Consider the following 54,300-nt stretch of genomic DNA (forward strand, 5'->3'; position numbering starts at 1 on the left):
CATCGAGCGCCTGGAGCGGCCCGAGATGTACGGCGTGAACCCGGAGGTGGGCCACGAGCAGATGGCGGGGCTCAACTTCTCGCACGGCATCGCCCAGGCACTGTGGGCGGGCAAGCTCTTCCACATCGACCTCAACGGCCAGACGGGCATCAAGTACGACCAGGACCTCCGCTTCGGCGCGGGCGACCTGCGCTCGGCGTTCTGGCTGGTCGACCTGCTGGAGACCGCCGGGTACGAGGGGCCGCGGCACTTCGACTTCAAGCCGCCGCGCACCGAGGACTACGACGGCGTGTGGGCGTCGGCCGAGGGCTGCATGCGCAACTACCTGATCCTGCGCGAGCGGGCGGCCGCGTTCCGGGCCGACCCGGAGGTTCAGGAGGCGCTGCGCGCCTCGCGGCTCGACGAGCTGGTGCAGCCCACCGCCGCCGACGGCCTGTCGGGGCTGCTCGCCGACGCGAGCGCCTTCGAGGGCTTCGACGTGGAGGCGGCCGCCGCCCGCGGCATGGCCTTCGAGCGCCTCGACCAGCTGGCCATGGACCACCTGCTGGCGGCCCGCGGCTGACCGTCACGCGCGCGTAGTGCCCGGTTCGGCCCCCGTCCGCTCCCGTGCGGGGGCCGAACCTCAGCTGTTGCCCCCGGGCGGCGCACCGGGACTCACGTGGCCTCTGTGATACTTCGGCGATGGACATACGCACGACGGAGTACGCGGAACCGCCTGGTCAGGAGGGTTCCGAGGCATGCCGGCCGCCCAGTGTCCGGTGGGAGCTGAGGGCTGCCGAGCCCGCCGACGTGGAGCCGATCGCCGAGCTGCGCGCCGTGGTCATGCGACCGGACCTGGTGCGTCTCGGCCGCTTCGACGAGCACCGAGTCCGGCAGCGGCTGCGCGACACCTTCTCCGTGCGGTACACCTCCGTCGTCCTGGTCGATGGCGCGTTCGTGGGCAGCGTCACGATGCGCCCGGCGCAGTCCGGGGGCCAGTGGATCGAGCACTTCTACCTCGCCCCGGAACAGCAGGGCAGGGGTCTGGGCACGGCCGTCCTGCGCGCACTGCTCGACCGGGCCGACGCGGCGGGCGAGACCGTACGCCTGGACGTCATCCAGGGAAGCGCGGCCCGCCGCCTCTACGAGCGCCACGGGTTCACCCTCGAATCGGAGGACCCGATCGACGTGTTCATGGTGCGTGCCCCACGGGTCATGCCAGAGGCCCGCCCCTGACCCCTGACCTCAAGGGCCGGCGCGGACGGTTCAGGCCCCGACCCACACCGTAGTGATGTTGCAGAACTCGTGGATTCCGTGGGCCGAGAGCTCCCTGCCGTAGCCGGAGCGCTTGACGCCGCCGAACGGGAAGGCCGGGTGTGAGGCTGTCATTCCGTTGACGTAGACGCCGCCCGCCTCGATGTCGCGGGCGAAGCGGTCGATCTCCGCCGCGTCATGGGTCCACACGTTGGAACTCAGCCCGAACGGCGTGTCGTTGGCCAGGGCGACGGCCTCGTCCAGGTCGCCGACGCGGTACAGCGTGGCGACCGGGCCGAAGGTCTCCTCGCGGTGGATGCGCATGTCATGTGTGATGTCGGTGACGACCGTCGGCTCGTAGTACCAGCCGCTCTTCGCGTACGCCTCGGGGCGCCGGCCGCCGCACAGCACCGTCGCGCCGCACTCCACGGCGTCGTCCACGAGTGCTTCCAGGTCGGCGCGGCCCTGCTCGCTGGCGAGCGGCCCGACGTCGGTGTTCTCGTCCATCGGATCGCCCACCCGCAGGTCCCGCATCCCGGAGACGAACAGCTCGGCGAACTCGTCGTACACGTCCGTGTGCACGATGAACCGCTTCGCCGCGATGCACGACTGCCCGTTGTTCTGCGCCCGCGCGGTCACAGCGACCTTCGCGGCCTTCGCCACGTCGGCCGACGGCATAACGACGAACGGGTCGCTGCCGCCCAGCTCAAGGACTGTCTTCTTGACCTCGTCGCTCGCGATCGAGGCGACGGAACGTCCCGCCGGCTCGCTCCCGGTCAGCGTCGCCGCCACGACCCGCTCGTCGCGCAGTACGCCCTCGACCGCGCGCGAGCCGATGAGCAGCGTCTGGAAACACCCGTCGGGGAACCCGGCCCTGCGGAACAGGTCCTGGAGGTAGAGCGCGGTCTGCGGCACGTTCGACGCGTGCTTGAGCAGTCCCACGTTTCCTGCCATCAGGGCGGGCGCGGCGAACCGTACGACCTGCCACAGCGGGAAGTTCCACGGCATGACGGCGAGGACGACGCCCAGCGGCCGGTAGCGGACATGGGCGCTGACCGCTCCGGAGTCCTCTATATCTTTGGCCGAGGGGTGCTCGTCGGTGAGGAGCTCCTGCGCGTGCTCCGCGTACCAGCGCATCGCCTTCGCGCACTTCGCGGCCTCCGCGCGGGCCGCCACGACGGGCTTGCCCATCTCGGTGGTCATGACGCGCGCGATGTCGTCACGGTCCGCGTCGAGCAGGTCCGCGGCGGCCTGGAGCAGCCGGGCCCGTTCGAAGAACGTGGTGGTGCGGTACGTGCGGAACGTGCCGGCGGCGAGAAGGAGCCGGTGCTCGATCTCCTCGTCGGTCAGGGCGTCGTACGTCTTGAGCGTCTCGCCGTTCGCGGGGTTGACCGTCGCGATGGGCATGGGGTGACCTCCTCTGCGCGGTGCTTCGACCTTGCCGCGCCACGTCGAGCCGCGCAACGCGGACGGACCGTGTACCCGGTGGTACGGCCGTCAGACGTGCTCGGCGAGCCGGTCGAGGAAGACGGTCTGCGCCTGCACCACAAGGGGACGCGCCGCGTCGAGCCCGAGCCAGGCCACGCGGTCCAGCTCGGAGAACTCGGCCATGCGCCCCGAGCCCTTCGGCCACTCCATCGTGAACGTGCCGGGCACGAATCCGTCCAGGTCGAGGTCACCTTCCACGGCCCACACGGTGACGTGCTTGCCGCCGGACTGCACGATGTCGCCGAGCGGCAGGGGCGTGCCGTCGGGCGGGGCAAGCCCCAGTTCCTCCTGGAACTCCCTGCGCGCCGCCGCCCACGGCTCCTCGTCGTCCTCGTACTCGCCCTTCGGCACGGTCCACGCCCCGGCCTTGCGCCGCTCCCAGAACGGGCCGCCCATGTGTCCGAGCAGCACCTCGGTACCGGCGGCCGTGCGCCGGAACAGGAGCAGGCCCGCGCTCTGCTTCTTGTACGCCATGGGACCAGTGTCGGCGCGCCACATGGGAACGGCGCTCTCCGTGCGGCCCTCCGGACGGCCGACGACCGGGCGGGTGGCCGGATCAGGACGAGGAGTTCGAGGCCCGCCCGGACTGCGCCTCCGCCTCGGGACCGACCGGATCCTGGGCGTCCCGCGGCGCGGGCACGCTCCCCGCGCCCGCGGTGACCGCCGCGGCCGGTGCGTCGCCGCGCCGCCGCCACCGCGACACGCGCACGGCGACGGGCTCGGTGAAGCGCGCCGTCAGCGGTCCGACGATGACGAGGATCAGGACGTACGCGGTCGCCAGCGGACCGAGCCTGGGCTCGATCCCGGCCGTGACCGCCAGGCCCGCGATGACGATGGAGAACTCGCCGCGCGCCACGAGAGCGCCGCCGGCACGCCAGCGGCCCTTGACGGAGATCTTCGCCCGCCGCGCCGCCCAGTAGCCGGTGGCGATCTTCGTGCAGGCCGTGACGACCGCGAGAGCGAGCGCCGGAAGCAGGACCGGCGGAATGCTCGCGGGGTCGGTGTGCAGGCCGAAGAAGACGAAGAACACGGCGGCGAACAGGTCGCGCAGCGGCAGCAGCAGCGAGTGGGCGCCCTCGGCGACCTCACCGGACAGGGCGATGCCGACGAGGAACGCGCCGACCGCCGCCGACACCTGGAGCTGCTGCGCGATCCCGGCGACCAGGATCGTCAGGCCGAGCACCACCAGGAGCAGCTTCTCCGGGTCGTCGCTGGAGACGAACCGGGAGATGTGCCGCCCGTACCGCACGGCGAGGAACAGGACGAGGCCGGCGGCCCCGAGCGCGATGGCCAGGGTGACACCGCCCGCCGCCCAGCCGACACCGGCGAGCAGCGCCGTGATGATCGGCAGATAGACCGCCATCGCCAGGTCCTCGAGGACGAGGATGCTGAGGATCACCGGTGTCTCCCGGTTGCCGACCCGGCCGAGGTCGCCGAGCACCTTGGCGATCACACCCGATGACGAGATCCAGGTGACACCGGCGAGGACGACGGCCGCCACCGGGCCCCAGCCCATGAGCAGCGCGGCCGCGGCGCCGGGCAGTGCGTTGAACGCGCAGTCGACGAGGCCCGCCGGGTACTGCGTCTTGAGGTTGCTGACGAGATCGCTGGCCGTGTATTCCAGGCCGAGCATCAGCAGCAGCAGGATGACGCCGATCTCGGCGCCGATCGCCACGAACTCCTCGCTCGCGCCGAGCGGGAGCAGCCCGCCCTCGCCGAACGCGAGGCCCGCGAGGAGGTAGAGGGGGATGGGTGAGAACCGGAACCGCCCGGCGAATCTGCCCAGGAGGCCGAGCGCGAGGATGATCGCCCCGAATTCGATGAGGAACACCGCGGAGTGCATCCGATCACTCCCTTCCGAGTATCGTCGCCGCCGCTTCCACGCCCTCGCGGGTGCCGATGGCGATCACGGTGTCCCCGCCGGAGAGCCGGAAGTCGGGGGTGGGCGACGGGATCGCTTCGGCGCGCCGCAGCACGGCCACGATCGAGGCGCCGGTCTCTGTACGCAGCTGCGTCTCGCCGAGCAGGCGCCCGTTCCAGTGCGAGGTCGCGCCGATCTCGATGCGCTCGGCGACGAGGCCCAGATCGGTGGTGTGCAGCAGGTTCGGGCTGTGGTGGGACGGCATCAGCGCGTCGATCAGCGCGGCCGCCTCACCGGACGTCAGCTTCAGCGACAGGTCGCAGGCGTCCGGGTCGTCGGTCCGGTAGGCGCTCAGGGTGCGCCCGCCGTCCCGGTGCGCGACGACCGACACCTGGCGTTGGTCGCGGGTGGTCAGGTCGTACCGGAAGCCGATCCCCGGCAGTGGCGTGCGGCTCAGACGTGAAGCGGGCACAGCTCTCCCCTTGTCCGTGCTTGTCCTGGGTGTGCATGGCGCCTGCAGGTACCGGGCGCCGGTGTCACCCTATCGGCCCCAATATTTGGCAAAGAAACGGTCTTGTCACGGGACCGGGTGCGCGGCGAGCACCGTCTCGACCGTGTCCGCGTCCTCGGCCGTCTTGTCCTCGCGGTACCGCACCACGCGCGCGAAGCGCAGCGTGACGCCGGCCGGGTAGCGGGTGGACTTCTGCAGACCGTCGTAGGCGATCTCCACGACCAACTCGGGCCGCACCGTGACGACATGTCCGTCGTCGCTCGTGGCCAGCTCCCGCAGCCGCTCCGTCTGCCAAGCGAGCAGCGCGTCCGTGAGCCCCTTGAACGTCTTGCCCAGCATCGCGAAGGAGCCGTCCGGCCTGCGCGCACCGAGGTGCAGATTCGACAGCTTGCCCGTCCGCCGGCCGTGCCCCCACTCCGCCGCGAGCACCACCAGGTCCAGCGTGTGTACGGGCTTCACCTTCAGCCAGGACGCGCCGCGCCGCCCCGCGCTGTACGGGGCGTCGAGCCCTTTCACGACGACGCCCTCATGACCGCGGCGCAGGGCGTCGGCGAAGAACGCTTCGGCCGCCGCACGGCCCGCCGCGTCCTCCCCGTCCGGAACGACGACGTGGCGCACCCGCATCACCTTCGGCACGAGCCGCGCCAGGCGCGCGTGGCGCTCGGCGAACGGCAGATCGAGCAGCTCGTCCCCGCCGGCGTACAAGACGTCGAAGAACACCGGCACCACGGGTACGGACCCGGCGGCCGTCACCACGTCCACCCGCGAACCCACACGGCTCGCGATCTCCTGGAACGGGCGCGGCCGGCCGTCCCCGTCGAGCGCGATGACCTCCCCGTCGAGGATGAAGCGGTCCCCGTCGAGCCCGGCCGCCGCGGCGGTGACCTCGGGCAGCCGGTCGGTGATGTCGTCGAGCGTGCGCGTGTAGACGCGTACGACGTCGCTGTCGCGGTGGACCTGTACGCGGATGCCGTCCAGCTTCTCCTCCACCGCGCACGCCCCGAGCCTGTCCACGGCCTCCCCGACCGAGGACGCGCTGTGCGCCAGCATCGGGAACACCGGGCGCCCGACGGTCAGCTGGAACTGGCTCAGCGCGTCCGGGCCCTCGGCCAGCAGGGCCTGCGCCACCACCTGGAGCGACCCGGTCAGCATCACCGCGCGCCGCACCTCCTCCGGCGGCGCGCCGGTCGCCTGCGCCAGCCCCTCCAGAGCCACCGCGTCGAGCGCTCCCTGCCGCACCTCGCCGGTGAGCAGACCGAACAGGAACCGCTGCTCATCCTCGGTTGCGGCGCCCATCAACTCCCCGACGAGACGGGTCCGTTCGGCCTGCGACCCCGCGCCTGCCACATCGCCGAGCGCGGTCAGCGCGGCGTCGACGTCCTGGACCGTCAGCCGGGGCTGCGCGGCCGGCGCCACCGGATCGCGCAGCACCCGCCACCCGACGCCGAGACGCCCCTGCGGGAGGCGTCCCGCCAGGTAAGGGATCACGATCGGTACGTCGTCCGGCTCCGCCGCCCGGAAGAGCTCGGCGAGCAGCGCGATCTTCCGCGACCGCGCCCTGGTGGCCGCGACCTCCTGGGACACCTGTGCGAGCCGGGAGAACAGCATGCAGCCATCGTGCACCGGGTCGCGCTGCGGCGCACGAGGGTACGGGCTCCCGCCAATAAACCGCGCTCACCAAGGGATTCCCGAAAGGGACTCACCCTTCGTGTCTATTCTTCCGTCATCGGAAGTCCGTTCCGCGATGCGAGACCGGCACGGAGAATTCTTGACTGGCGCGACGCGCCCCTGGTTGGATCGGTGGCATGAACACGAGACTGGACCTCACGCGGCGACGCCATGTCGACCTCGCGCGCGTTTCCAGCTCCTTCTGTTGCCGCGCCCTCTGACGAGCCACACGCGCCCCGGCGACCAGGCCGCCTCCGCGGCGACCGCCATCGTCGAACCTCCACCGTGCCGATCGTTTTCCGCACGGCTTCCCACCGCACCGCACTGAACCGCACCGCGTATTCGGCATGCGCGAATTCCTGAATTTCGGCACTCCTGCGTTTCCCGCGTTCGCGCCTTTCGCGGTGCCCGCATTCCACGTGCCGAATTCCAGTCCGAAGGGTCCCGTCATGGCCACCGTCCTCTCCATTTCCGGAAGCCCCTCCGCCACCTCCCGCACGGCGCGACTCCTGCGCCACCTCGACGCGCGGCTCGAAGAGCAGGGCCACGACGTCCATGCGCTCGACGTCCGCACCCTGCCCGCCGAGGCGCTCCTCCGCGCGGACTTCGCCCACCCGGCCATCGTCGAGGCGACCGAGCTCCTCGCCCGCGCCGACGGGGTCGTCGTCGCGACGCCCGTCTACAAGGCCGCGTACTCCGGGCTCCTCAAGGCCCTCCTCGACCTCCTGCCGCAGTACGGACTCGACGGCAAGACCGTGCTGCCGCTCGCCACCGGCGGCACCACCGCCCATGTCCTCGCGCTCGACTACGCCCTGCGGCCCGTCCTCAACTCCATGGGCGCCGACCACATCGTCCAGGGGTGGTTCACCCTCGACAAGGACATCACCATCGCCCCGGATGGCACGGTCGGCGTCGCGCCGGGGCCGGCCGAGGCGCTCAGCCGCGTCGTCGACCAGTTCTCCGGCGCGCTCACGCGCACCGCGAGGCCCCTGCTCGCCGCGGCGACCTGACCCGTCAACTCCCGCCCAGTCAGGGCCGGTTGACAGCCTGTTGTAGTCCCTTGCGATCGGAGCCCGCCCGTGTCCCTCACCTTCCACTGGTTCCTGCCGACCAACGGCGACAGCCGCCACGTCGTCGGCGGCGGCCACGGCACACCCGTGACCGCGGCGGGCGGTGACCGGCCCCCGTCCATCGGCTATCTCACGCAGATCGCCCGCGCCGCCGAGGACCTCGGCTTCGTCGGCGCGCTGACACCCACCGGCGCCTGGTGCGAGGACGCGTGGCTGACCACCGCCATGCTCAGCCAGCAGACCGAGCGCCTGAAGTTCCTCGTCGCGTTCCGGCCCGGTTTCGTCTCACCCACGCTGGCCGCGCAGATGGCGTCCACGTACCAGCGCCAGACCGGCGGCAGGCTTCTGCTGAACGTCGTGACGGGCGGCGAGAGCCGCGAGCAGCGCGCCTACGGCGACTTCCTCGACAAGGAATCCCGGTACGCGCGCACCGGTGAATTCCTGGAGATCGTCCGGGGACTGTGGGCCGGCGACACCGTCGATCTCGCGGGCGCACACCTCCAGGTGCAGGACGCCCGGCTCGCCCGGCTGCCCGACCCGGTTCCCGAGGTGTACTTCGGTGGCTCCTCGCCCGTCGCGGGGGAGATCGCGGCGCGGCACAGCGATGTCTACCTCACCTGGGGCGAGCCGCCCGCGCAGGTCGCCGAGAAGATCGCCTGGATCCGCGGCCTCGCCGAGAAGGAGGGCCGCACCGTCCGCTTCGGGATCCGGCTGCACGTCATCACGCGCGACACCGCCGAGCAGGCCTGGGCGGAGGCCGACCGGCTCCTCCAGGGCTTCGACCCGGCCACCGTCAGGTCCGTCCAGGAGGGGCTGGCGCGCAGCGAGTCCGAGGGCCAGCAGCGCATGCTCGCCCTGCACGGCGGAAGCTCCAGCAGCCTGGAGATCCACCCGAACCTGTGGGCCGGCATCGGCCTCGTACGCGGCGGCGCCGGTACCGCGCTGGTCGGCAGCCATGACGAGGTCGCCGACCGCGTCGAGGAGTACCACCGCCTCGGCATCGACGAGTTCGTGCTCTCCGGATACCCGCACCTGGAGGAGGCGTACTGGTTCGGGGAGGGCGTCCTGCCACGGCTGCAGGCCCGCGGGCTCTGGGCACACCCGCACAAGGAAGCCGCAGCCCTGGCGGCACCCCAGGTCCCGTTCGGGAGCTGAGCCGAAGCCGGGTCGCACTGCCCTGCCGCGCGGCGGCGAGCTACAGGACGTTCCCCCGGTCCCGTTTGTGCGGCCCGGGCTCCAACGCCGGTGCCGCCACGCCCAGATGCGAGCGGCACTGCGGCTTCGGAGCCTCCTCCAGCCGCGGCCGGACCGCCGCCGGACGGATGAACACGACGGCCGTCGCCGACCCCAGCGCGAACAGCAGGGCACACCCCATGGCCGCCCGGTGGAACGACGTGTTGACGGAGTCCGGCTGCGTGTACGCGTCCCCGGACAGCCCGACCGCCAGCGGCAGCGCCGCCACCACGAGGAGCTGCGCGATCCGGGCCGCCGTGTTGTTGACGCCGCTGGCGAGCCCGGCGCGGCCCGGCTCGACCGACGCCAGGACCGTGGCAGTGAGAGGCGCGACGAACACGCTCATGCCCAGGCCGAGCACCGCCACCGCGGGCAGCACATCGGCCACGTACGACGCACCGGGCTCGATCCGCAGCATCAGGAGCAGGCCCACCGCCGCGATCAGCGGCCCGGCGACCAGAGGCGGCGTCGGCCCGACACGGCGCGCGAGATCGCCCGCGCGGGGGGAGAGGAGCAGCATCAGGACGGTGATCGGCAGCGTCGCCATACCGGCCTCCAGCGCGCTGTAGCCGAGCGCGATCTGGAGCTGTACGGGCATGAGGAACAGGATGCCGCCGATCCCCGCGTACAGGCACAGCGTCATCGCGTTGGCCGCGCTGAACAGCCGGGAGCGGAACAGCGAGGGCGGCAGCATCGGCTCGGCGCGCCGGTGCTCCACGACGACGAAGGCGATGCCGGCCGCGACACCCAGTACGGCGGGCAGCGCCGTCGACACGAGGGACGCGCCGCCGGACGACCCGATCAGCGCGTAACTGACGCCCACCAGGCACAGGGCGGCGAGCGAGGCGCCCGCCATGTCGAAGCGGGTCCCGGCGACCCCGGCCTCACGGCTCTCCGGCACGTGCCGCACCGCGATCAGCAGCACGATCACGCCCAGCGGCACATTGATCAGGAAGATCCACCGCCACCCGGGTCCATCGATCAGATACCCGCCGAGGAACGGTCCGAGCGCCCCCGCCACACCCGTGAGCCCCGACCACGCGCCCACGGCCCGCGACTGGTCCTCGGGGCAGAACGAGGACCGTACGAGGGCCAGCGACCCGGGAGTGAGAAGCGCACCGCCCACTCCTTGCAACGCGCGGGCCGCGATGAGCACACCCTGGTCGGGGGCGAGCCCGCACAGCGCCGACGCGATCGCGAACCAGGCCACGCCGAGCACGAGAGTGCGCCGCCGCCCGATCCGGTCGCCGAGCGCTCCGCCCCACAGGAGCAGGGCGGACAGCGTCAGCATGTAGGCGTTCACGACCCACTGGAGGCTCGACAGGGAGGCGTCGAGGTCGCGGCCGATGGTCGGCAGGGCGACATTCACCACCGTGCCGTCGAGCATCGCCATCCCGGAGGCCAGGACGACACAGGCGAGGATCCAGCGACCCCTGGCGGAGGAGAGCCGGATTCCGGGGGCGGACTCGACGGGTTCGGGCGTCATCGCAGCCATTGTCGTGGACGCGGGGGAGCGGCGCGAGGCCGCGCCGCGAGCGAGCCGTTCCGCCGCGCCGTCTTCGCGCCCGACCCGGTCGGCCACGGAGCCTGCGACAAACCCCACGCCGACTGCTCGGAGCGGGGCATGACGGAGGCCGACGAGCGGAGTAGCGCGTAGCCGCTACCTGGGAAGGTTGGCCTCGATCGCGGCGAGCACCTCGGGGGCGTCCGGCACGACCTGCGGCGAGAAGCGGGCGACGACCTCGCCCTTGGGGGAGAGCACGAACTTCTCGAAGTTCCAGCGGATGTCCCCGTCGTGGCCCTCCGCGTCCGCCGTGGTGACCAGACGCTCGTACAGCGGGTGGCGCGCGTCGCCGTTCACCTCGACCTTCTCGGTCATCGGGAACGTCACGCCGTACGTCGCCGAGCAGAACTCGGCGATCTCCTCGGCGCTGCCGGGCTCCTGGCCCATGAACTGGTTGCAGGGGACCCCGAGCACGCTGAAGCCGCGGCCCGCGTACTCGGCGTGGAGCTGCTCCAGCGCCGCGTACTGCGGGGTGAGGCCGCACTTCGAGGCCACATTGACGATGAGGACGGCCTTGCCCTCGTACTGGGGGAGGTCGGCGGGGCCGCCCTGGAGGGCGGCGATCTCGACATTCTCGTAGACAGACATGCTTCGGATGCTAGCGACCCGTGCGGTCGCGCTCCTCGTCACCCCGCCCCGGATCGGGGGCCCATCTGTGAAGATGGCGAAGAACGATGCGACGAGCGAGTGGAGGGCTGATCGTCATGGCGCAGCAGGTGCGAGGCGTGATCGCGCGGGCCAAGGGAGAGCCGGTGCGGATCGAGACGATCGTCGTGCCGGATCCCGGGCCCGGGGAGGCCGTGGTCAAGATTCAGGCGTGCGGGGTCTGTCACACCGACCTGCACTACCGGGAGGGCGGCATCAACGACGAGTTCCCGTTCCTGCTCGGTCATGAGGCGGCCGGCGTCGTCGAGGCGGTCGGTGACGGGGTCACCGAGGTCGCGCCGGGCGACTTCGTGATCCTCAACTGGCGTGCCGTGTGCGGCCAGTGCCGCGCCTGCCTGCGCGGGCGCCCCCAGTACTGCTTCGACACGCACAACGCGAAGCAGAAGATGACGCTCCTCGACGGCACGGAGCTCTCGCCCGCGCTCGGGATCGGCGCGTTCGCCGACAAGACGCTCGTCGCCGCCGGGCAGTGCACCAAGGTCGACCCCAAGGCGTCGCCCGCCGCAGCGGGTCTGCTCGGCTGCGGCGTCATGGCCGGTCTCGGCGCCGCCATCAACACCGGCAACGTGGGCCGCGGCGACTCCGTCGCCGTCATCGGCTGCGGCGGGGTCGGCGCGGCGGCCGTGACCGGCGCCCACCTCGCCGGCGCCGGGAAGATCATCGCCATCGACATCGACGACAAGAAACTGGCGACGGCCAGGAAGCTCGGCGCCACGCACACCGTCAACTCCCGCTCCGCCGACCCGGTCGAGGCCGTACGCGAGCTGACCGGAGGGTTCGGCGCCGACGTCGTCATCGAGGCGGTCGGCCGCCCGGAGACCTACAAGCAGGCCTTCTACGCCCGCGACCTCGCCGGAACCGTCGTCCTCGTCGGCGTCCCCACGCCCGAGATGCAGCTCGAACTGCCCCTGCTCGACGTATTCGGGCGCGGCGGCGCGCTCAAGTCGTCCTGGTACGGCGACTGTCTGCCCTCGCGCGACTTCCCGATGCTGATCGACCTCTACCGGCAGGGCCGGCTCGACCTCGACACGTTCGTGACCGAGACGATCGCCCTGGAGGACGTGGAGAAGGCGTTCGAGCGAATGCACCACGGCGACGTGCTGCGCTCGGTGGTGATCTTCTGATGGCGGGCGCGCGGATCGAACACCTCGTCACGTCCGGCACGTTCTCCCTCGACGGGGGCACCTGGGACGTCGACAACAACGTATGGCTCGTCGGGGACGACAGCGAGGTCGTCGTGATCGACGCGGCGCACGACGCCGACGCGATCGCCGAGGCCGTGGGCGACCGGCGGCTCGTCGCCGTCGTGTGCACCCACGCGCACGACGACCACATCGACGCGGCACCCGCGCTCGCCGAGCGCACCGGGGCGCCCATCCTCCTGCACCCCGCGGACACGGAGCTGTGGAAGCAGAAGCACCCCGACCGCACGCCTGACGGCGAACTCGCCGATGGTCAGCAACTTGCCGTGGCGGGCGTGGAGTTGACCGTGCTGCACACGCCGGGGCACTGCCACGGCGCGGTCAGCCTGTACGCGCCGGAACTCGGCGCCGTCTTCACGGGGGACACCCTGTTCGCGGGTGGCCCGGGTGCGACGGGGCGGTCGTTCAGCGACTTCCCGACCATCGTCGAGTCGATCAGGGAGCGGCTCCTCATGCTGCCGCCGGAGACCGTCGTACGGACGGGGCACGGCGACAGCACGACGATCGGGGCGGAGGCGCCCCACCTGGAGGAGTGGATCGCCAGGGGGCACTGAGCCGGGCGATCAGGCCGGAATTTCAGGCCGGACGTTCAGGCCGGTCGATCAGGCCGGGCGGCAGACGGAGTGCTGCCGCCCGGGTGCTCCCCGGCCGTCAGGGGTGGGCGAGTACAGCGCGTACCGTCTTGCCGCCGTACGGGTCCGGGACCACGCACATACGGCGCGACAGCGCGTCGACGAGCGGGATGCCGCGGCCCGACTCCGCTGACATCGAAGCCGGCTTGAGGCGCGGGTGGTGCGGGCTGTCGTCGTGGACCGAGACCGTCAGCTCGTCCGCGTCCAGGCACAGGCGCATCCGGCAGTGACTGTCCTTGATCCGGGCCGCGTTGGCGACCAGCTCCGAGACGACGAGCACCGCGTCGTGCGTGCCGCCGGCGCTTCGTCCCGCGAGAAAGTCCTGGGTGAGGCGGCGGGCCCAGCGGGCGGAGCCCGAGCCCTGCGGCAAGAGGTACTCCACGCGTGCGGGCCGCCGAACGGCGCGCTTGAGCGCACGCATGATGATCACTTCCTTCCGTCACCTGTGGCGCCGGGTGTTCCCCGGTAACGAGCCGCATTCCCCGGGAGCCTGATCGCCAAGCGGCTACGGCCCGAAGACCCGGCGAGGGCGTGGTAGTTGTGTCCGATGCGGCGCCCGAGCAGGAAGTAGGCGATCAGGGCGCCCGACGTATTGAGGATCACGTCGTCCACGTCGAAGGCCCGCCCCTCGACGATCGCGCCCTGCGCCAGCTCCACGAGCACCAGGACGAGCACTGTCACCGCCAGCACCCGCATCATGCGCCCCTTGCGCGCCACAAGCACCGGAAGCAGCAGCCCGAAGGGCGCGCCGAGCAGCAGATTCCCGCCGATCTGCTTGCACGCGCCGAGGAACGTGTACGACTCGGCGTACTGGCGCAGGGAGTGTCCCGGCCGCATGTTGGACCCCGCGACGTCCGCCGACGCCGGGGACGGCGTCAGGGTCAGCCGGGCGAGGACCGCGGAGAACGCCACGAGCGCCGAGAACGCGAAGCCGGCGATGAGCGCCCGGGCGACGATCCGCCCCCACGGCACCGGCTTCCGCGTCGCCGGCTTACGCGCCACCGGCTTCCGTGGCACCCGCTTCCCCGTCACCCGCTTCCGTGCGTCGCCCTTACGTTCGTGGCCCTTACGTTCCTGGCCCTTTCGCCGACGTGTCGCAGTCTGTGGGGTCATGGGGACCGGTTGCCCCGGTGGGCCCCGGCCAATCCGGCTCGGGCCTCTTCGTGTCAGGTCTTCGCCTCCGGCGGATGCGTCAGGGAGTCGAGGAACCGCTGCAGCGCGGGCGATCCTTCGCCGCAGCGGCCGCGCTCGACGTGCGGTATCGACAGCTTCCCCAGGCGCAGGTCCTGCGCCTCCATGGCCTGCGCCAAGTGCAGTCGTTCCAGGGCACGTTCGGCGGCTGTCTGACGTACGTACTCGACCACCGTCACGCCCAGGTGGTCCGCGTGCGAGCGGACCGCGTCGTACTCGTCCGGCGTGAAGAGGTCCCGCAGAAGGGCCGTACCGTCCATGGCGGCATGATGCTGCTCCCGGCCGACGCGCGTGGGCGTAGGGCATATTCACCGCCCGATCGCGTGGCGTTCGCCGCCATCGCGCGTACTGGCCCCCTCCGCCCGGGGGCCGGCTGAAAGTCCGGCTGAAGGTTCGGCGACCCGGCCCAGGCTAGGGGCGCAGGACCCGCTCGCCGGGGACGCCGGTCACCGGCGGTTCGGCCTCCCGCACCGGTTCCGTACGCCGGAACGCCCACGGCACGCGCGGCTCCACGGCGAACCGGAAGACCCACCGCACGGGAGACGTGCACAGAAGGGTGATGACGGCGACCGCCGTGGCCGTCACCGCCAGTTCGCCCGCCGGAGTGTGCAGCCATGGGTGCTCGTACCAGCCCCAGAAGCGGGACGACTTGATGAGGAAGCCGTGCAGCAGGTACGCGTACAGCGTCCCCGTGCCCAGTGTCGTGAACAGCGTCTTCCGTCCCGGCACCCACGCCAGGAAGCAGGCGCTGAGGACGACGGCGAGGGCGAACAGGGCCGGGGTCGTGACCAGTCCCGCCCAGGCGGGGGCGCCGAGGCCGGTGACGCTGCCCCGGTGGTAGAACCAGCCCGCGTCGAACCAGGGCCCCACCGCGTACGCGGCGACCAGCGCCCCGGCCGCCACGGGCAGCGCCCACAGCCGGGCCCGCCGTGTGCGCAGCCGCTCGAAGTGCTCGGGCCGCAGCGTCAGCCCGAGAACGAAGAACGGCAGGAAACCCACCACCCGCTGGAGCGCCAGGTCACCGCCCGCGTCCGGCGCCACCGACACGAGCACGGCCAACGCCAGGGCGACCGCCACCGGGTGACGCAGTTGCAGCCAGAGGGGTGTGGTGAGCCGCCAGATGAACAGCGCGACCAGGAACCACATCAGATACCAGGGGTCGAGCAGGCTGATCGGATACCCCGGATCGTCCTGCGCCCACCGGTAGAAGAGCGTGTACGCGACCTCGAACAGCACGTACGGCACCACGACCCCGCCGACAAGACGGCGCAGCCGGCCGGGCGCCATGTCGAAACTCCGGGAGAAATAGCCGGAGATGAGAGCGAACGCCGGCATATGGAAGGCGTACACGCCCAGATACACCGCCGTCACGGTGCGGCTCCCGTACGTCAGTGGTTCCCACGCGTGCCCGCATGCCACGAGCACGATCGTCAGGTATTTCGCATTGTCGAAGTACGGGTCCCGTGCTCCTGGTCCGGCCGGTCCGTGGCGCCTGTCCATCGTTCCCCTTGAGCCCCTCGCGGTGCATGACCCTGGGTGCCCTGCCCGATAGGGCCTGTTTCATGACACACTCCCGGGCGCCCTTTTTCCGACCGTTCGGAAGGTCAGGATGAGCAGCAGGAAGCTGATCTTCACGGCGGCGCGTGTGGTGACCGGTCCGGGCGGTCGCTGTGTCGAGGACGGTGCCGTTCTCAAGAACGGGGACACTGTGGTAGCAGGCCGGGAGACGCTCCGACGTCGAAGCTGGCGGACGAGCGGGACGAGCAGGGCAGGGGATGAGGAGTGGGGCGCCGTTTCAGGCGTGCCAGTAGCCGTGGAGGGCGGCGGTGGTGAAGCCGGGCCCGTAGGCGACGGCGACGCCTTTGGTTCCGGCGGCGGGAGGCGCGGTGTGGGTCCGCTCCAGGACCCGGAGAACGCTGACGCCACCGAGGTTGCCCTCCTCCGAGAGAGTGTCGGTGGAGTGCCGGGCGGCGTGGGCGTCGAGACCGAGGGCGGTGGCAGTGTCGGTGATGATGCGGGGACTGCCGGGGTGGATGACGACGAAGCCCGGAGCGCGGGTGCCGACCCAGTTCCGGAGCACGGGCAGTACGTCGTCTGTGGCCGCGAGGGCCTTCTTGGTGGAGTCGAAGTGCAGACCGTCGGTGTCGATCCGGCCGCTGTACCGGTCGAGGCTGTCCGGCAGCACGTACTCGAAACTGTCGTCGACAGCGAGACCGGGCGCCAGCGGCTCACCGCTGACGACGGTCGCTGCGGCCGAGTCGCCGAACAACGACTTGTAGATCATCGATTCGACGCTGGCGTCGTTGTGGTTGTACACGCTGGAGATCGTCTCCGCCGCCACCACCAGGACCTTGCTCCCGGGGTGTGCCGCGACGAGGTCGGCCGCCCGGATGAGGGCTTGGATGCCACCCGAGCAGGCCAGTGTCGTGAGCGCGATGCGGCGTACGGTCGGCCGTAGCCCGAGGCGGGCGACGAGATGGGCGTCGAGGTTGGGGACGGACCAGCCCGTGGAGTGGGTTGTGACGATGGCATCGATGTCTTCGCGCGCCACGCCCGTGCTGTCGAGCACCGTCAGGGCGGCCTGTTCCGCCATGGCGAGGGCATCACCGAAGGCCGCCTCGGCGCGCTCGCGTACTCCGGCCGAACCCGAGACCGTGGGGGAGTCCAGGGGGCGGGTGAAGTACCGCGTGCGCACTCCGCAGTTGGCGAGGACGCGCAGGATCAGCGTGAGTCGGGGATGCCCAGGATGACGGTTGCGTATGTCGTCGGTTATGTCCTCCGTGGTGACCTTGTGGGGTCCGAGGACGGTTCGGGGCATCGAGACGAAAGCGGACACGGTGTCTCCCACAGGGCTGGGTCGGGATGTGGGGGGTGCCGCTCAACGTACTTCACCCGGCTTAGTTCGGCCCTAGTGGATGGCGCCGGAGTATCGGCGTACGCATGTGGGAGCGGCTTGTGCCGGGATGGAAGACGAGGATGATCAGTCGAGCGCCCGGAGCGGTCATGGGCTGCGCCGCGCACATGGTCACCCAGCCGGGACCATGTACCGCGTGCATGAGAGGGCGTTCGTCCCCGTCCGGGTGGATGGAGGCGCCGCCCGACTCGTAGATGGGCGCGGCCTGGGGGTCCGCGAGGACTTCCTTCTCGATCTGGCGCAACGTTTCGTCGTGCGGCCTGGAGACGAGGGCCGCCCGAAGTTGCGGCATCACCAACGGAGCCCACGCCGTGTGCCAGTTCGTCAAGGACTTCCGGCCGTCGGGATCCATGAGCATCCAGCGCATCGTGTTCTCCGGTACCCGACTGCCGGGGAAGAGGTCGGCGAAGGGCTGGTTCCAGGCGAGGAGATCCCAGGACGCGTCCGTCACGTACGCCATGTGGCCGATGCTGTCGACCGCCTCCTGCCACACCCCGGGCACCTCCTTTCCGGAGGAGGGGTGGAGCGGCCCCGGTGGGTCCCGGAGCAAGGCGTACCGGCAGAGAAGCACCCATTCCTGCTCGTTGAGGCCGAAGAGCTGGGCGACGTCGTGCAGTAGTTCCGTGGGCGGGTTCGGGTAACTCCCCGATTCCAGCCGGTGGTACGTCCCCAGGGTGCGGTGGAGCAGTTGGTCCACCTGGTGCTGGGAGAGGCCAGGGGCGCGCCGGCCCTGGCCCGTGGGGCGGGTGAAGCCGTGGGATTCGGGGGCTATCAGGGCGCGCCGTTCACGGAGCAGGGCGCGGAGCGCCGTCTTGTTCATGGTGGGTAATCCCTTGAGGTCCACGCCGAGTTGAGCGAGTGCAGTCTAATTACTCCCATAGCCTTTGGTAATAAACATTGCCCGAAGAAAACGATCAGCCGGTGCGTCATGATGGAGCTCGTGGGGTCGGCGACCTGCTGGTTTGAACGCCAGAGGCCGCGCGGCCACGCCGATGGGACACCTGGACCGGGGCGCTCGAAAATGGCTGAATTTCCCGGTGTCGGGTATCCGTCGAACCCTCAGATCCGTTTCGGGAACAGTGCAAGGCCAGTTGTCATATTCCGATCCATGTGACCGGAAAGTGCATCGCTTGGCCCAGTTCGGGCACTTCTCCCGGGCAGATCAAGGGCTCACTGGCTGCGGCCGGTGCCGTCACTCGCCATTACGTAGCGGCCACGGTACCGGCCGCCCGCGCATGCCCAGCCGCCCAACAGCAGCCGCGCGGGCGGGCGGGCCGGCCGCAGGGCGGGGCCGGCGAACCGACACCGCCGCACGGCGCACTCACCAGGCGCCGTCCTCCACCGGCTTGCCCGCGTCCCCCAGGGGTTTGACCTGGTGTGCGCCCGGCGCCTGCCACGGCTCGTGGTCGTCGCCGAGCCACTCACCCGCGGGCTTCACCGCCCCCAGCGTGTCCGTCGGCGCGAGATCCTCCGCGCTCTCGTCGTAGTAGTCGAACCAGGGCAGCCCCGCCCTCGTGTACGCGGCGCGGTCCACCGGCGACGGCGGCGGCTCCTCGCCCGTGATGCGGCGCCAGTCCGGCGGCGTCACGAGGTGCACGAACACGCGGCCCGTGGCCGTTTCGGCCCAGTCGGACGCGGGCCGGTCATCCTGGAACACCTGCTGGCGCATCGTGCCGCCCGCGCCGAGCCCCATCGAACGCGCAGCCTGGGCCTGCGGTGCCGGCGCCGCACCCGGCGCGGCCGGCATGGGAGCGCCCCCGTAGCTGACGGATGGTCCTCCCATCCACTGCACGCCGCCGGGCGCAGGCGGCATCACCCGCGCCGCCTCCCGCTTGCGGGCCTCCTCCGCGCGCCAGGCCCCCAGCGCCGGCTCGCTCAGGGTGAAGGCCTGGAGCTGGATCCCGCCCCAGGTCTCCTCGCCGGTGACCTGGCCCTCGACCGTGGCGCCGAGCCCCAGGGGCAGCGCCACGAACTGCCGTACCGTGCCCTTCCCGGACTTGATGCCGTCCAGCCACGGCTGGCGAGGCAGCACCACGTAGTTCTGCGGATCCCGGGACAGCCGGCTGCTCCACGGCAGCCCCGAGATGGCGCACACCTTGCCCACGCCCACCTGGAGCGCGGCCGGTTCGGCCGTTCCCGCGAAGCTCAGCCACATCGCCTCGCGCAGATACATCGGAAGCATCACGCCGCCGCGCGCCCGCCACTGAGGCGGCACCGAGTCCGCGTAGTCCTCGACCCGCCGCACCGGGAACTCGCCGAGCCCCGGCGGCAGCGGATGCGTTCCGGTCTCCGGCAGGCGCAGCGTGCGCACGAACCGCACCCGCGCACCGCCCGGCAGCACCAGGCTGTTCCCGTCGACCCGCACACTCCCGGCCATGTCCGTCTCCCCTCGTCGTGCGTCTTCCTCGGTGGTACCACGACCGGGCCGCGTCACCGGTTCCGCCCTCGACGATCTTCGTAGTGGCAGGTTTCCGGTCAGGCGGGAGGCCGCGGTCCGTTCGCGGACGGGGAGTTGAAGGGGCGCGAGCGGCCGGCGATGTTCTTGACGTAGTCAGCGACCGCCGCGTCGAGACCGATGTCGTGCTGCGCCCGCTCGGACAGGTACCAGCGGTGTTCGAGGAGCTCGTGGTAGAGCTCGGCCGCGTCCATCCGGTCCGGCACGTGGTCGCGCACCGCGCGTACGGTCGGGCGGAAGACGTCGCGCACCCATCGGTGCGCGAGGACCTCGGCGCGCGCCCCATGGGGCTCCCCCCTGTTCGAGCGCAGCCGAGAACTTGGGGGAGGATCGCCCGGCGCGTAGTCGTCCTGCGTGGCCATCCAGCTCTCCAGGTCGTTCAGGAGACGACGGGCCTGGTTCTCCTCGGCGTCCATGCCGGTGAGGCGCAGGAGTTGACGTTGGTGGTGGCCCGCGTCCACGACTTTCGGCACGAACGTGACCGTGTCCCCCTGGTCCGCGTGCGAGATCTGCATCTCCGCGACGTCGAAGCCCAGGTCGTTGAGGCGGCGGATGCGGCGCTCCATGTAGTGGTGCTTGCCGGCCGGGTAGACGGAGGTGCGCGTCAGTTCCGTCCAGAGCGCGTCGTACCGCTCCCCGATCTCCGTGCCGAACGCGATCGGGTCGATGGACGGATGCAGCGCGCCCGACGCCTCCAGGTCGAGCATCTCGCCGCTGATGTTGACCCGGGCGAGCTCGATGTCGTACGCCCGTTGCCCGTCGCTGAGCCGGGGGTGCAGCTCCCCGGTCTCGGCGTCCACGAGGTAGGCGGCGTACGCGCCCGCGTCCCTGCGGAACAGGGTGTTGGACAGGGAGCAGTCCCCCCAGGCGAACCCCGCCAGATGCAGCCGTACGAGGAGGACGGCGAGGGCGTCCATGAGGCGGTGCACGGTGCCGGGGCGCATCGTCGTCTCGAACATGGAGCGGTAGGGGAGCGAGCCGCCCAAGTGGCGGGTGATGAGGACGGGTTCGAGGGGCGCGCCTTCGGCATCGGTGCGGCCGGTGACCACGGCGAGGGGGTCGACGGCGGGTATCGCGAGTCGGTCGAGGGTGCGCAGAAGCTCGTACTCGCGCAGGGCCGGCCGCTCGGCGAGCTCCTTCACGGCGACGACCTCGCTGCCCGCACGGGCGTAGCGCACGACGTGCCGCGAGATGCCACGGGGGAGCGGCACCAGATACTCGTCCGGCCACTGCTCCAGGGGAACGTGCCAGGGGAGTTCGAGGAGGAGGGCCGGGTGTTCGGGGTTGGTGGCGCTGATCTGCAAAGTCATGTGGTCACAGTCCCAGGGTCGCGCGGCGGGGCCACGGGTGATCGGACCCCGAAGGGGCGGCGCGGGTCAAGACCCGGGCGAGCCCCGCTTTCGGCAGGCAAGGGCGCCGAATTCCGTTGAGGCCCTCCGGCCCGCGCCCTAGGGTGCCAGCCATGCTGCCCCTGGTGGAAACCGACGAACAATGGGACGCCGTGGTCCCCGACGAAGCGGTCATGCGGCGGGGAGCGGACGACCTCTGCGCCCGGCTCGGCCTCACCGGCATCCCGCTCACGCGTTACGAAGCGGGCACTCAGCCCGTCTATGCCGTCGGTGACGAGCACGTCCTGAAGCTGTTCCCGGCCGCCTCCGCGGATGACGGCGCCACCGAGGCCCGGGTCCTCGCCCACCTCGAAGGCCGGCTCCCCGTCCCCACCCCCGAGGTCCGCTCGGCGGGCACGTACGAGAACGGGTGGCACTACATCCTGATGTCCCGGCTGCCCGGCGCGGACCTGGCCGTGGCCTGGCCCGGCCTCCCGCGCGCCGACCAGGACCGCGTCGTCGGTGAGGCCGGAGCATGCCTCGCCGCACTGCATGCTCTCGACCCCACGCCCCTCGCCGGCGCGGTGGGCCCGGAGGACTGGGACACATTCGTGCGCAAGCAGCGCGCGGGCGCCGTACAGCAGCAGCGCGAACACGGCCTCGCGGAGGGCTGGTCGGAGCAGATCTCGGCCTTCCTCGACTCCGTCACGCTGCCGTGCGGGCCCGAACGCGCCCTGCTGCACACGGAGTTCATGCGCCAGCACCTCGTCATCGACCCTCGGAACCGCAAGCTGACCGGACTCCTCGACTTCGAGCCCGCCATGATCGGCGGCCCGGCGTACGACTTCGTGGCCGTCGGCCTGTTCGTCACCCGGGCCGACCCGCGCCTGATGACCCGCTTCACCGAGGCCTACGGCCGCGCGTTCGCGCCCCGCACTGTGATGGCGTACACACTCCTGCACGTGTACAGCGATCTGCCCTGGTACCTGCGGGAACTGCTCGCGCCGCCGGAGGCGACGTTCGACTCACTCGCCGGGGCCTGGTTCGCCGCCGGGTGACGCGAGGCGGGCCTCAGCCGTCGCGAGGATCTCCGTGACACGCAACGCGAACGCGGCGTCGCAGGGGTGCGGCCGTCCCGTGCGCACCGACTCCAGGAGCGCGTCGACGGCCGCCCCGAACGCGTCGACCGACTCACCGCCCGTCGGCATCGACGCGATGCCGCACTCCCCGCGCAGCTCCACGGCGACGCCCGCCGCCTTCGCCGGAGTCGTCAGGCTCAGCGCCGCCGTGGCGGACGCGCCCGAGGCGTGCGCGAGGACCAGATGCACGGTGTCCGCCGGACCCCGCGCGGCCGTCACGGACGTGACGTCCCCGAGCACCGGAAGCAGTACGGACAGGGCGTGCGGGCCGACGTCCCACAGGGCGCCGCGCCCGATCCGCCACGGCGACGCGGTGAGCTCCGAGGTGTCGCCGGGGGTGTACAGGGACCCGTACCAGTCGGCCCGGCCCGTGAACCAGCCGCCCTCGGCGGCCAGTTGGGCCAGCCAGCCCGAGGTGACGCTCGCGAAGCGCATCGTGAAGAACACGACGGACGCCGTCCCGGCGGCCCGTACGGCGTCCACGACCTCCCTGGCCGCGGGCACCGACGTGGCCAGTGGCTTGTCGAGGAGAAGGTGACAGCCCGCGGCGGCGGCCCGCGCGGCGAGCGGGGCCTGTACGTCCGGCGGCACCGCGAACGCCACCGCGTCGCACGCCGCGAACAGCTCGTCGACGTCCTCGAAGACCTGCGTCCCATGGGCGGCGGCGACCTCGGCCGCGGCCTCGGGCCTGCGCCCCCAGACACCCACGAGATCCGTCCCCGGGTGGGCGCGCAGTGCGGCGGCGTGCGTCTTCGAGGCCCAGGTGCCGGTGCCGACGAGTCCGACGCGAAGGATGGTGGCGGCAGAAGTCATGGTCGGCAGTATGGCTGGCGGTCCGCGGCCGGAACAGGAACGGCCGCCGCCGCGGCCCCTCCGTGCGTCACCGCGCGGGCGGAGGCCCTTCGCGACGCCTGCGCCGCCGCCGGATTCAGCCCCGACTCCTCCGTCGCGAGCCAGGACTACGCGACCGCCCAGGGCTTCGGCGCCGCCGGAATGGGAATCGGCCTGATGCCTCTGACGGTCCCCCCTGCCGCCCACCTCCTCGCCCGGCACGCGCACACCGACATCACCCTCCAGGCCGTCGCCGAGCGCGCCGGGGTCAGCGCCCCGCTGATCCTGAAGTACTTCGGCAACAAGGACGCCCTGTTCTCCCAGGTCATGAACTTCGAGGCGGACGTGGAGACCCTCCTCGACGCGCCCCTGGAGGACCTCGGCCGGCACATGGTGCGCCACCTCCTCACCGCCAGTCCGAGCACGGCGCCGACCCCATCCTGCGCATCGTGTTAGCCCCGCTCCACGGCGAACAGGGCGACATCCTGCGCGCCAACTTCCGTGCGCAGGTCAGCGACCGCCTCGCCGAGCGCCTGCACGGACCGGATGCGGGCCTGCGCGCCGAGCTTGCCGTCTCCCTGCTCCTCGGTCTCGGCGTCATGTACGGAATCGCACGCGGCCCCCATGTACGCTCCGCCCCGGTCGAAGAGATCACCGAACGCTACGGACCAGGCGTACAAGCCCAGTTGACTCCTGGCACACTGACCGGATGACCACAGCGGAGGCACATCCAGCGGCCACGACCGACCTGCTCGACCGCTTTCTGACCGGGCTGCGCGAGGCACTGCCTGCCCCGTTCTCGCTGTGGGCGCACGGGTCGCTCGCAGGCGGGGACTACCAGGAAGGGCGCAGCGACCTCGACCTGATCGCCGTCGTCCCGCACCCGCTCAAGCCGGACGAAGAGACACGGCTCGCCACGCTGCACGAGGAAATCGACGCGGAACTGCCCCTCGCGGCCCACCTCCACTGCTCCTACATGCCGCACGGGGACCTCGACGACCCTGACCGTACGCACTTCACCTGGGCCCACCGGGAGGCCTACGCCCGCACGGTCACGCCCATCACCCGGCGCGAACTCCACACCTACGGCCTCGTGCTCCATGGAGACCCCATCGCGGGCACCCTGCCGCCGGTGGACGACCGCACGCTCAGGGAGTACCTCCTCACCGACCTGGCCGGCTACTGGCGGCCCAGGACCGGGCGCCCCGAGTTGTGGCTGGAGAATGTCTGGGTCGACCTGGGACTGATGGTCCTGGCCCGGGCCACGGTCACCCTGCGCGACGGAACTCTGATCAGCAAGGCCGAGGCACTCGCCGTCCTCACCGAACTGGGCGCGCCCGCCGAGGTCGTGGCGGACATCGCACGCCGACGGTACGAGGGCGGCCCGGCCGACACCGCCCCCGATCCCGGGTGGCTCGCGCGCCGCGCGGAGGTGACCCTCGCCTGGCTCGTCCCCGCACTCGACCGCACTGTCGCCGAGCACACCGCCGACAGCTGAGAACCGGGCAGTCGGAGAGACCGGAGAGCCGCGGAGGTGCACAGCCGGAGGGCCGCAGGGCCGGATTCAGGCGGCCGGGTCCGGCGGCACCCGGTCGAGCTCGATGCCGAACGAGTCGCGGTACGTGTCAAGCCCCTCCCGGTCGGACCCGAGCTCCGTACTGTGGCGCTCGCCGCCTGCCGTCGTCTTCAGCGTGCGTCCGCTCAGGGTCAGCCGGCCCTTGCCCGTGACCAGCGAGCAGACCAGCGACCGCGTGAACGTCGACTGCGGCGATGTGGAGTTGTACCAGCACCCGGCCTCGAAGTCCCGCAGCTCGCACGGGCGTTGTTCGAGGAGGTACTCCGGTACACCGTCCTTGGACACACGGAGGTCGCCCTCCTTCGTCTCGGCGATCCGGAAGACGCCGCCCGGATCCCGCTGCTCCCCCGCTCACGGAGGTCGAGCGGGAAGTGGCTGTGCGCCGAAACCGACGTCCACCTCACGTATGAACGCGCTTCTCCGTTCCCAAGTCGTACAGCGTCTCCAGCAGCCACGCCTCGTTTCCCGCGAGTCCCGCCCTGTCCAGGGCCTCGTCGGCCTCCGCGATCGGCAGGGCGAGCAACGAGGCGGCGGTCGCCGGCTCGCATCCGGTCAGTGCGGCGCGCGCGGTGTGCAGCAGGCGCAGGCAGGCCTGGGCCGCGGCGAGTTCGGCACTCCTGGTCGCGTTCATATCGATGGGCCCCTCAGCTCGGCGAAGACGTGGATGTACAGACATGTGCCTCCACTCTTGCGCACGGGTCTGACAATTCGCCTTCGACGCGAGAGCCGAGGGGGCTCAGCCGTCGAACTCAGCCGTCGAACTCAGTCCGCTGTACGGACCTTCGCCCGGCGTCCCAGGTTGAGCCGCAGACCCTGAGGCATCAGCGTCAGGCGTTCCGCGACGCGCAGCCGGTAGCCCGGTTCGGGGTGCAGGTCGTAACGCCGCAGCAGCAGGCCGAGTACCAACGTCGCCTCGTGCAGGGCGAATTGGCGGCCGATGCACGCCCGCGCACCTGTGCCGAACGGTTTGAAGACATGCGGGGCGCGCGAACGCACGGCCGCCGGAGCGAAGCGGTCCGGATCGAAGGCCTCCGGCTCGTCACCCCACGCCTCCGGGTCGCGGTGCAGGAGCGCAGTCAGGACCAGCGCCCAAGCGCCCCTGCGCATCGGGTGGATCCCGCCGAGCGTCGTGTCGACGGTGGCCTCGCGGGCGAACGCCGGAGCCGTCGGCCACAGCCGCAGGGACTCGTCGAGAACCCTGCGCAGATAGCGGAGTTTGGCCACCTGCTCGTACGCGGGCTCGTCCGCGTCGCCCCACACCCGCTCCACCTCTTCGCGCGCCTTCGCGAGCTCGTCGGGGTGGTGCGCCAGATAGTGCAGCGCGAACGACAGCGCGCCCGACGTCGTCTCGTGTCCGGCGACGAGGAAGGTGATGACCTGGCGCCGTATGTTCTCGGGGGAGAGCCGCTCCCCGGTGTCGGGGTGGGCGACCTCCAGCATGCGGTCGAGCAGGTCGCCCTGACCGCCGGTGCGTGATCCGGACGCGGCCCGCCGCGCGGCGACGACGTCGTCCACGGTCCGGTTGAGGTACGCCATGTCCGCGGCGTTGCGCCGCTCCGCGCTCCGCAGGAGCAGGGGAGCGAGCGCGGGTGGCACCACGTTGCGGCGCTGCGCGAACGACAGCGTGCCGACCATGGCCGTCACGAACGGGTGGGGCCGTTCCCGCTCGAACGACCCGAAGTCATGGCCGAAACCGGTCCGCGCGATCGTCTCCAGGGTCAGCTTCGTCATGTCGCCGGGCACGTCCACGGCCTCGCCCGCCGCCTCCCGGGCGTCCCAGGCCGCCATCAGGCGCCCCGCGACGTCCAGCATCAGCGGGTGGTAGCCCTCCATCGCGTCGCGGCCGAAGCCGGGAGCGAGTACGTCGTGAGCCAGCTGCCAGTTGGGCTCGTGGTTGTACGCGGTGAACAGGCCGTCACCGGCCATCGGCCGCAGATTGGCCACGCCCAGGCCGACATGCTTGGCGAAGCGCGACTCGTCGGCCATGTCGGCGGCGAACCGCGTGCCCCACACGAACACGATCTCGTTGCCGAAGGCCTTGCGGCGGAAGACGGGCCCGAGCTCCTTGCCGATCCGCATGGAGTCCTGCACCGGCGTGCGCACATGCGCGCCGAGGATGTCGCCGACGAAAGGCACCCGTCGCGGCGGGTGCGGAATCCGGTCGAGTCCGGGCCAGCCGAGCTCGGCGCTGCGAAAGCCCTTCGGCGGTGTCGAATCCGTCGCCGGCTGCGTCAACTGAGCCATGATCCCCACCTGCTGGACGTAGAGAGTGCGTGTACCCGGGCCGCTGTTATACGTGGGTTCAATACGCTTCCCAGTGTGGTCCCGCTATTGAATTCACGTCAAGTAATGCGGGTAAAGTGCTGCCATGGCCGCCAGGGAGCAGGAGCGCACGCGCCGCCGGCTGAGCACGGAGGAGCGCCGAGAACAGCTGCTCAGCGTGGGTGCGCGGCTCTTCGCGCAGAGCACGTACGACGACGTCTGGATCGAGCAGGTCGCCGGGATCGCCGGCGTCTCGCGTGGGCTGCTCTACCACTACTTCCCGACGAAACGGGACTTCTTCGCCGCCGTCGTCCAGCGCGAGAGCGAGCGGATGCTGCGCCTGACCGCGGCCGTTCCCGGGATCCCCGTGCGCGAGCAGATCGCCGTGGGCCTGGACACGTTCCTCGGTTATGTTGAGGCCCACGGCGAGGGCTTCCGCGCCTTTCACCGCGCCGAGGCCGCGGGCGACCCGGCCGTGCGCGAGGTGTACCGGCAGGGCTTGGCCGCGCAGGAGCGCCAGATCGTCGAGGCGCTCGCCGCCGACCCCGACAGCTCCCACATCGACGGCGAATCCCCCGTGCTCCGGCTCGCCGTCCGCGGCTGGCTGGCCTTCATGGTGGCCGTGTGCCTGGAGTGGCTCGACGAGCCGGAGCTGTCACGGGATCAGGTGCGTGACCTGTGCGCACGGGCCCTGCTCGGCGCGATCACGCCGTAGCGCGCCGCTCGGCCCGGTCTCAGCCCCCCGGAGTCGCCTGGCCCGGAGTGACCTTGACGGGCTCCGTGCCGGCGCCGCTGTGCCGGTCCGCCCAGTTCCGCAGCGCCGCCCCGAAGGCGTGGTCGAGGTGGTGAAGACCGGACAGGTCGAGCACGACGGGCCGGTCCTGCGGCAGCGCCTCCAGGTTGTCGAGAATTTTCGGCAGCCGCAGGAAGGTCGCGTTGCCCGACAGATACACCTGGATCGGTCCCGCGCCCTTGTCTATGACGTCGAGCCGCACATGCGAGGCCTCCCACGCCGTCTTCGCCACCGCGAGAGCCAGGCCGATGAGCACGCCCTCGAACATGCTGACCGCGACGATCGACACCGCCGTGACGAGCAGCACCAGCGCCTCGCCCCGGTGTTCACGCCACATCCCCGCGATCTGCCGTAGGGGGATGAGCTTGCAGCCCGCGTGGACCAGGACCGCAGCGAGCGCCGCGACCGGGATGACGCCGAGCGCGGCGGGCAGCAGCGCCGCGAACAGCAGGAGCCACACTCCGTGCAGGATCCGGGATGCCTTGGTGCGGGCCCCCGCCTGGACGTTGGCGGAGCTGCGTACGATCACCGCCGTCATCGGCAGTGCGCCGAGCAGCCCGCATACGGTGTTGCCGGTGCCCTGCGCGATGAGTTCCTTGTCGTACGACGTGCGCGGCCCGTCGTGCATCCGGTCGACGGCGGCCGCGCTGAACAGGCTCTCGGCGGAGGCGATGAGGGTGAACGCGAGGACGGTGCCGATCACCCCGACGCTCGCGAGCTGCCCGAACGCGTCGGCGCCGGGCGGCTGCACGGTCTCGATCAGACCCTGCACCTCGACCCGCGCGACCGGCAGTCCGAACCCGGCGGCCGCGAGCGTGGCGAGCCCCACAGCGGCGAGCGGCGCGGGCACCACTTGGGCCGCCCTGGGCAGCCGCTTCCAGCCGAGCAGCACGACGATCGTGCCCACGCCGAGGGCGAGCGCGGCGAGCGCCTTCGGCGAGGAGGCCGAGTCGATCAACAGGCCGGGCAGTCCGGCGAGTTTGTCCGGCCCCGATGCGGGCGCCGGCGTGTCGGCCATCGCGTAGAGCTGCCCGGCGATCAGTACGAGACCGATCCCGGCGAGCATGCCCTCGACGACTGCTACGGAGATCGCCCGGAACCAGCGGCCCAGGCGCAGGCTGCCCATGAGGAGCTGGAGCAGCCCTGCCCCGAGCACGATGACGCCGAGCACCGGCAGGCCGTACGCCTGCACGGCCTCGTACACGAGCACGGTGAGCCCGGCCGCGGGCCCGCTCACCTGAAGACTGCTGCCGGGCATGGACCCGGCAACGAGACCGCCCACGATGCCGGTGACGAGGCCGAGTTCGGCCGGGACGCCGGACGCCACGGCCACGCCCACGCACAGCGGCAGGGCGACCAGGAACACGACGAGAGACGCGGCGAAGTCCTGCCGCGGTACCAAACGCTTCACGAGCGCATACCTCCAGCGCGCCCCGTGCGGGGCGCGTAGTCCTACACGTGCTGAGTGTCACGGGAGGCGGGCAGGAGGGTGCGCGGAAGAGACCCGCGGGAACTGCTCCTGCCCTCGGGCGCTCTCAGCAGCGGAAGACCTGGAGTATGACGGGGAGGGAGTCGGCCGCCCGTCTCGGCTGGCGGTGCGGGGACCTCTCGGCGGCGCCTGACGTCGGCGCGACGCCGGGCTCCCCGGCCTGGACCTGCCACGGGCACGCGGCCCCGCGCACGGTGCCGTCGGGCACGTACTCCTCGGCGCGGTGCCGGTCGCGGGGCAGGTAGTGGTGGGACGAGCTCCGGGGCAGCTCGGTGTCGTCGCAGGTGGCGACCGGGCCGCCGGTGTGTGCCACCGACTCGTGGGCGGACGCGGACGGGGCGCTCCTGACCAGGAGTTGGAGGACGAGCATGCCGACGGTGAGGGCCATCAGGCAGGCCCTCGCTGTCGTCGTGCCACGTGCCATCCGTTCGTCTCCCTGGTTCGCGTCGCCTCGTAATCCTCTTGGGCAGTTAGCAGACTAGCCTGGCGAACTGCCCATGTGGTTAACGTAAGGTTGCGCGGCGGTAAGGGCGCGCGGGACGGCGCGTGGTGGCCGGATTCCGCCGGTCGGATGTCAGCCGAGAGCGTCGTACACGGCGCTGATCAGGGCCATCTTCCGCGGGTCGTCGGCGATGTGAGGGCCCATCCAGTTCATCACATAGCCCATCGCGACACCCGACTCGGGGTCGGCCGAGCCGAAGGAGCCGCCGAAGCCGTCATGTCCGACCGCGCGCGGGTTCGGCCCGTACGAGCCGTTCGGCCCGCTCAGCCAGAGGCCGAGGCCCAGCTCCGTCTCGTGCGTGAACCCGGCGCCCAGGACCAGGTCGCGACAGCTTCCCTGACCCTCGCGGATCCGCTCGGCGGCCTTTGGGGACAGGATCTGGTGGTCGCCGGACCGGCCCTTGCCCGCGACGATCCCGTACAGCGCGGCGACGGCGCGCGCCGTGCCGTGACCGTTGGCGGCCGGGATCTCGGCGGCACGCCATGCCGCGGTGTTGGCCTCGGACGCGCCCGCGACCGGATTGGTCAGCGCGGCGAGAGCGGCCGGCGCCAACTGGGCGAAGATCGCGGCCTGTTTGCTGCCGGCCTGCGCGCGCGGGTGCACCATCTCCGCCGCGCGTCCCGCCTCCTTGTCCGGCAGCCCGATCGTGAAGTCGGTGCCGAGCGGGCCTGTCACCTCGCGCTCCAGGAACGCGCCCGGCAGCAGCCCGCTGACGCGCCGGACGACCTCGCCGACCAGGAACCCGTACGTCAACGCGTGATAGCCGGAGACCGTGCCGGGCTCCCACCAGGGCTCCTGCGCCGCGAGCCGGGACGTGGTGAGCTGCCAGTCGAAGAGCTGCTCCAGGGAGTGCGGCTCGCGCAGCCCGGCCAGCCCGGCCCGGTGCGACAGCAGATGCCGTACGAGCACCCCCTCCTTACCGGCCGCGGCGAACTCCGGCCAGTACGTGGCGACCGGCGCGTCCGGGTCGAGCAGGCCGCGGTCGATGAGGATGTGGGCGCACAAGGCGGTCGGCCCCTTGGTCGTCGACCACACGTTGACGACCGTGTCGCGCTCCCACGCGCGCGTGCGGGCCGCGTCGGCCCAGCCGCCCCACAGGTCGACGACGGGCGCGCCGTCGATCAGGACGGTGACGGCCGCGCCCAGTTCGCCGCGCTCGTCGAAGTTCTCCTCGAAGGCGGCGCGGACGGCGTCGAAGCGCGCGTCACAGTGTCCTTGGATGCCGGGCGCGTGCTGGGTCATGGCGTCTCCGTGGGCCGAAGCGGTGAGGCAGGGCGAGTCGAGGTGGGCCCGCAGGAGGTGAACATACCGACTGGTCGGACCAGCGGGAAGAGGGGTGACGGCGGATGGTTTCCCCCCGGGTTTCCCCACGCCGACCCGTCAGGCGAAATGGGGTGAAATTGCAAGGCTGCCTGTCAACCTTCTACGGTGAGGCCATGCAGCGAGAAATCGCGGACGAGCCGCTCGCAGAACAGGTGGCCGCCGATCTGTCGGCCGTCGTCGGACGGCTGCTCAGGCGACTGCGCACCGCGTCGCCCGACAGCCTCCTCACCCCGACGCAGCGGACCGTGCTGGCGCGCCTCGACGGCGAAGGTCCCGCCACCACGGCCGCCCTCGCGCGCGCCGAGTACGTGCGGCCCCAGTCGATGCGGCTCACCCTGGCCGCCCTGGAGGAACAGGGCTTCGTGGCACGCACGCCCGACCCGCACGACGGCCGTCAGTCGGTCGTCGCCATCACGGAGAGCGGCCGGCGCACCCTCGCCTCGGTCCGCGCCGCCAAGCACAGCTGGCTCGTCCAGGCCCTGGCCGGCGAGCTCGACGAGGCCGAACTGCGCACGCTCGCCGAGGCCACCGCTCTCATGGAGCGACTGGTGGAGAAGTGAGCGGTACGGGGAACGGACGTTCGACCTCCCGAAGCTGATCTACGTATGGCATTCGCCTTCCGAGCGCCGGCGGGCACCGGTCCGCCGACAAGGGGAGGGGACATCATGAAGACCCGAAGCACCGTGTTCAGAGCACTCGCCACCGGTGCCTGCGCGATCGGCCTCGTCGTCGGCCTGCAGGGCCAGGCCTGGGCCGGAACGGTCACCATCTACGCGCCCAGCGGCGCCGGCAACGCCACCTGGAACGCCGACCCGGACGGCTCGACCCCCGGCGACGCGATCCGCGCCTGCGACACCAAGTCGGACGGCTGGGGCATCGAGACCGCGCTCGACTACGACTACGACGGAATCATGGACCGGCGCGTCGACACCCGCGGCCACACGGCCGGTTACTGCAGCCCGTGGAAGGGCGGAGACCTCAAGGAGGGCAGGACCGTCCGCATGTACGTCACGCCGGTGAGCGGATCGAGCTACGGCCCCTCGACGTACATCGACGTCGTGGCCTGACCCCACACGCGCCATGAGCCTCCCCTGGCGTCAGCTGGGGGAGGCGAGGGAGACTGGGTCAAGCGTCGGTTCAGAAGGTCCATGCCCGCCGCGAGATGCGCGCCGAGCACCGGCGCGACGGCCCCGCCGAGCGCACCCACGTTGTACGTGAGCCGTCATTCCTCGGGGCTCGTCGGCTTCTCGTGTTCGCCCTGCTCGACGGCGGGCGGTGCGGGGGCGTTCTGCTGGGCCCGTTCCAGGAAGCGCAGCAGCTCTACGGGGAAGGGCAGCACGAGGGTCGAGTTCTTCTCGGCGGCGACGGCCACCACGGTCTGCAGGAGCCGGAGTTGGAGCGCCGCGGGCTGTTCGGACATCTGCGCGGCGGCCTCGGCGAGCTTTTTGGAGGCCTGGAGTTCGGCGTCCGCGTTGATGACGCGGGCGCGCCGCTCGCGGTCGGCCTCGGCCTGCCGCGCCATGGACCGCTTCATCGTCTCGGGCAGCGATACGTCCTTGATCTCGACGCGGTCGATCTGTACGCCCCAGCCGATGGCCGGGCTGTCGATCATCAGCTCAAGGCCCTGGTTGAGCTTTTCGCGGTTGGAGAGCAGGTCGTCCAGGTCGCTCTTGCCGATGATCGAGCGCAACGAGGTCTGGGCCATCTGCGAGACGGCGAACCGGTAGTCCTCGACCTGCACGATCGCGCTGGCGGCGTCGACGACCTTGAAGTAGATGACGGCGTCGACCCGGACGGTGACGTTGTCGCGGGTGATGCCGTCCTGGGCGGGCACCGGCATGGTCACTATCTGCATGTTGACCTTGAGCAGCCGGTCGATACCGGGGACGACGGTGGTGAACCCCGGCCCACGGACCGCGCCGTGCAGCCGGCCCAGGCGGAAGACCACGCCTCGCTCGTACTGCTTGACCACGCGGGCCGCCGCGGCGGCGTAGACAGCGCCGAACGAGGCAGCCGCGGCGACGGCCGTGAGCAGTTCCGACAGCATGGCGACCCCCTGTCCTTTGAGTCGTCCGGTTCGATGCGCGGAGGCCGGCTCGGGGTACGGAAGCCGGCGACCGTGTGCGTGAGCAGATTGGTGTTCCTAATCCACGATATGCCCGAAATGTTCAAATGGGTGAGGGGTGCTGAACGGTCACACGGCGTGACCATGTCCGGCCCTCCGATGCGCGGCGAGCGGGCCCGCCCGGCGGCCTGCCGGCCACCCGCCCCAGCCCCAACTCCCGGCCGGGCCAGGGCTACGGCTGGGGTAGTGTTACCGCTCCCAGCAGCGCTTCGGCCGAGGAGGTGAGCCCCATTACCGCTGTGTCAGGTCGGGTGCTCCCTTCACAGACCCCCGCGGTCCGCCGGACGTAGGTGGCCGCAGGTCATCGGGAGCCCCATCGGCATCCCGAAAGGTCACGCTTCATCCATGTCGGTTCACCCGTCACCCCCGTCACACCACGACTATCCCGCCGCCGTCGCCAGGCTGCGCGCAGCGGGCTGTGTCTTCGCCGAGGAAGAGGCGGACATCCTCCTCTCGACGGCTCGTACGCCGGACGAACTCGCCGCGATGCTCGAGCGCCGCGTGGAGGGCCTGCCCCTCGAACATGTCGTCGGCTGGGCGGAGTTCTGCGGTCTGCGCATCACGCTCGAACCCGGTGTCTTCGTCCCGCGGCGCCGCACCGAGTTCCTCGCCCGCCAGGCGGCCGCCCTCGCGCCCGCCGGGGCCGTCGTCCTCGATCTGTGCTGCGGCAGCGGGGCGGTGGCCGCGGCACTCGCCACGCACGCCGACCCCGCCGAACTCCACGCCGCCGATCTGGACCCGGCGGCCGTGCGCTGCGCCCACCGGAACGTGTCGCCGTTCGGCGGCGAGGTCCACGAGGGCGACCTGTATGCGCCCCTGCCCCGAGGGCTCAGGGGCCGCGTCGACATCCTGGCCGCCAACGGCCCGTACGTTCCCACCGGCGACGTCGCCCTGCTCCCGCCCGAGGCCCGCGACCACGAGCGGCGCATGGCGCTCGACGGAGGCGCCGATGGGCTCGACACCATGCGCCGCGTCGCGGCCGGGGCGCCTCAGTGGCTCGCCCCGGGCGGGCACCTCTTCGTGGAGACCAGCGAACAGCAGGCCGCAGAGGCCGTCGCGGCGGTCATCCGCAGCGGTCTGTCGGCCCGGGTCGTGACGGACGACGACCTGTACGCCACCGTGGTCATCGGCACGAAGCGGGGTGCGGCGAGGGAGGGGTAGCGAGCGTGCGCGGCGGTGTGGGGACGTGGCACTCTGCGTCCCGCACCTACCCCGCCCGGCTCGGGACCCGGCGCGTTCGTGTCCACTCGAGGAGTTCGTCGGCCGGCCAGGTGTTCACCACGCGGTCGGCCGGTACCTCGCACTCCTCGGCGCGGGCGCAGCCGAGGTGCTGCCAGTCGAGCTGGCCCGGTGCGTGCGCGTCCGTGTCGACGGAGAACAGCGTGCCCGCCGCCACGGCCTCGCGCAGCAGCCGGCGCGGCGGGTCGAGGCGTTCGGGGCGGCTGTTGATCTCGACCGCGGTGCCGGACTCCGCGCACGCCGCGAACACGGCTTCCGCGTCGAACTGCGACTCGGGACGGCCCCGTCCGACCTTGTTCCGTCCCGTCACGAGCCGTCCCGTGCAGTGTCCGAGCACATCGGCGAGCGGGTTCGTCACGGCGGCCACCATCCGGCGCGTCATCGCGGGCGCGTCCATGCGCAGCTTGGAGTGGACCGACACGACGACCAGGTCGAGCCGGTCGAGGAGTTCGGGTTCCTGGTCGAGGGATCCGTCGGCGAGGATGTCGCACTCGATGCCGGTGAGCAGCCGGAAGGGCGCCCAGCGCTCGTTCAACTCCGCTACTGCGGCCAGCTGTTCACGTAAACGCTCCGGCGACAGGCCGCGTGCCACCGTCAGGCGCGGAGAGTGGTCGGTCAGCACCGCCCACTCGTGACCGAGGGCGATCGCCGCCCGGCCCATCTCCTCGACGGTGCTGCCGCCGTCCGACCAGTCGGAGTGCAGATGGCAGTCGCCGCGCAGCATTGCGCGCAGCCGCTCACCGCCCTCGGCGAGCGGCGCCGCCGCGCCCTCGTTCTCCAGGCGCTCCAGATAGTCCGGCACCTCTCCCGCCAGCGCCTCCCGCACCACCTGCGCCGTCTTGGGCCCGACCCCCTTGAGCGATTCGAGCGTCCCGGCCGCGGCGCGCTCGGCCACCTCCTCCTCGGGCAGCGCGCCGAGCACCTGGGCGGCGGTACGGAAGGCTCCGGCCCGATACGGGGGCGCGAGCGTGCGCTCCAGGAGGAAGGCGACCCGCTCCAGCGCCTCGACGGGGTCCATCGCCATGGCCTTCGCCACCTCCCGCTCCCGCGTCGCGTACCGCTTCCCTCCAGCGTGGCTCAGCCCCGCGTGCGCCGCGACACGCGAGCCCGGGAGGCGGAGATATGCAGGGGGAGTGCCTGTGGGAGTGCCTGTTGCCTACGCCGCATGCTCCGGCGTACGGACGAGCCGGTCGCCGGACACCCGGGACCACCACACGCCCTCCCCGCGCGTCAGACCCGGCAGAGCGAGTTCGGCCTCCCGCACCTTGCGGGCCGGGAGCGTGCCCGTGACCACCCAGGACGTGGTGCCGCCCGTCGTGTTGCCGAACTGGGCCTCCGCTGCGGAGAGCCGGGCCGTCACGGCGGCGAGCGCTTCCAGCGGGATCTCCGCCTCGAACGCGTGCACAGGCTCGTGCACCGTCGTCCCTACCCGCTCCAGCGCGCGCCGCAGTACGAGCCGCGTCAGCCCCCGGAAGTCCCCGGCGACAGTGATCGGTGACCAGAACCCGGAGCGGACGAGCGTGACCCGGCAGTCCGTCACGGGCCAACCGCGAGGCCCCTCGCCGAGCGTCGCGTGGACCGTGTCCTCGATGGCCTGGTGGAAGGCGCGGGGCAGCGCGCCCAGCTGCGTCTCGTACGCGAAGACCCGCCCGGAACCCCGGGGTCCCGGCTCCACGCGCAGCCCGACGGTCGCGCAGAATCCCGTCTCGCGGTTGTTCGTGATGTCCTCGTACATCTCGCCGGTGCCTGCGGGGCGCTCGACGCAGCGGATGCGGCTCGGCTCGAAGACGGCCTCGATGCCGTAGTCCTGGACGAGGGTCGCGGCCAGGACCTCCTTCTGCACCTCGCCGTAGAGCAGCAGGGCCGTGCTCCCGTCGGGCGCCGCCTCCGCGTGGATGAGCGGATCCTGCCCCGCGATGTCGAGGAGCGCGGTCCGAAGCGCCGCCGAGCGGCCGGGCCGCACGGAGCTTACGAGGGTCTCCAGCGTGGGCGGCGCGAAGCCCGGTGCCCGGTCAGGGCCGTCGCGTGGGCCGAGCCGGTCGCCGACCCGGACGTCCGGCACGCCCCGCAGCTCACCGATGTTCCCGGCCGTGAGCGTGTGGGTCGTTCGCCCCACCACGTCGAGGCCGGCGGCGCGTCCGGTGATCTCGGAGACAGAGCCGTCGGACGCATCCCGGAGGAACGTCACATGTTGACGCTCCGTCACTTCTCCCTCGTACAGGCGGAGATAGGCCAACCGTTCGCCGACCGGGCCGCGTCGGACGGCGAAGACGGTGCCGCGCGGTGCGGCTCCGGGGGTCCGGGCGGCGGGACGGGAGGGGATCAACCGGGGGATTTCCTCGATGAGTTGGGCGACGCCCTGGCCGCCGAGGGCCGAGCCGAACAGGACGGGGTACACGGAGCCGTCCGCGGTGCGTGCCGCGAGGACCCGGCGCAGTTCGGCGGCGGTCGGTTCGGGGCCGTCGACCAGACCTGCGAGTACCGAGTCGTCGACCTCGGCGAGCGCTTCCGCGACAGCGGCCCGTACAGCCGGGTCGTCGAGGCGCCGCGGCACCGTCCGGGCCTGCGGGCTGCCCGCGTCGTGGACCTTCGTGAGTGGGACGACGTGCGGGGTCAGACGGCGGCGGACCTCGTCGAGCAGCGCCTCGTCCCGCGCGCCCGCCCGGTCGATCTTGTTGACGAAGACGAGGGTGGGCAGCCGCAGTCGGCGCAGGGTCTTGAGGAGGACCCGCGTCTGGGCCTGGACGCCCTCCACGGCGGACAGCAGGAGCACGGCGCCGTCGAGGACTTCGATGGCGCGCTCGACCTCGGCGATGAAGTCGGAGTGCCCGGGCGTGTCGATCAGGTTGATCTGGACGTCGCCGACGGTGAACGCGGCGACGGCCGAGCGGATTGTGATGCCGCGCTGCCGCTCGATCTCGCCGGTGTCGGTGCGGGTGTCGCCCGCGTCGACGCTGCCGAGGCGGGTGATCGCGCCGGTGTCGAAGAGGAGGCGCTCGGTGAGGCTGGTCTTACCGGCGTCGACGTGGGCGAGAATGCCGATGTTCAGGGTGTGCCGCGTGGGCTGGGAAGGCATGGAAGGTCGAGTCCTCGAAAGAGTTCGTCCGGTCAGGGCGCTGAACTGCTTCGAAGGAATGACGCATTCCGTGCTCCAGGGCTGTCGGGGGCGTGGCCCGACCATGATGCGGGGCTACCGGCGGGCCCGCGCAACTCATTTTCCGTGGCCCGGCGCTCGCGGTGCCCTGCCGGCTCTCGCGGGTGGGGTCAGCCGGCGAAGTGCCGTGCGTACCGCCTCTGCCAGGGCGTCTCCACCGCTTGCGCGGCGTAGTTCCGTCGCACGAACTCCACTGCGCGGTCGGCCGGTACGCCGTCAAGGACGCCCAGGCAGGCCAGCGCTGTCCCGGTCCGCCCGCGGCGCCGCCGCCTGCGCGGGCATAGCCCTCGTCACCCTGGAGCGGCGACGGCCCGGGAGCGGTGTGAGCGCTCCCGGGCCGTCAGTGACTCCCGATGACTCCCGATTCCGTTGGATCTGCCGACTCTTGTGGGGCGGCGATGCCTACTTCGTTGCCCGGTCGGCCTTCATCGACAGACTCGCGCACAAGAGCCCGAGCACGACGATGAGACCACCGATGATCACGTTGTTGAGGATGACTCCCAGGTCGGGGCTGGAGCCCACGACCCACGGCGCGATGATCATCCAGGCGCCCATGGCGCACATGGCCCAGCTGAGGCCGTACATCCGGGTCGGGGTGACGGCGAACCCGACGGCCAGGACTCCGATCGCGATGCCCATGATCAGGTTATGGGTCGCGAGCTGGGGCTGGTTGGCGCTGTAGTGGACCACAAAGGGAGAGATGGCGCAGTAGAGACCGATCAGGAAGACCGGTGCGTCCATGAGCGCCACATCGCGGCCACCGAGTACGCGCGCGTACCGGTCCCGCATTTCCGAGACATCAGGGTGACTGGCGAGGTCAGGCCTGTGGTGAACGTCGGCCATGAGAATCGACTCCTTAGGGTTTCGAAGTCTGACCGCGGAGCGCGGCGGGCTGCCACGCACTCTTCATTCTGCGCTTATTCATTCCTTATGTGTACTCGGGGCGAGAATGAGGTGCCTATTGGGGCGAATCGCCGCCTCGGCAAGGTCCGGGATCTCCGCTACGGTCACGCCCGCGCCCGCCAGGATCCCGATGCCGTCGGCGCCCGCCACGAAGGTGTCGGGCTCTCGCCAGGCCGTCACCACGCGCCGCGCGCCCGCGTCGAGGATGAGCCGGGCGCAGGGCTTGGGCCGTGACGCGCGCCGGGCGCACGGTTCGAGGCTGCTGTAGACGGTGGCGGTCCCCAGCCGGGGGTCCGCCGGGTCGATCTTGGCGAGCGCCGCCTCCTCGGCGTGCACGACCGGGTCGCCGCCCTCGCGCGAGTGCCCGCGCGCCAGCTCCCTGCCGTCACTCGCGACGATCACCGCGCCGACGCTGAACGCCGTTTCCGAGGGCGGGCAGTCGGCGGCGAGGGCGCAGGCGAGGGCGAGCCAGTGCCGGTCGGCCGCGGTGGGGGAGTCATCGGTGCCCGGTGCGCAGGGCGCGTACCGCATCAGGACCACGTCGCCGACCGGGCGGGTCTCCAGGAGCCGCATCCGGTGCCGGCTGCCGCCGGGGTACGCGCCGGGGCCGAAGAGCCGGGGGGCGTCCGGTTCGCCCACGACGAGCGGCGCCACCGCCAGCTGCACCTCGTCGGCCAGACCGCTCTGGAGCAGCTGGGTGTGGACCCGGGCGCCCCCCTCCACCATCAGGCGCCGCACACCGTGCGCCGAGGCCAGGTCGTCGAGCAGCCTCGCCCAGTCGACGGTGTCCCCGAGGGTGATCACCTCGGCGAGCGCGCCGAGCCGCTCCCTCGCCAGGAGCGCCCCGGCGTCGGTGGTGTACACGACCTTGTCGCCGCCCGTCGTCCAGAACGGGTCTCCCGCGTCCAGTTCGCCCGACGCGGTCACCGCCACCTTCAGCGGATACGCGGGCATCCCGGCGGCCACCCGGTCGGCGCGCCGCCGCACCGACTTGACCAGGAGCCGCGGCCGGTCGGCCCGCAGAGTGCCCGCCCCCACGAGGATCGCGTCGCACGACGCGCGCACCGCGTCGACCCGGTCGAAGTCCTCGGCGTCGGACAGGAGCAGGCGCTCGGGCCCCGCGTCGTCCAGGCAGCCGTCGAGCGAGACGGCGGCGGACAGCAGGACGTACGGACGGGACGGCTGGGACATGGCGGCTCCGGGTCCGGGTGGCGAGAGCTGTGCTGCTTCAACCTTCGAACACTATCCGGGACCTGCCGCGGCCGAGGTGGCCGTCATCGCAGCCGCATCGACCGCAGCAGCGTCTTACATTCCTTGACCGGCATATAACCGTTGAGGCATATTGGGTTCATGCCCGCACCCGCCGTCTGGACCGCGCTCGCCGACCCGCACCGCCGCGCCATCGTCGCGCTGCTGCTCGAGCGTCCGCGGCCCGTCGGTGAGATCGTCGAGGCGTGCGGCCTGAGCCAGCCCAGCACCTCGAAGCACCTGCGGGTACTGCGCGAGGCGGGCCTGGTCGACGTCGAGCAGGAAGCCCAGCGACGCGTCTACCGGCTCCAGCCAGAACCGGTCGCCGAACTCGACGCCTGGCTCGAGCCATATCGGCGTCTGTGGAACGACCGCCTCAACGCACTCGGGCGCCGCCTCGACGCCCACGCCTCCGAGGACGACGAACCAGCGAAGGACTGAAGGCCATGACCACCCCGCACTCCGGACCCACCGGCAGCTACGCCCCGCTCGACGACGGCCGCCCCGCCATCCGGTTCACCCGCACGTACGACCACGCGATCGAGCGGGTCTGGCGATACGTCACCGATCCCGCCGAGCTCGCACACTGGTTCCCCTCCCAGGTCGAGATCGAGCTGCGCGCAGGCGGCGTGATCCGTTTCCACGGCGACCCGAACATGCCGGAGTCGACCGGCCGCGTCCTGGCCGTGGACGCCCCGCGCCACCTCTCCTTCAGTTGGGGCGGCGACGAACTCCGCTTCGACCTGGAGGCGCTCGACGCCGGCCGCACCCGCTTCACCCTGACCAATGTCCTGGAGGCCGCCGACACCGCGGCCCGCAACGCCGCGGGCTGGGAGGTCTGCCTCACCGCCCTGGACGCGGCCGACCGCGGCGAGAGCTTCGAGGGCCCGCACGCGGGGACGCTCGCCCCGTGGAAGATCCACTACGACGCCTACGTCGAGGCCGGACTGCCTTCGGGGGCGCCGGTCCCGGGCATGGACGAGGCGTAACCCCGTCCCTTACGGAGAGCGGTCAGCCGTCCGGTGCCGCGGCCCGCGGTGGCCACACCCCTGGCATCAGCACGCCCGACGCGTAGCCGCGCGCGACCAGTTCCGTACGGTTCGTCGCGCCCCACCGATCCGCACCCGGCGGCAGCGTCCGGCCGACGCCGCACGGTGCCGCCGGGGCGGACCGGGCTCAGGAAAGGACCAGCTCAGGGCTGTACATGTCGAGCCAGAGCGCGAGGTCCAGCGTGCGTTCGAGCCCGCGCCGCGACGCCTGCGTGATCTGCGGTGCCTCACGGTGCGCGGCCCGCGACACCCGCTCCCGGTCGACCAGGTCGAACACCCGGTGCGAGGGCCGGGCGAGAAGATCCTTCGCGTGGTCCTGGAGCGCGACGGCGTACTTCGGGTCCTGCGTCGACGGATACGGGCTCTTCACCCGGTCGTACACCGACTTCGGCAGCACGTCCGCGGTCGCTTCGCGCAGCAAGCTCTTCTCCCGGCCGTCGAACGACTTCAGCGACCAGGGCGTGTTGTACACGTACTCGACGAGCCGGTGGTCGCAAAACGGAACGCGCACCTCCAGGCCGACGGCCATGCTCGTGCGGTCCTTGCGGTCGAGCAGGACCCGCACAAAACGGGTCAGGTGCAGATGGCACATCCTGCGCATCCGGTACTCGAAGTCGCTCTCGCCGTCCAGGCGTTGGATGCCGCGCACGGCGCCCGTGTAGCTGTTGCGGACGTATCCGTCCAGGTCGAGGGCGCCCGCCAGGTCGGCGCGCAGGACGTCGGAGTCGTCACCGAAGTGCTGAGACATGTGCACCAGCCAAGGAAAGGTATCCGCAGTGCGCGCCTCCTCGTCGAAGAACTGGAGGTAGCCGCCGAACACCTCGTCGGCGGACTCGCCCGACAGGGCGACCGTCGAGTGCTCCCTGATGGCCCGGAACAGCAGATAGAGCGACGCGTCCATGTCCCCGAAGCCCGCGGGGATGTCACGGGCCCGGATCACCCGGGCGCGCACCTCGGGATCGGCCAGTTCGTTCGAGTCGAGGACGATGTCGCGGTGGTCGGTGCCGGAGGCCTTCGCCACATCGTGCACGTACGGGGTGTCGGGTGTGCCGCGCATCCCGTCGGCGACGAAGTTCTCCGTGTGGCCCACGAAGTCCACGGCGAAGCTGCGTACGGTCTCGCCTTTTTCCCCGAGCTGCCGTGCTGCGATCGCCGTCATGGCGGACGAGTCGAGGCCGCCGGACAGCAGCGTGCAGCGCGGCACGTCGGAGACGAGCTGGCGGCGCACGATGTCGTCGAGGAGCGAGCGCACGGTCGCGATCGACGTCTCGCGGTCGTCGGTGTGCGGGCGGGTCTCCAGCGTCCAGTACGCCCGCTGCCGCAGTCCGCTCCGGTCGGCGGTCACGATGGTGCCCGGCTCCACCTCGTGCATCCCGGCCCAGACCGCGTGGCCCGGCGTCTTCACGATGGTGAACATCTCCCGCAGGCCGTCCAATGTCACGCGCGGCTTCGCGAGCGGATTGGCGAGGATCGCCTTGGGCTCGGACCCGAACAGGACGCCGTCCGGAGTCTCGTAGAAATAGAACGGCTTGATGCCCATGCGGTCCCTGATCATCACGAGCTTGTTCTCGCGGCCGTCCCAGACGGCGAACGCGTACATGCCGTTGAGGTGCTCGGGCAGCGCCTCGCCCCACTCCAGGTAGCCGCGCAGCACGACCTCGGTGTCGGAGTCGGTGGTGAACCTGTGGCCGTGTCCGGTCAGTTCGCGGCGGAGTTCCGTGTAGTTGTACGTCTCGCCGGAGTACACGAGCGCGACGGTGCCGCCCGGCGTCTCGGCGGTCATCGGCTGACGCCCGCCCGGCAGGTCGATGATCGCGAGCCTGCGGTGGCCGAGCGCCGCGGGCCCCTCGGCCCACGTGCCGCGGTCGTCCGGGCCGCGGCACTCCATCGTCTGCGTCATCGCATCCAATGTGTCGGCCGAAGCGCGCAGGTCACGATCGAAGGAGACCCAGCCGGTGATGCCACACATACGTTCCTCCTGCATGCCGTTCCGGCGCCGAACAGTTGTATCCAGCACCTATATGTCGAGCGTGTGACATGGCGCTGTGTACGGTCAACGCGCCGGCAACCCGGTGGAGGCCGGTGACCCGAGGGTTTCGGCCGCTCTTTGCTTGACAGGGTGGAACGGTCCCCATCGCAAATCGCGACGGCGCGCCGGTCATTGCCGGAATGCGGGCGGGCCGGACGGGCGGGATCCGGCCAAGGTAAAAACCTGATCAACCCCGGGCCGGCCCGCGCGTTCCTAAGGCCGTCACGGCTGTCCGGTTCCAGTGCGGCAGCATGACCACTCCCGCGAGCGCCGCCGCGGCCGCGAAGCCGTAGAAGAGCACGGTGGTCGGGAGGAACCCCGGGAGCAGGCCGCCGAGGATCGCGCCGACGGAGCCGCAGCTGCTGACGAAACCGGTCGCGGTGCCCGCCCCGGCCAGGCCTCCCGAGTCGACGGCCGCGACGCCCGCGATCAGGGCCCGCGGCCCGAACCGGTCCGCCCACGAGCCCCATGCGAACTGCCCCACCGCGTACGCCGCGAGATACACGGCGTCGATCACACCGAGCGTGTGGGACGACAAGCGCGAGGCCGTCGACGCCCTGGTCCGCCTCGGCCGCCCCGCCCCGTACATGATCCACCGGGCGATGGAGAAGACCGGCGTCGTGGACGTCCGCAAGGTGCTCGTCGCGGGCGACACCGCGGTCGACCTGCAGGCGGGGCACCACGCGGGCGCGGGCGTCGTCGTCGGCGTCCTCACCGGCCAGCTCCCGCGCGCGGAGCTCGAACTGCACCCGCACACCTACGTGCTGGACAGTGTCGCCGAGGTGCCGGGCCTCGCGGAGGCGACGGCCGCGGAGTAGTCGTACGCCCCAGTACAGCGAAAAGTCGTGGGCGGCAGCCCACGTTCCGTCAGTCCTCCGCGAGCGCCGCGTCCACGATCGACTGCGCCTCCGTCTGCACCTGGGCCAGGTGGTCGGGGCCGCGGAACGATTCGGCGTAGATCTTGTACACGTCCTCCGTGCCGCTCGGCCGTGCGGCGAACCAGGCGTTCTCCGTGGTGACCTTCACACCGCCGATCGCGGCGCCGTTGCCCGGCGCGTGGCTGAGCCGCCCGGTGATGGGCTCGCCCGCGAGGGTGTCCGCGGTGATCGCGTCGCCGCTGAGCTCGGCGAGCCGTGCCTTCTGCTGCTTGGTCGCCTTCGCGTCCACGCGCGCGTACGAGGACGAGCCGTGCTCCGCGGCGAGTTCGGCGTAGTACCGCGACGGGGTCTTGCCGGTCACCGCGGTGATCTCGGCCGCGAGCAGCGCGAGAAGAATGCCGTCCTTGTCGGTCGTCCAGACGCCGCCGTCCTTGCGCACGAAGCTCGCGCCCGCGCTCTCCTCGCCGCCGAAGGCGACCGACCCGTCGACGAGCCCCGGCACGAACCACTTGAACCCGACCGGGACTTCGAGCAGCTCGCGGCCGAGCGACGCGACGATCCGGTCGATGACGGCGCTGGACACCAGCGTCTTGCCGATCGCGGCATCGGACCGCCAGCCGGTGCGGTGCGTGGCCAAGTAGTGGATCGCGACGGCGAGATAGTGGTTCGGGTTCATGAGACCGGCGTCGGGCGTGACGATGCCGTGCCGGTCGGCGTCCGCGTCGTTCCCCGTCAGCAGGTCGTAGTCGTGCCGCTTCGCGAGGACGGACGCCATCGCGGGTGCCGATGAGGGATCCATCCGGATCTTGCCGTCCCAGTCGAGCGTCATGAACCGCCAGGTCGGATCCACCTCGGGGTTGACCACCGTCAGGTCGAGCCCGTACCTCTCGGCGATCCGCGCCCAGTAGTGCACACTTGCCCCGCCCAGCGGGTCCGCGCCGATGCGCAGCCCCGACGCCCGGATGGCGTCGGTGTCGATGACGGTGCTCAGCTCCTCGACGTACCGCTCGCGGAAGTCGTACGGCTCCGGAGCCACGTCCTTCGTGGTGCGCACGTCGCGGTTTCCGTCGGCGAGCAGCTCGTTGGCGCGGCGCGCGATCCAGGAGGTCGCCGTGGAGTCGGCGGGGCCGCCGTGCGGCGGGTTGTACTTGAAGCCGCCGTCGCGCGGCGGGTTGTGGCTCGGCGTGATGACGATGCCGTCCGCCTGCCCGAGCTCGTCGGACGTGGTGCTGTTCCAGCGCAGGATGGCGTGGCTGAGCGCCGGGGTCGGCACGTAGCTGTCGTGGACGTCGGCGAAGACGCGTACGCCGTTCGCCGCGAGGACGCCGAGGGCCGTGTCCAGCGCGGGGCGCGAGAGGGCGTGGGTGTCGGGCCCGATGAACAGCGGGCCCGTGATGCCCTCGGCCGTGCGGTACTCGACGATGGCCTGCGTGATCGCCGCGATGTGCCGTTCGTTGAACGCGCCGTCCAGGCTGGAGCCCCGGTGCCCGCTCGTGCCGAAGACGACGCGCTGCTCGGGGCGGTCCATATCGGGGACCTTGGTGAAGTACGCGTCGACGAGTTCGTCGATGTCGACGAGATCCTCCGGCCTGGCCTGGGTTCCTGCGCGCTCAGTCATGGGGGCAGTCTCCCATTCGGCACCCGGGCGACGCAGGACCGCGTGGGTGTCCCGGAGCCGGCCGGGGGGAATCGCCGGACCCTCCTTGACGCTCCGGGACACCCACGCGGGGCCGATGCGCCGTCAGGACTCCCGTTTCGCCCGCTCCTTGACGATCGAGGCCAGCGCGTCCGCGATGTGCGCCTCGGTCACCCCCTTGTCGATCCCGAGCTCCGCCAGCACGCCCGTCCCGTTCTCCTGCTCCAGGAGCGCCAGCAAGATGTGCTCGGTGCCGATGTAGTTGTGGCCGAGACGCAGGGCCTCGCGGAAAGTGAGCTCCAGGGCCTTCTTGGCCGCCAAGTCGAACGGCACCAAGGCCGGCATGTCCTCGGCCGCGGGCGGCAGGGCCGCCGTCGCGGCCTGGCGCACGGTGTCGAGCAGCACGTCCTGCGCGAGGATCGCCTTGGCGGCGAGGCCGTCCGGCTCGTGCAGCAGGCCGAGCACCAGATGGGCGGTGCCGATCTGCGCGCTGCTCGCGGCGCGGGCCTCGTTCTGCGCCGCCACCACCACGTTGCGGGCGCGGGGCGTGTAGCGGTTGAAGCCCTGGTTCGGGTCGATCTCGGTCTCGGCGCTCTTGGGGACGAACCGCTTCTGTGCGGCCTGGCGTGTGACCCCCATGCTCGTTCCGATCTCCGTCCAGGAAGCGCCTGAGCGGCGGGCCTGGTCGACGAAGTGACCGATCAGATGGTCGGCGATGTCGCCGAGGTGGTCCGCCGCGATGACGGCGTCCTGCAACTGTTCGAGGGGCTGGTCGTGGGCCTTCTTGATGCCCGCGATGAGGTCGTCGAGGCGTACGGGCGTGGTGAGAACGGCCGGTTCCGTGGATTCCGTCATGTGACAACCTTAGGTTGACAGTGTAAGGGTGTCAACCGTCGGTTGACAGTGATCGTTCCCGTGCGGAGCGAGGCCATCTGCCCGTCGTAGGCTGGGGAGTTGCCGAGGAGTTCGCGACGGACTTCGACGTACCGACCGCTGAAGAGGAGAGGCATGCCGACCGCCCGAGTGTCACTTGAGGACGTACTGCGTACGGCGGAAGCGTCCCGGACGGGAGCCCTCTGGAAGCTGGACGGAGCGGCGCGGCAGCTCGACGCGAACCTCGTCAGACTGCCGGTCGGCGCCGGTGTCGCCGAGCATGTCGAGCCCGATCTGGACGTCCTCCTCGTCGTGGTCGAGGGGAGCGGATCGCTCCGGCACGCCGACCAGGAGGAGAAGTTGGCACCCGGGGCGCTCGTCTTCGTGCCCCGCGGCGAGCGGCGCACCGTGACGGCCGGCCCCGACGGTCTCGCCTACCTCACCGCCCACCGCAGACGCCCCGGCCTGACCATCGCGCGGACCCCGGCCCGCGAGGGCGGCGAACCGGCCTGCCTGCTCAGCCGGGTCTGCCCCGCCTGCGACCGGGTCTCCGAGGACCCGTCGGCGTCCTACTGCGGCCAGTGCGGCGGACGCCTCCCCACTGCCTGACCCGACCGAGCGGGCGTTCATGCCCGCCCGACGGTCCGGCCTGCGCCGCCCCACGCCCCCTCGCCCGTACGGTGCCGGGGACGAGCAGGACCGGGCGACCGCAGCGAGGGAGAACCACCCGACATGGCCGACTACCGCATCGAGACCGTCCGCAACGGCTTCCGCGACTGGACCGCACGCAACGACCGCGGCGCCGAGGTCCGCATCGGCGCCGCCGAGGACCCCGACGTGCAGCCGTCGTTCACCCCGGTCGAGCTGCTCCTCGCCGCGCTCGGCGGCTGCGGCGGCCTCGTCACCGACCGCACGGCCCGCACCGTCGAACACGACGGACTGCGCATCGTCGTGGAGTCCGTGTCACGGCCCGAGGATGACGGCCGCGTCGGAGCGGTGCGCGTCAGTTACGAAGTGGAGCTGCCCGAGGGCGACGAGCACGCCGCCGACGCGTTCGCACGCGGCGTGCGCCTGACCCACGAGAAGTACTGCACCGTCAGCCGGACCGTGGAACACGGCGCCCGGATCGAGGCCCGGCTCCCGGACGGCACGCTCGTCTTCATGGCGGGCTGACTCGTCTTCGTGGTGGGCCGGCTCGTCTTCGAAGTGGGGTGAACGGCGCGGTGGCCGGATGTCGCCGCCGCAGCCGAAGATCGTCGTACTCTCCCTGAGCGTCCGCATGATCACTGTGCGCATGCGGACCTGACGATCCGTCGAAGCATCGAGGAGACGACCGCGTGAAGTCCCTACGTCTGGTCCTGGCCGCCCTGGGAGTGGCGGTGGCGCTCACCACGCCGCCGTCCGCAGCGGCAGCGGAGCCCGCGCCCGCGGCCGCCGCGCACGAGCCCTGCACGGGCGAGTTCCAGGGCGACGCCCGGCTCGGCCCGAAGTACCTGCCCAACAAGCGGCAGGCCCCGGTCGGCCCGCTCCTGAAGGCCTACCACCGCACCGGCTCCCTCAGCCCGAAGGCGTTCCTGAAGAAGTACTGGGAGGGGCCGACGGACTCCGGCCGCTGGAAGTACCCGCCCAACGACGGATTCACCGAGACCAACGGCCAGGTCGACCGCCGCCCCACCGAACTGCGGCCCGGGCAGACCCTCGACCGCTTCGGCTCGGAGTACGGCTCCTACCTGGCGCCCGCCGGGGACGCCTACGAGAAGCGGGCGCTGCCCCCGCAGAACCTCAACACCCGTGAGCCCGCCTACGCGTGCGACTATCACGTCTACGAGGTCGCCAAGCCGTTCTTCGTGTGGCAGGGCCCGATCGCTCCCTGGTTCGAGCAGCCCGGCGGCGGCCGGCAGATCAAGCTCGACCAGGTGTTCCTCAACCCCGGTGAGGGCCGGCGCCTCGACGTGAAATGGCTCCTGGAACACGACTACCTCGAGCACGCGTAAGCACCATCGAGACAGGAGGACGGCTCGTGGACCGGCACGCACTGGAGCGCGCCCTGCGGCAGGCCGCCGTGCCCCCGACCCACTACTGGATCGAGGGCGTCCACGAACCGTCCCCCACCCCCACCGACTTCCTCTATCTGCGCGAGGACCCCGGCGGGGGCTGGGAGACCGGCGCGTACGAGCGCGGCACCCACGAGGCGATCGCGCGGCATCCCACGGAGGACGCCGCCTGCGCCCATCTGTGGCAGCTGCTGAACTGAGTACCGCCCGTAAGCGCCGCAGGGTCTTACGGGAGTGAATGCACCTTGGGGCCAATGGAGTTCGACCAGGCGTTGCCCGCCGTCGCGTCCCAGTTCGTGGACCAGGTCATCGCGCCCCGCAGGCCCGGATAGGTCCTCGCGGGCTTGAAGGAGCCGCAGCCGGTGCCGCGCGTCAGGCAGTCGAGCGCGTTGTTGACGACCGACGGGTCCACGTAGCCACTGCCCGCTCCTCGCGTCGACGCGGGAACGCCGAGGCCGACCTGGGACGGGTCGAGGCCGCCCTCCAGCTGGATGCAGGCGAGCGCGGTCAGGAAGTCGACCGAGCCCTGGCTGTAGACCTTGCCGTCGCAGCCGAGCATCGAACCGCTGTTGTAGTACTGCATGTTGACGACGGTGAGGATGTCCTTCACGTTCAGCGCCGTCTTGAAGTACTCACCTGACGTGGACTGCATGTCGATGGTCTGCGGCGCCATCGTGAGGACCAGCTTCGCGCCGGCCTTCGCGGAGAGCTGGTGCAGTGCCTTCGACATATAGGTGGAGTTGAGGCCGTTCTCGAGGTCGATGTCGACGCCGTCGAATCCGTACTGCTGCATCAGGGAGTAGGCGCTGTCGGCGAACGCGGTGGCCGATGCGTCGCTGTTCACGGACACGCTGCCCTTCTCGCCGCCGACCGAGAGGATCACGGACTTGCCCGCGGCCTGCTTCGCGGCGATGTCGGCCTTGAAGTCGGCGGCCGACGCGTAGCCGACGGCCGGGTCGAGGGTGAAGGAGATCTGCCCGGGCGTGCTGGTCGCGTCGGCGAAGGACACCGCGATGATGTCGTACTGCGAGGGGACGTCACGCAGCTTCTGCACAGTGGCGCCGTTGTTGAAGTTCTGCCAGTAGCCGGTCACCGCGTGCTTGGGCACGGTGCCGCCGCCACCGCCGCCGGAGGTCGCGGTCTTCGCGGTGACGGCCGCCGACTTCGCGGACTCACCGGCCGAGTTGGTCGCGCTGACCTGGAAGCTGTACGAGGTGGCGGCGGCGAGCCCGGTGGCGGTGACGGACGCGCCGCTGACGGAGGCGACCTTGGAGCCGTCGCGGTACACGTTGTAGGCGGTGGCGCCGGAGACCGGGTTCCAGGAGAGGTCCACCGAGGAGGAGGTCACGGTGCCGGCCGCGAGTCCGGCGGGCACTGCCGGAATGACGACGGGATCGCCACCGCCACCGCCGCCGTCGGGGCCGAGCACGCTCACATCGTCGGCGTAGTACGCGCTCTGCCCGTACCAGCCGTGCGTGTAGACCGTCACGGACGTTGTGTTCGCGCCGGTCGTGAAGGTGGTACTCAGCTGCTGCCAGCCGGAGGACCCCGGTGTCCACGTCGACACATCGGTGGTGCCCGTGCCGCTCGCACCCAGGTACACGTAACTGCCCTGGACCCAAGAGCTCAGCGTGTACGTCGAGTTGGGCTTGACCGCGACGGCCTGGGAACACTGGGCGGTGTCCTGTGAGGTGGGTGTGCCCTTGAGCGCCCGGGCGCCGCCGTGCACGGGGGAGCCGACCACGGAACCGGTGCCGGCGGAGCACGTCCAGTTGCTCAGATCCGATTCGAAGCCGGCGTTCTTGGCGACGTTGATGTCGGCGGCCTGCGCCGTGGTCGCCAGAGCGGTGACGCCGAGCGCTGCGGCCGCGGTGACGGCCAGCGCGCCCTTGATCCATCTGCGTGCACGGTCCACTTACTGCCTCCGGTGGGGAGTGAAGGGGGGCGGGAGTGAACGGTGGCCACCGCTGTAGGGCCCAAAGCTGGTTCAGACCAATCGAGTTGTCAAGACCTCAACCGTTGCCGGGGCGTGCGCCGGCGGTGGTGATCGGCAAGGAGGCGGGGGAGGGCGTCACGATCCGGCTCGAGGAGCGGCTGGAGGGCTGACTCAGGGGAGCGCAGATACGGGGCCGCCGGCCTGGGCGTGGGTAGGGAGTGGCCGGCGGCCCCTCCGCGCAGGAGCCGTCAATCCTGCGCGGGGTTCCTCTCGTAGTGGACTGCGGCGTTCCGATGGCTGGAAGCGTGCGAACACAGTGACTGGGTGTGCCCGATTCACCCGGGGTGCGCACCGGGTTTCAGAGGCGTTCGAGAATCCCGCGCACATAGGCGGCCTGCCCGGAGTGCTGGAGATCGTCCGAGATGACGCTCACCAGGCGCACGCCCAGCGTGACCGGCGGCGACCAGGTGTCGTCGATCACCTGGTCCAGATCCGCGTCGCTCAGTTCTGCCACGTGGGCGAGGGTGCGCTCGTGCACCGCGTCGAAGTAGCCGAGCAGCAGATCGGCGGACGGGACGTGCACTTTGGCGACCTGTTTGTCGCTGTGGCCGTACCCCGTGTCGGAGGGTGGCAGAGCGAGATCGAGGCGGTCGACCCAGCCGTCGGCGAGCCAGACCTGATCGGTCTGGAAGGCGTCGGAAATGTGATCGTCCTGCACGCGTGACAGGTGCCAGATCAGCCACGCGATCGAGTTCGAGTCGTCATTGAGCCGGGTGTTGAGTTCCTCGGCGGAAAGATCTTCCACCGCCGAGTGAACCGTTTCGTGGATCCGTCCGAACGCGTCGGTGAGAACGTCCTTGGAGTGCATGACGTGCTGCTTCCTCGATGGCGGCGATTTCACACCCGCGCACCCGTTCCATTCCGGCCATTCGGGGCCGTGAATATGCCAGGAGACTGGCCAGAAAGGCGTGGTGACAGCGTGTCGGAAGTGTCGATACTCGTGTTCTGAGGAAGAATGGCGCCCGACCAATAGATCATTTCGCCGGTCCTGACCCGGCGCACCCGCACGGACCACGCACATCGCACGGAATGAAAGTGAGGCCCGCAGGGCGGCGGACGAGCGACGGGGGAGAGCGTGCACGAGGAATTCCTGTGCCATGTCACCGCGTACGGAATCTGCGGCGGTCAGCGCGTCGGCGTACCGCTCGGCACGTATCGCGCGCCCACGCTGCCGCTCGCGATGTGGTGGCTGCGCGACCGCGCCTCCTGGATAGCCGAACGGCTCGATCCGCGCCCCGGCAATCCGCATTTCCCCGAACACGCCATTGCCCCGGTCGCCGACAACGTTCCCGATGTCCCCGGAGCGCTGCGCGACTGGTGCGGTGATATCGAGCGGCAGGAACAAGTGGCCGAGGAACTCGCCGACGGAAAACTCGTCCGGCTGATCACTCGCGACGACACCACGGAATACGAGTTCCTCGCCGAGTCGATCGACGCCCTGCGGATGCAGCGCACCCGCGCCTCCAGGGCCGCGCTCGTGCCGCACGCATGATCGGCGCGGCGCCGATATGACTAGTAGCCGGTACGGGTGGCGCCGCGCTTACCTGCGTAAACGCGGGGGGATTGTGGCCATGCACAGCGTCGTCACCACACTTTCGGAGCCGCTCGAATGCGCCGCAGCACCACCTTGCTCACCACCGCTCTCGCCGGCGTCGGCGTCGCCGCCGCGCTGACCCTCGCCGCCCCGACCGCCGTCGCCACCGCGCCCGCCGGTGCCGTACGCGCCGCGGGCCCCGGACAGGTCTGCTTCTGGACCGAGGCGGCCCAGCACGGCCAGGCCTGGTGCTACGTGCCACCCGGCTATGCCGAGGCGGAGAACGGCACCCAGCGCCACGCCTACTCCTTCGACTCCCGCGTCGACGGCACGGTCTACGCGATCAGCTACGGACCGGGGAACAGCTGCCTCTACCGCGAGATCCGCAAGGACGACTACGACGAGAACTGGGAGGCGTGGGCCACCAAGTTCGACGGCGTCAGCGACAACAAGATGGGATGCGAAGCGGGCTGATCCGCCGATGACCCACCGACCGCGCCCCTGGGTACGGCCGCTCCTGGCGCTCACCGCGCTCGGCCCGCTGTTCCTGGCCGGACTGCTCGTCACCGGCTGTGCGGCCCCGGACCCGAGGCCCGCACTCTCTCCGGACGACACCGTCAAGGCCGCCACACAGCTCCTGACCGGCCGCTGCCTCACCGCGCGGGGACTCACTCCGCCGCGCCCCGGCAGACGGCCCGGCACGAAGGCCCAGGAGGAACACCTGGCCGACGCCGTCTTCGGCGCCGGACGCACGGAACTCTCCCTGACACTGCCGACCGGATACTCCGTGCGCGCCCACACCGACGGCTGCCTGGCCTCGGCGCAGCGCGCCCTCTACGGCGATCAGCGCCGCTGGTTCCAGGTCTCGACCGTCGTCAACAACCTCAAGCCCGAAGCGGCCTACCGCAAGACGAGCCTCGCCTCGGTCCGGGTGCGGCACCGCACCGAAGTCGCCGACTGGCAGCGCCTTCGGGCGCACGCCCTGACCCGCGCGACCCACCTCCTCACCGACCAGCCACGGACTCCGTAGCAAGAGAAAGAGACACAGTGATCATCAAGAACTCCGCCGTGCTCCTCGCAGCCGTGGCCCTCGCCCTCGGCGGCGCCGTCGCCACCTCGTCCGCCGCCTTCGGCGCCTCGTGCCCCAGCGGCCAGTTCTGCGCCTGGACGGACGCGGACTTCGGCGGTCAGCGCACCAACTGGTCGGGCGACGACCACGACTGGGAGGACCCCATCCAGGACCAGGACTCCTCCTGGGCGAACCATGGCATTTCGGGCCCCGGTATCAAGGACCACGTACAGGTCTACGAGAACCCGGGCCTCGTCGGTCTCGGCACCGTCTGCCTCGCGCCGGGCCAGGAGATCGCCTCCAACAGCTGGGGCAATGACAGCGGCGACTCCCACGCGTGGAAAATGAGCTGCTGACCTCGCGCACCTCGGGACCGGAACGGGCGGCGTGCCGAGCCGCCCGTTCCGGCCGGTTATGACTGCCGCACGCGCCACTGGGTATCAGGAGGTCTGCAGGGGAGTTACTGTGCCGACCGATCCCATTGAGAGAGCCGCATGACCGAGTACCTGGACGGAGCCTTGATGCCGACCGGTGCTGCCGACCCCGTCGAGCCGCTGCGCCGGGCGACGCAGTACACCGGAGAGCCGGGCTGCATCGCCGACGCGCGCGCCTTCGCCGAGGTGTTCCTCGAGCAGCTGCGGTCGGAGTGGTGCGCCCTGATCGACGCCAGGTCCCGCGGCGATCTGCTGCTCCTGGTCAGCGAGCTCGTCACCAACGCCGACCGCCACAGCCACGGACCGTACGTCCTCGACCTCGAGGGATCGAAGGACGAGGTGGCCGTCACCGTCTACGACAGCAGCGCCGCCGTGCCCCGTCTCTTCGTCAGGGACCCCGGGCGTATCGGCGGGCACGGTCTCGAGATAGTCCACGCGCTCGCCACCGAGGTCATCGTGGAGCGAGTACCGGTCGGGAAGTGGATCAAGGCCGTCTTTAGACTGCGACCGTAATCGAACGGTTCTCGCGCGAGGAGACGGCGACATCGATAGGGCACCCGATCGCGAGCTCCTGGACGACCTGGCCAAGGCGCTGCCCGGCCTCACGCTGATCGAGGACGGCGACGTGCTGTCCGGGCTCAGCCACGACGACGCGGAATGGGCGCCGGTGGGCCGAGCGCTCGCGGCGGTCCGGGTGACGGACACCGGTGAAGTGCAGCAGGTGGTGCGCGCCTGCGCCGCGCTGTCCGTACCCGTCGTGACCCGCGGCGCCGGCACCGGGCTCTCGGGCGGGGCCAACGCCACCGACGGCTGCCTGGTCCTCGACCTCTCGCGGATGAACCGCATCCTGGAGATCGACACCGAGAACCTGCTCGCCGTCGTACAGCCAGGCGTCGTCAACAACGACCTGAAGGCGGCCGTCGCCGAGCACGGTCTCTGGTACCCGCCGGACCCCGCCAGCGCCCCCTGGTCGACCATCGGCGGCAACGTCTCCACCAACGCCGGCGGCCTGTGCTGCCTCAAGTACGGCGTCACCCGTGACTACGTCCTCGGCCTCGAAGCCGTGATGGGCGGGCCCGCGGGCGAGTACGGCACCCGCGTCCGGTTCGGCCGGCGCACCACGAAGGGTGTCAGCGGCTACGACCTGA

Annotated in this window: 58 protein-coding genes and 3 pseudogenes (2 of these 61 running past the window's edge); 27 read left to right on the forward strand and 34 right to left on the reverse strand. The window is 71.2% G+C overall.

The genetic code is table 11. The annotated features are described in order from the left end of the window. Positions 1 to 562: the 3' end of a xylose isomerase gene (xylA, locus tag ACY0PA_RS39570; protein WP_473082171.1), read on the forward strand. The gene continues 605 nt to the left of window position 1, outside the view; 562 of the gene's 1,167 nt are visible here — the last part of the coding sequence; the start codon falls outside the window, past its left edge; it ends in the stop codon at positions 560 to 562. A 203-nt stretch (positions 563 to 765) separates the two neighbouring features. Beyond that, positions 766 to 1,215: a GNAT family N-acetyltransferase gene (locus ACY0PA_RS39575; RefSeq protein ID WP_473086577.1), complete on the forward strand. Its 450-nt coding sequence runs from the start codon at positions 766 to 768 to the stop codon at positions 1,213 to 1,215. Between the two features lie 30 nt (positions 1,216 to 1,245). Here the strand turns inward: ACY0PA_RS39575 and ACY0PA_RS39580 are convergent, their stop codons facing one another. From ACY0PA_RS39580 to ACY0PA_RS39600, 5 genes are all read right to left on the reverse strand, one after another. Then, the gene (locus tag ACY0PA_RS39580; RefSeq protein WP_473082172.1) at positions 1,246 to 2,640 is read right to left on the reverse strand and encodes an NADP-dependent succinic semialdehyde dehydrogenase; all 1,395 of its coding nucleotides are present in this window, start codon (positions 2,638 to 2,640) and stop codon (positions 1,246 to 1,248) included. Positions 2,641 to 2,730: 90 nt separating this feature from the next. After that, the gene (locus ACY0PA_RS39585; protein ID WP_473082173.1) at positions 2,731 to 3,195 is read right to left on the reverse strand and encodes an NUDIX hydrolase; all 465 of its coding nucleotides are present in this window, start codon (positions 3,193 to 3,195) and stop codon (positions 2,731 to 2,733) included. A gap of 82 nt (positions 3,196 to 3,277) precedes the next feature. Beyond that, positions 3,278 to 4,564, reverse strand: coding sequence for a cation:proton antiporter (locus ACY0PA_RS39590; protein ID WP_473082174.1), 1,287 nt, complete (start codon positions 4,562 to 4,564; stop codon positions 3,278 to 3,280). A 4-nt stretch (positions 4,565 to 4,568) separates the two neighbouring features. After that, positions 4,569 to 5,054: a cation:proton antiporter regulatory subunit gene (locus tag ACY0PA_RS39595; RefSeq protein ID WP_473082175.1), complete on the reverse strand. Its 486-nt coding sequence runs from the start codon at positions 5,052 to 5,054 to the stop codon at positions 4,569 to 4,571. A 105-nt stretch (positions 5,055 to 5,159) separates the two neighbouring features. Continuing rightward, positions 5,160 to 6,701, reverse strand: coding sequence for an ATP-dependent DNA ligase (locus ACY0PA_RS39600; protein WP_473082176.1), 1,542 nt, complete (start codon positions 6,699 to 6,701; stop codon positions 5,160 to 5,162). Positions 6,702 to 6,898: 197 nt separating this feature from the next. Between ACY0PA_RS39600 and ACY0PA_RS39605 the strand changes: the two genes are divergently transcribed. From ACY0PA_RS39605 to ACY0PA_RS39615, 3 genes are all read left to right on the forward strand, one after another. Next, entirely contained in the window at positions 6,899 to 6,982 is an 84-nt protein-coding gene (locus tag ACY0PA_RS39605) for a putative leader peptide (protein ID WP_351255852.1), read from the forward strand. Between the two features lie 228 nt (positions 6,983 to 7,210). Continuing rightward, positions 7,211 to 7,771, forward strand: a complete 561-nt coding sequence (ssuE, locus tag ACY0PA_RS39610) for an NADPH-dependent FMN reductase (RefSeq protein ID WP_473082177.1) — start codon at positions 7,211 to 7,213, stop codon at positions 7,769 to 7,771. A 69-nt stretch (positions 7,772 to 7,840) separates the two neighbouring features. After that, positions 7,841 to 8,986, forward strand: coding sequence for an LLM class flavin-dependent oxidoreductase (locus ACY0PA_RS39615; RefSeq protein WP_473082178.1), 1,146 nt, complete (start codon positions 7,841 to 7,843; stop codon positions 8,984 to 8,986). A gap of 40 nt (positions 8,987 to 9,026) precedes the next feature. On the opposite strand, the gene ACY0PA_RS39620 is transcribed toward ACY0PA_RS39615, so the two are convergent. Then, positions 9,027 to 10,550, reverse strand: coding sequence for an MFS transporter (locus ACY0PA_RS39620; protein ID WP_473082179.1), 1,524 nt, complete (start codon positions 10,548 to 10,550; stop codon positions 9,027 to 9,029). 174 nt (positions 10,551 to 10,724) lie between these two features. After that, positions 10,725 to 11,216: a glutathione peroxidase gene (locus ACY0PA_RS39625; RefSeq protein WP_473082180.1), complete on the reverse strand. Its 492-nt coding sequence runs from the start codon at positions 11,214 to 11,216 to the stop codon at positions 10,725 to 10,727. A gap of 116 nt (positions 11,217 to 11,332) precedes the next feature. Here ACY0PA_RS39625 and ACY0PA_RS39630 point away from each other — a divergent pair, with 116 nt between their 5' ends. Both ACY0PA_RS39630 and ACY0PA_RS39635 read left to right on the forward strand, forming a co-directional pair. Beyond that, a complete protein-coding gene (locus tag ACY0PA_RS39630; protein ID WP_473082181.1) occupies positions 11,333 to 12,418 on the forward strand; it encodes an S-(hydroxymethyl)mycothiol dehydrogenase in 1,086 nt (361 codons plus the stop codon). Further along, positions 12,418 to 13,050 (forward strand): MBL fold metallo-hydrolase, encoded by a 633-nt coding sequence (locus ACY0PA_RS39635; protein ID WP_473082182.1) that lies wholly within the window; start codon positions 12,418 to 12,420, stop codon positions 13,048 to 13,050. The genes ACY0PA_RS39630 and ACY0PA_RS39635 overlap by 1 nt, the downstream gene beginning before the upstream one ends. A 97-nt stretch (positions 13,051 to 13,147) precedes the next feature. On the opposite strand, the gene ACY0PA_RS39640 is transcribed toward ACY0PA_RS39635, so the two are convergent. The 8 genes from ACY0PA_RS39640 to ACY0PA_RS39675 form a co-directional block, all read right to left on the reverse strand. Continuing rightward, a complete protein-coding gene (locus ACY0PA_RS39640; RefSeq protein WP_473082183.1) occupies positions 13,148 to 13,549 on the reverse strand; it encodes an ATP-binding protein in 402 nt (133 codons plus the stop codon). A gap of 5 nt (positions 13,550 to 13,554) precedes the next feature. After that, positions 13,555 to 14,130 (reverse strand): VanZ family protein, encoded by a 576-nt coding sequence (locus tag ACY0PA_RS39645; protein ID WP_473082184.1) that lies wholly within the window; start codon positions 14,128 to 14,130, stop codon positions 13,555 to 13,557. Between the two features lie 164 nt (positions 14,131 to 14,294). After that, a complete protein-coding gene (locus ACY0PA_RS39650; RefSeq protein ID WP_473082185.1) occupies positions 14,295 to 14,579 on the reverse strand; it encodes a hypothetical protein in 285 nt (94 codons plus the stop codon). 151 nt (positions 14,580 to 14,730) lie between these two features. After that, a complete protein-coding gene (locus ACY0PA_RS39655; RefSeq protein WP_473082186.1) occupies positions 14,731 to 15,819 on the reverse strand; it encodes an acyltransferase family protein in 1,089 nt (362 codons plus the stop codon). A 295-nt stretch (positions 15,820 to 16,114) separates the two neighbouring features. Continuing rightward, positions 16,115 to 17,137 (reverse strand): PhlD, encoded by a 1,023-nt coding sequence (locus ACY0PA_RS39660; RefSeq protein WP_473086578.1) that lies wholly within the window; start codon positions 17,135 to 17,137, stop codon positions 16,115 to 16,117. Positions 17,138 to 17,216: 79 nt separating this feature from the next. After that, positions 17,217 to 18,053: an MmyB family transcriptional regulator gene (locus tag ACY0PA_RS39665; RefSeq protein WP_473082187.1), complete on the reverse strand. Its 837-nt coding sequence runs from the start codon at positions 18,051 to 18,053 to the stop codon at positions 17,217 to 17,219. Positions 18,054 to 18,554: 501 nt separating this feature from the next. After that, entirely contained in the window at positions 18,555 to 19,610 is a 1,056-nt protein-coding gene (locus ACY0PA_RS39670; protein WP_473082188.1) for a hypothetical protein, read from the reverse strand. A gap of 98 nt (positions 19,611 to 19,708) precedes the next feature. Continuing rightward, entirely contained in the window at positions 19,709 to 20,998 is a 1,290-nt protein-coding gene (locus ACY0PA_RS39675) for a DUF4032 domain-containing protein (protein WP_473082189.1), read from the reverse strand. Positions 20,999 to 21,150: 152 nt separating this feature from the next. On the opposite strand from ACY0PA_RS39675, the gene ACY0PA_RS39680 reads away from it, so the two are divergent. Continuing rightward, positions 21,151 to 22,074 (forward strand): phosphotransferase family protein, encoded by a 924-nt coding sequence (locus tag ACY0PA_RS39680; RefSeq protein WP_473082190.1) that lies wholly within the window; start codon positions 21,151 to 21,153, stop codon positions 22,072 to 22,074. Here the strand turns inward: ACY0PA_RS39680 and ACY0PA_RS39685 are convergent. Next, the gene (locus tag ACY0PA_RS39685) at positions 22,042 to 22,968 is read right to left on the reverse strand and encodes a Gfo/Idh/MocA family protein (RefSeq protein WP_473082191.1); all 927 of its coding nucleotides are present in this window, start codon (positions 22,966 to 22,968) and stop codon (positions 22,042 to 22,044) included. The two genes, ACY0PA_RS39680 and ACY0PA_RS39685, sit on opposite strands and share 33 nt — an antisense overlap. Positions 22,969 to 23,148: 180 nt before the next feature. Here ACY0PA_RS39685 and ACY0PA_RS39690 point away from each other — a divergent pair. Together ACY0PA_RS39690 and ACY0PA_RS39695 are read left to right on the forward strand one after the other, a co-directional pair. After that, a pseudogene (locus tag ACY0PA_RS39690) lies at positions 23,149 to 23,699 on the forward strand (TetR/AcrR family transcriptional regulator). Beyond that, on the forward strand, positions 23,696 to 24,484 hold the full coding sequence (locus ACY0PA_RS39695; RefSeq protein ID WP_473082192.1) for a nucleotidyltransferase domain-containing protein: 789 nt from the start codon (positions 23,696 to 23,698) through the stop codon (positions 24,482 to 24,484). Before ACY0PA_RS39690 ends, ACY0PA_RS39695 begins: the two are co-directional and overlap by 4 nt. 66 nt (positions 24,485 to 24,550) lie before the next feature. Here ACY0PA_RS39695 and ACY0PA_RS39700 read toward each other — a convergent pair. The 3 genes and pseudogenes from ACY0PA_RS39700 to ACY0PA_RS39710 all read right to left on the reverse strand — a co-directional run. Next, positions 24,551 to 24,895 (reverse strand): annotated as a pseudogene (locus ACY0PA_RS39700) (arylamine N-acetyltransferase); the annotation flags it as partial. Between the two features lie 67 nt (positions 24,896 to 24,962). Beyond that, positions 24,963 to 25,193 carry a hypothetical protein gene (locus ACY0PA_RS39705; protein WP_473082193.1) on the reverse strand — a complete coding sequence of 77 codons (231 nt, stop codon included), beginning with the start codon at positions 25,191 to 25,193 and terminating at the stop codon, positions 24,963 to 24,965. Positions 25,194 to 25,324: 131 nt separating this feature from the next. Further along, positions 25,325 to 26,806 carry a cytochrome P450 gene (locus ACY0PA_RS39710; protein ID WP_473082194.1) on the reverse strand — a complete coding sequence of 494 codons (1,482 nt, stop codon included), beginning with the start codon at positions 26,804 to 26,806 and terminating at the stop codon, positions 25,325 to 25,327. Between the two features lie 124 nt (positions 26,807 to 26,930). On the opposite strand from ACY0PA_RS39710, the gene ACY0PA_RS39715 reads away from it, so the two are divergent. After that, positions 26,931 to 27,539 (forward strand): TetR/AcrR family transcriptional regulator, encoded by a 609-nt coding sequence (locus ACY0PA_RS39715; protein ID WP_473082195.1) that lies wholly within the window; start codon positions 26,931 to 26,933, stop codon positions 27,537 to 27,539. Between the two features lie 19 nt (positions 27,540 to 27,558). On the opposite strand, the gene ACY0PA_RS39720 is transcribed toward ACY0PA_RS39715, so the two are convergent. The 3 genes from ACY0PA_RS39720 to ACY0PA_RS39730 all read right to left on the reverse strand — a co-directional run bounded on the left by ACY0PA_RS39720 (position 27,559) and on the right by ACY0PA_RS39730 (position 30,850). Continuing rightward, the gene (locus ACY0PA_RS39720; protein WP_473082196.1) at positions 27,559 to 29,028 is read right to left on the reverse strand and encodes a SulP family inorganic anion transporter; all 1,470 of its coding nucleotides are present in this window, start codon (positions 29,026 to 29,028) and stop codon (positions 27,559 to 27,561) included. A 124-nt stretch (positions 29,029 to 29,152) separates the two neighbouring features. Beyond that, entirely contained in the window at positions 29,153 to 29,530 is a 378-nt protein-coding gene (locus ACY0PA_RS39725) for a hypothetical protein (protein ID WP_473082197.1), read from the reverse strand. Positions 29,531 to 29,680: 150 nt separating this feature from the next. Beyond that, positions 29,681 to 30,850, reverse strand: coding sequence for a serine hydrolase domain-containing protein (locus ACY0PA_RS39730; RefSeq protein ID WP_473082198.1), 1,170 nt, complete (start codon positions 30,848 to 30,850; stop codon positions 29,681 to 29,683). 194 nt (positions 30,851 to 31,044) lie between these two features. Here ACY0PA_RS39730 and ACY0PA_RS39735 point away from each other — a divergent pair, with 194 nt between their 5' ends. Then, entirely contained in the window at positions 31,045 to 31,491 is a 447-nt protein-coding gene (locus tag ACY0PA_RS39735; RefSeq protein ID WP_473082199.1) for a MarR family winged helix-turn-helix transcriptional regulator, read from the forward strand. Positions 31,492 to 31,596: 105 nt separating this feature from the next. Continuing rightward, positions 31,597 to 31,998, forward strand: coding sequence for a hypothetical protein (locus ACY0PA_RS39740; protein ID WP_473082200.1), 402 nt, complete (start codon positions 31,597 to 31,599; stop codon positions 31,996 to 31,998). Positions 31,999 to 32,153: 155 nt separating this feature from the next. Here the strand turns inward: ACY0PA_RS39740 and ACY0PA_RS39745 are convergent, their stop codons facing one another. Then, entirely contained in the window at positions 32,154 to 32,978 is an 825-nt protein-coding gene (locus ACY0PA_RS39745) for a slipin family protein (RefSeq protein ID WP_473082201.1), read from the reverse strand. A gap of 423 nt (positions 32,979 to 33,401) precedes the next feature. On the opposite strand from ACY0PA_RS39745, the gene ACY0PA_RS39750 reads away from it, so the two are divergent. After that, positions 33,402 to 34,217, forward strand: a complete 816-nt coding sequence (locus tag ACY0PA_RS39750; RefSeq protein ID WP_473082202.1) for a putative protein N(5)-glutamine methyltransferase — start codon at positions 33,402 to 33,404, stop codon at positions 34,215 to 34,217. Positions 34,218 to 34,263: 46 nt separating this feature from the next. Here ACY0PA_RS39750 and ACY0PA_RS39755 read toward each other — a convergent pair whose 3' ends face one another. From ACY0PA_RS39755 to ACY0PA_RS39775, 5 genes and pseudogenes are all read right to left on the reverse strand, one after another. Further along, positions 34,264 to 35,313: a PHP domain-containing protein gene (locus ACY0PA_RS39755; RefSeq protein ID WP_473086579.1), complete on the reverse strand. Its 1,050-nt coding sequence runs from the start codon at positions 35,311 to 35,313 to the stop codon at positions 34,264 to 34,266. A 138-nt stretch (positions 35,314 to 35,451) separates the two neighbouring features. Next, positions 35,452 to 37,371 (reverse strand): tetracycline resistance ribosomal protection protein Otr(A), encoded by a 1,920-nt coding sequence (gene otr(A), locus ACY0PA_RS39760; RefSeq protein WP_473082203.1) that lies wholly within the window; start codon positions 37,369 to 37,371, stop codon positions 35,452 to 35,454. A gap of 188 nt (positions 37,372 to 37,559) precedes the next feature. Beyond that, positions 37,560 to 37,709, reverse strand: a pseudogene (locus ACY0PA_RS39765) (protein phosphatase); the annotation flags it as partial. Between the two features lie 142 nt (positions 37,710 to 37,851). After that, the gene (locus ACY0PA_RS39770) at positions 37,852 to 38,292 is read right to left on the reverse strand and encodes an SPW repeat protein (protein ID WP_473082204.1); all 441 of its coding nucleotides are present in this window, start codon (positions 38,290 to 38,292) and stop codon (positions 37,852 to 37,854) included. A gap of 78 nt (positions 38,293 to 38,370) precedes the next feature. Continuing rightward, on the reverse strand, positions 38,371 to 39,543 hold the full coding sequence (locus ACY0PA_RS39775; RefSeq protein ID WP_473082205.1) for a dihydrofolate reductase family protein: 1,173 nt from the start codon (positions 39,541 to 39,543) through the stop codon (positions 38,371 to 38,373). Positions 39,544 to 39,702: 159 nt separating this feature from the next. Between ACY0PA_RS39775 and ACY0PA_RS39780 the strand changes: the two genes are divergently transcribed. Further along, the gene (locus ACY0PA_RS39780) at positions 39,703 to 40,041 is read left to right on the forward strand and encodes an ArsR/SmtB family transcription factor (protein ID WP_473082206.1); all 339 of its coding nucleotides are present in this window, start codon (positions 39,703 to 39,705) and stop codon (positions 40,039 to 40,041) included. A 5-nt stretch (positions 40,042 to 40,046) separates the two neighbouring features. Beyond that, positions 40,047 to 40,589, forward strand: coding sequence for an SRPBCC family protein (locus ACY0PA_RS39785; protein WP_473082207.1), 543 nt, complete (start codon positions 40,047 to 40,049; stop codon positions 40,587 to 40,589). Between the two features lie 187 nt (positions 40,590 to 40,776). On the opposite strand, the gene asnB is transcribed toward ACY0PA_RS39785, so the two are convergent. Both asnB and ACY0PA_RS39795 read right to left on the reverse strand, forming a co-directional pair. Next, positions 40,777 to 42,618 carry an asparagine synthase (glutamine-hydrolyzing) gene (gene asnB, locus ACY0PA_RS39790; RefSeq protein ID WP_473082208.1) on the reverse strand — a complete coding sequence of 614 codons (1,842 nt, stop codon included), beginning with the start codon at positions 42,616 to 42,618 and terminating at the stop codon, positions 40,777 to 40,779. Between the two features lie 247 nt (positions 42,619 to 42,865). Continuing rightward, the gene (locus tag ACY0PA_RS39795; protein WP_473082209.1) at positions 42,866 to 43,195 is read right to left on the reverse strand and encodes a hypothetical protein; all 330 of its coding nucleotides are present in this window, start codon (positions 43,193 to 43,195) and stop codon (positions 42,866 to 42,868) included. 7 nt (positions 43,196 to 43,202) lie between these two features. On the opposite strand from ACY0PA_RS39795, the gene ACY0PA_RS39800 reads away from it, so the two are divergent. Continuing rightward, on the forward strand, positions 43,203 to 43,496 hold the full coding sequence (locus ACY0PA_RS39800; RefSeq protein WP_473082210.1) for an HAD hydrolase-like protein: 294 nt from the start codon (positions 43,203 to 43,205) through the stop codon (positions 43,494 to 43,496). A gap of 49 nt (positions 43,497 to 43,545) precedes the next feature. Here the strand turns inward: ACY0PA_RS39800 and pgm are convergent, their stop codons facing one another. Together pgm and ACY0PA_RS39810 are read right to left on the reverse strand one after the other, a co-directional pair. Further along, the gene (gene pgm / locus ACY0PA_RS39805) at positions 43,546 to 45,174 is read right to left on the reverse strand and encodes a phosphoglucomutase (alpha-D-glucose-1,6-bisphosphate-dependent) (RefSeq protein WP_473082211.1); all 1,629 of its coding nucleotides are present in this window, start codon (positions 45,172 to 45,174) and stop codon (positions 43,546 to 43,548) included. A 123-nt stretch (positions 45,175 to 45,297) separates the two neighbouring features. Then, positions 45,298 to 46,047, reverse strand: coding sequence for a Clp protease N-terminal domain-containing protein (locus ACY0PA_RS39810; protein ID WP_473082212.1), 750 nt, complete (start codon positions 46,045 to 46,047; stop codon positions 45,298 to 45,300). Positions 46,048 to 46,200: 153 nt separating this feature from the next. Here ACY0PA_RS39810 and ACY0PA_RS39815 point away from each other — a divergent pair, with 153 nt between their 5' ends. The 4 genes from ACY0PA_RS39815 to ACY0PA_RS39830 all read left to right on the forward strand — a co-directional run bounded on the left by ACY0PA_RS39815 (position 46,201) and on the right by ACY0PA_RS39830 (position 48,319). Next, positions 46,201 to 46,674: a cupin domain-containing protein gene (locus ACY0PA_RS39815; protein ID WP_473082213.1), complete on the forward strand. Its 474-nt coding sequence runs from the start codon at positions 46,201 to 46,203 to the stop codon at positions 46,672 to 46,674. A gap of 123 nt (positions 46,675 to 46,797) precedes the next feature. Then, positions 46,798 to 47,238, forward strand: a complete 441-nt coding sequence (locus tag ACY0PA_RS39820; RefSeq protein ID WP_100593222.1) for an OsmC family protein — start codon at positions 46,798 to 46,800, stop codon at positions 47,236 to 47,238. A 164-nt stretch (positions 47,239 to 47,402) separates the two neighbouring features. Then, entirely contained in the window at positions 47,403 to 48,059 is a 657-nt protein-coding gene (locus tag ACY0PA_RS39825) for a TNT domain-containing protein (protein WP_473082214.1), read from the forward strand. Between the two features lie 26 nt (positions 48,060 to 48,085). After that, positions 48,086 to 48,319 (forward strand): hypothetical protein, encoded by a 234-nt coding sequence (locus tag ACY0PA_RS39830; RefSeq protein WP_473082215.1) that lies wholly within the window; start codon positions 48,086 to 48,088, stop codon positions 48,317 to 48,319. 26 nt (positions 48,320 to 48,345) lie between these two features. Here ACY0PA_RS39830 and ACY0PA_RS39835 read toward each other — a convergent pair whose 3' ends face one another. Both ACY0PA_RS39835 and ACY0PA_RS39840 read right to left on the reverse strand, forming a co-directional pair. Then, on the reverse strand, positions 48,346 to 50,034 hold the full coding sequence (locus ACY0PA_RS39835; RefSeq protein WP_473082216.1) for a chitinase: 1,689 nt from the start codon (positions 50,032 to 50,034) through the stop codon (positions 48,346 to 48,348). A gap of 379 nt (positions 50,035 to 50,413) precedes the next feature. Beyond that, positions 50,414 to 50,923, reverse strand: coding sequence for a mycothiol transferase (locus tag ACY0PA_RS39840; protein ID WP_383083437.1), 510 nt, complete (start codon positions 50,921 to 50,923; stop codon positions 50,414 to 50,416). A gap of 267 nt (positions 50,924 to 51,190) precedes the next feature. Between ACY0PA_RS39840 and ACY0PA_RS39845 the strand changes: the two genes are divergently transcribed. The 6 genes from ACY0PA_RS39845 to ACY0PA_RS39870 form a co-directional block, all read left to right on the forward strand. After that, the gene (locus ACY0PA_RS39845) at positions 51,191 to 51,607 is read left to right on the forward strand and encodes a hypothetical protein (protein ID WP_473082217.1); all 417 of its coding nucleotides are present in this window, start codon (positions 51,191 to 51,193) and stop codon (positions 51,605 to 51,607) included. 117 nt (positions 51,608 to 51,724) lie between these two features. After that, positions 51,725 to 52,123: a hypothetical protein gene (locus tag ACY0PA_RS39850; RefSeq protein ID WP_473082218.1), complete on the forward strand. Its 399-nt coding sequence runs from the start codon at positions 51,725 to 51,727 to the stop codon at positions 52,121 to 52,123. A gap of 7 nt (positions 52,124 to 52,130) precedes the next feature. Continuing rightward, a complete protein-coding gene (locus ACY0PA_RS39855; protein ID WP_473082219.1) occupies positions 52,131 to 52,679 on the forward strand; it encodes a hypothetical protein in 549 nt (182 codons plus the stop codon). Positions 52,680 to 52,696: 17 nt separating this feature from the next. After that, entirely contained in the window at positions 52,697 to 53,074 is a 378-nt protein-coding gene (locus ACY0PA_RS39860; protein WP_473082220.1) for a peptidase inhibitor family I36 protein, read from the forward strand. A 138-nt stretch (positions 53,075 to 53,212) separates the two neighbouring features. Continuing rightward, a complete protein-coding gene (locus ACY0PA_RS39865; protein ID WP_469986274.1) occupies positions 53,213 to 53,665 on the forward strand; it encodes an ATP-binding protein in 453 nt (150 codons plus the stop codon). Between the two features lie 112 nt (positions 53,666 to 53,777). Continuing rightward, positions 53,778 to 54,300 carry the 5' end (the start) of an FAD-binding oxidoreductase gene (locus tag ACY0PA_RS39870; protein WP_473082221.1) on the forward strand. 818 nt of this gene lie beyond the right edge of the window, so 523 of the gene's 1,341 nt are visible here — the first part of the coding sequence; its start codon is at positions 53,778 to 53,780; its stop codon lies off the right edge, out of view.

The organism is Streptomyces sp. DS1-CR2, assembly GCF_055760475.1.

Coding starts and splice junctions, on each gene's coding strand:
- ACY0PA_RS39675 (WP_473082189.1), bottom strand. CDS start 20,998: ATGACTTTGCAGATCAGCGCCACCAACCCCGAACACCCGGCCCTCCTC.
- ACY0PA_RS39715 (WP_473082195.1), top strand. CDS start 26,931: ATGGCCGCCAGGGAGCAGGAGCGCACGCGCCGCCGGCTGAGCACGGAG.
- ACY0PA_RS39740 (WP_473082200.1), top strand. CDS start 31,597: ATGAAGACCCGAAGCACCGTGTTCAGAGCACTCGCCACCGGTGCCTGC.
- ACY0PA_RS39665 (WP_473082187.1), bottom strand. CDS start 18,053: ATGAACAAGACGGCGCTCCGCGCCCTGCTCCGTGAACGGCGCGCCCTG.
- ACY0PA_RS39750 (WP_473082202.1), top strand. CDS start 33,402: ATGTCGGTTCACCCGTCACCCCCGTCACACCACGACTATCCCGCCGCC.
- ACY0PA_RS39780 (WP_473082206.1), top strand. CDS start 39,703: ATGCCCGCACCCGCCGTCTGGACCGCGCTCGCCGACCCGCACCGCCGC.
- ACY0PA_RS39755 (WP_473086579.1), bottom strand. CDS start 35,313: ATGGACCCCGTCGAGGCGCTGGAGCGGGTCGCCTTCCTCCTGGAGCGC.
- ACY0PA_RS39590 (WP_473082174.1), bottom strand. CDS start 4,564: ATGCACTCCGCGGTGTTCCTCATCGAATTCGGGGCGATCATCCTCGCG.
- asnB (WP_473082208.1), bottom strand. CDS start 42,618: ATGTGTGGCATCACCGGCTGGGTCTCCTTCGATCGTGACCTGCGCGCT.
- ACY0PA_RS39705 (WP_473082193.1), bottom strand. CDS start 25,193: ATGAACGCGACCAGGAGTGCCGAACTCGCCGCGGCCCAGGCCTGCCTG.
- ACY0PA_RS39630 (WP_473082181.1), top strand. CDS start 11,333: ATGGCGCAGCAGGTGCGAGGCGTGATCGCGCGGGCCAAGGGAGAGCCG.
- ACY0PA_RS39640 (WP_473082183.1), bottom strand. CDS start 13,549: ATGCGTGCGCTCAAGCGCGCCGTTCGGCGGCCCGCACGCGTGGAGTAC.
- ssuE (WP_473082177.1), top strand. CDS start 7,211: ATGGCCACCGTCCTCTCCATTTCCGGAAGCCCCTCCGCCACCTCCCGC.
- ACY0PA_RS39820 (WP_100593222.1), top strand. CDS start 46,798: ATGGCCGACTACCGCATCGAGACCGTCCGCAACGGCTTCCGCGACTGG.
- ACY0PA_RS39855 (WP_473082219.1), top strand. CDS start 52,131: ATGACCCACCGACCGCGCCCCTGGGTACGGCCGCTCCTGGCGCTCACC.
- ACY0PA_RS39775 (WP_473082205.1), bottom strand. CDS start 39,543: ATGTCCCAGCCGTCCCGTCCGTACGTCCTGCTGTCCGCCGCCGTCTCG.
- ACY0PA_RS39650 (WP_473082185.1), bottom strand. CDS start 14,579: ATGGACGGTACGGCCCTTCTGCGGGACCTCTTCACGCCGGACGAGTAC.
- ACY0PA_RS39580 (WP_473082172.1), bottom strand. CDS start 2,640: ATGCCCATCGCGACGGTCAACCCCGCGAACGGCGAGACGCTCAAGACG.
- ACY0PA_RS39600 (WP_473082176.1), bottom strand. CDS start 6,701: ATGCTGTTCTCCCGGCTCGCACAGGTGTCCCAGGAGGTCGCGGCCACC.
- ACY0PA_RS39810 (WP_473082212.1), bottom strand. CDS start 46,047: ATGACGGAATCCACGGAACCGGCCGTTCTCACCACGCCCGTACGCCTC.
- ACY0PA_RS39695 (WP_473082192.1), top strand. CDS start 23,696: ATGACCACAGCGGAGGCACATCCAGCGGCCACGACCGACCTGCTCGAC.
- ACY0PA_RS39770 (WP_473082204.1), bottom strand. CDS start 38,292: ATGGCCGACGTTCACCACAGGCCTGACCTCGCCAGTCACCCTGATGTC.
- ACY0PA_RS39655 (WP_473082186.1), bottom strand. CDS start 15,819: ATGGACAGGCGCCACGGACCGGCCGGACCAGGAGCACGGGACCCGTAC.
- ACY0PA_RS39625 (WP_473082180.1), bottom strand. CDS start 11,216: ATGTCTGTCTACGAGAATGTCGAGATCGCCGCCCTCCAGGGCGGCCCC.
- ACY0PA_RS39710 (WP_473082194.1), bottom strand. CDS start 26,806: ATGGCTCAGTTGACGCAGCCGGCGACGGATTCGACACCGCCGAAGGGC.
- ACY0PA_RS39620 (WP_473082179.1), bottom strand. CDS start 10,550: ATGACGCCCGAACCCGTCGAGTCCGCCCCCGGAATCCGGCTCTCCTCC.
- ACY0PA_RS39840 (WP_383083437.1), bottom strand. CDS start 50,923: ATGCACTCCAAGGACGTTCTCACCGACGCGTTCGGACGGATCCACGAA.
- ACY0PA_RS39850 (WP_473082218.1), top strand. CDS start 51,725: ATGCGCCGCAGCACCACCTTGCTCACCACCGCTCTCGCCGGCGTCGGC.
- ACY0PA_RS39585 (WP_473082173.1), bottom strand. CDS start 3,195: ATGGCGTACAAGAAGCAGAGCGCGGGCCTGCTCCTGTTCCGGCGCACG.
- ACY0PA_RS39670 (WP_473082188.1), bottom strand. CDS start 19,610: ATGGCCGGGAGTGTGCGGGTCGACGGGAACAGCCTGGTGCTGCCGGGC.
- ACY0PA_RS39605 (WP_351255852.1), top strand. CDS start 6,899: ATGAACACGAGACTGGACCTCACGCGGCGACGCCATGTCGACCTCGCG.
- pgm (WP_473082211.1), bottom strand. CDS start 45,174: ATGACTGAGCGCGCAGGAACCCAGGCCAGGCCGGAGGATCTCGTCGAC.
- ACY0PA_RS39685 (WP_473082191.1), bottom strand. CDS start 22,968: ATGACTTCTGCCGCCACCATCCTTCGCGTCGGACTCGTCGGCACCGGC.
- ACY0PA_RS39815 (WP_473082213.1), top strand. CDS start 46,201: ATGCCGACCGCCCGAGTGTCACTTGAGGACGTACTGCGTACGGCGGAA.
- ACY0PA_RS39745 (WP_473082201.1), bottom strand. CDS start 32,978: ATGCTGTCGGAACTGCTCACGGCCGTCGCCGCGGCTGCCTCGTTCGGC.
- ACY0PA_RS39865 (WP_469986274.1), top strand. CDS start 53,213: ATGACCGAGTACCTGGACGGAGCCTTGATGCCGACCGGTGCTGCCGAC.
- ACY0PA_RS39725 (WP_473082197.1), bottom strand. CDS start 29,530: ATGGCACGTGGCACGACGACAGCGAGGGCCTGCCTGATGGCCCTCACC.
- ACY0PA_RS39785 (WP_473082207.1), top strand. CDS start 40,047: ATGACCACCCCGCACTCCGGACCCACCGGCAGCTACGCCCCGCTCGAC.
- ACY0PA_RS39735 (WP_473082199.1), top strand. CDS start 31,045: ATGCAGCGAGAAATCGCGGACGAGCCGCTCGCAGAACAGGTGGCCGCC.
- ACY0PA_RS39635 (WP_473082182.1), top strand. CDS start 12,418: ATGGCGGGCGCGCGGATCGAACACCTCGTCACGTCCGGCACGTTCTCC.
- ACY0PA_RS39680 (WP_473082190.1), top strand. CDS start 21,151: ATGCTGCCCCTGGTGGAAACCGACGAACAATGGGACGCCGTGGTCCCC.
- ACY0PA_RS39730 (WP_473082198.1), bottom strand. CDS start 30,850: ATGACCCAGCACGCGCCCGGCATCCAAGGACACTGTGACGCGCGCTTC.
- ACY0PA_RS39660 (WP_473086578.1), bottom strand. CDS start 17,137: ATGCCCCGAACCGTCCTCGGACCCCACAAGGTCACCACGGAGGACATA.